Raw genomic sequence first — 57,671 nt, 5'->3', positions numbered from 1 at the left:
CTGGGAAACTACGGATTCTCTCACAACATTGTCGGTAATGTATTTGGCGAAATAGAGCCCATCGAAGGCTTACGCATCCGGTCTACACTGGGTGCCAAACTGGCTTGGTGGGGATCTGAAAGTTTCAGCGGTATTTATTACCTCAGTGCCGTACAAAACCGGTCCACCACCGAATTTTATCGCGCCCGTGAACAAGGTTTCAACTGGAACATTGAAAATACGATCTCTTACAGCCGTAATATTGAAGGCCACAATTTTACCGTGCTTTTGGGTCAAGGCGCCTACCTGAACAACCTGTCTAGCGGTACTTTTATTACCTTTAATAATATTGCGGCAACTAATTTTGAAGAGGCCACATTTAATCTCAAGGTCCCTAGGGAAGACATTATAGCCGATGCGAGGGATGGTATTACTCACAATCTGTCTTCGCTTTTCGGACGCATAACTTATGATTATAAGGAGAGGTACCTGTTTACCGGTATCATCAGGCGCGATGGGTCTTCTAAATTCGGAGCGAACAAGAAATACGGGATTTTTCCATCCGCATCGGTGGGATGGGTACTCACCAACGAAGATTTCTGGACCCCGAATAATATCTTGAACAACCTCAAAATCCGGGCTTCCTATGGGGTCGTAGGAAATGACAATACCGCAGACTTCCGCTTTGTTCCAACCATCGGTATGGGCAATGATCGGAACTATTTTTTCGGTATTGACAACATGTATATCGGTGCCAGTCCCAACGCGCCGGCCAACCCTAGCCTGGCATGGGAAGAAACCAGCCAGTTAGACATCGGTTTTGATGCTTCTTTGTTCCGGGATTGGACCCTTTCATTCGACTGGTACCAAAAAGAAACGTCCGGCATTTTGCGCACGGTGACCATACCGGGATACACCGGATTAGCCGATCCCTGGTATAACCTAGCTGACCTTGAAGCGAAAGGTTTCGAAGTGGAGCTGGGATACCGGAAAGCTATCGGAGATTTCAATCTCGCGGTCAATGGCAACATTTCCCGTACTACGAATACGGTTAATTATTTAGGGTCAGATGTGGCATTCACCGAAGATGGAGCCGGAAGTATCCAAAACCTCGCCAACAATGCACAGCGCACTACCATCGGCCAACCCTATAATTCGTTCTATGGATACAAAATCTTAGGCGTGTTCCAGAACCAAGCGGAAATTGACAACTATACCGGTCCAGAAGGCAATCCCATCCAACCCAATGCGGTGCCGGGAGATTTTAAATGGGCCGATCTGGATGGCAACGGCAGCATCTCCACAGATGACCGTACATTTTTGGGCACTGCCATTCCTACCTTGACATATGGGATGACCATCAATGCATCCTATAAAGACTTCGACCTGATGATCTTCGGTCAAGGGTCTGCCGGAAACAAGATTTTTCAAGGGTTGAGGCGACTCGACATTACGAATGCCAATTGGCACAGTAAAATTCTCAATCGCTGGGTAGGTGAGGGAAGTACCAACGAACGCCCCCGGGCAACCCTTTCAGATCCCAACCAAAATTATTCAAAAGCTTCCGAATATTTCCTGGAAGATGGCGCCTACCTGCGCATCAAAACCCTGCAACTCGGATATACACTGCCCGTCACATGGGTCAGCAAAATCGGAATCAACAAAATCAGGGTATACGTAAGCAGCAACAACCTGCTCACGTTTACAAAATATACCGGGTATGATCCTGAAGTGGGTGGCGGCTCAGATACGTGGGGAATCGATGCCGGTGTGTATCCCCAAGCCCGCTCGTTTTTATTTGGCCTCAATTTGACATTATAATCATAAAACAGCATAATCATGAAACGAAATACCACTTATCTTACCCTCTCCATGATAGCCGCTGTGCTGATTGGGTTGGGTTCGTGTTCCGATGCATTTCTCGATCCGGATCCAAAAGGCACATTGATGGAAGAAACCTATTACAGTAATCCAGACGAAGCTTTGGCAGGCCTGGTTTCGGTGTATGATCCCATCGGTTGGCAAACAGCCGTATCGTACCTCAACTTTGGCGCGGTTAACAGTGCATCAGACGATCACGTAGCCGGTGGCGGTGGCCCCAATGACATGGAGACCTGGCAACGCTGGAGCAACTATACACTCAATGAGAGTCAGGGTCCGCAACAGGATTATTGGAACCGCAACTTCACGGGTGTATCCCGGGCCAATATTTTCATCCAGAAATTAGAAGCCGGCATTCCGGGGCTTAGCGAGGCAGTCACAGCGCGTTACCTTGCTGAGGCCAAATTTTTACGGGGCTATTTTTACTTCGACCTGGTGCGGCTATTCCGGAACATTCCTTTTTATTTGGAACCCTTAACCACGGACAACATGCGTGAGCAAGTCCAGGTGGATCCGACTGTCGTATATGCTCAGATCGAGCAAGATTTGAAAGATGCCTTAGCTGTATTACCCCCAACAGTGCCTGCTGCAACTGAAGGAGGACGGGCTACAAAGGGCATGGCACAGGCACTCTTAGGCAAAGTATACCTGTATCAAAAGAAATGGACAGATGCCGCCCGTGAACTCGCAGTTGTAAACGGAACGCCGGGTGGTACTAGTGAATATGGGTACCGCTTGTTGGAGAATTTTGAAGATGTCTTCCGCCCCGACAACAAATTTCACGCTGAATCCATTTTGGAAATTGTATGTTCGCAGGGTGGTGCCCGCACGTGGGATCATTGGGGGCAGTTCTACGGCAACGTAGCCACTACCATGTTTGGCCCAAGGGGATATAGCGGTCCCTATTATTATTCCGGCTGGAGCTTCTGCCCCATTACCCAGGAGTTGTATGATCTACTGCATTACGATCCGCGCTTCAAGGCAACCGTAGCAGATTTAGATAGCTTGGAAAAAAATGGGATTGCGCAATACGAAAAAGGATACATGAACACCGGATGGTTTATCCAAAAATACGCACCCTTGGTTGAATTTGCCGCCACATCTGGTGTGCGTGAACTGAATTACCCCCAGGATTACATCGAAATCCGTCTAGCCGATACTTACCTGATGGAAGCTGAGGCCCTCATTGAAGATGGGCAAGGCGGCGGACCCGGTACCCGCGCTTATCAATTACTTAATGCCGTAAGGGGCCGCGTGGGACTCAACCCGATAGAAGCCACATTGGACAATATTTTCCTCGAACGCCGGAAAGAGTTAGCCACCGAAGGCCATCGTTGGTACGACCTCGTTAGGTCAGGGAGAGCAGCAACCGCCCTGGCTTCCCGCGGGTTTGTCGCAGGCAAACACGAGGTACTGCCTATCCCGTATGCCGAATTGCTGAATACGCAATTGGTGCAACACGATGCGTATAAATAAGGGACACTATGAATAACAGACAATTAGTTATCATCAATTAGTTTGATATAAAAATGAACAGATATGCATTTACCTCCCCATTGAAAATGATCGTGGGCGGGCTTCTGATAACAATACTCCCTTTGCACGGTTGCAAGGAGGAAAAATACAGCTTGGGCAGCATCCCCGCTGCCGATTTTGAAATACAATCCGGGGATGACTCCAATACCATGGTGTTCGTCAATAGTACCCCTGGCACTTCAATTGCATATTGGGAAACCAGTACGGGTCAGAAATTTAAGGGAGACAATGTTTCGGCCAGATTTACGTTCGAAGGAGAATACGATGTGACATTGACAGCGGTCACTCCAGGCGGCATTGCCACCGTAACGAAGCAAGTAACGATCTCGCAAAGCGATCCTACTGCCTGCAATCCCGACCGCGCTCTTGGTTTTATCGCCGGATGTACCGAAAAAGTATGGCGATATAACCCGGAAGCCGGTGCATTTAAAGTAGGCGATCAAGGTCCTGATTCAGGCAATTGGTGGGCAAGCGGTACCGGCGAAGTCACGGGACGAGCCTGTGAATTCAACGATGAATTCACCTTTAAGTTTGATCCCGAAGGCACTTTTATCTACGACAACAAAGGCGATTTCTTTGCCGATGGATACCTTGGAAGTGCATCAACATCTTGTGAACCGGCTAGTAACCTGACCGGTAACCAAGCCGCATGGAATTCGGGTACGTTTAAATTTTCGGTCACCGAAGGTACCGGCATTAACGGGTTGGGTCAACTACGGCTGGATGGCCGCGGTGCCCATATCGGTGTAAAAAAAGCCCACAACGGTGGTGAAACGCCGGAAGGTCCCGCCGGGGAATCCGTCACCTATGATATCATCGCAATGGAACAAAATGTCAATGGAGAAGGATATGACATCCTGAAAATCGGCGTAAACATCGGCGGGGCCGGTTGGTGGACCTTTACCTTGCGATCCGACAACTGATAAATACATACCAATGAATTTTTATCACATGACAAGCTTTGTTTTATTCCCTTTTTTGCTCATCGCATGCAGCAAAGAACCGCGGGTACCGAATATTCCTGACCCCGAGCCGCCCAAGCCAAAGGAATATACCTTTACAGCTGCCCCGTCCTGGGCGGATGAATTCGACTATGACGGACTACCCGATGAAACAAAATGGGGATACGATATAGGGGCAGGTGGCTGGGGCAACAACGAGTTGCAGTATTATACAGAAAAACGATTGGAAAATGCGAAGGTGGGCGATGGTGTACTCACCCTTACCGCAATCCGCGAGGACTACGAGGAATCTGACTATACCTCGGCGCGGCTGGTGAGCCGTGGAAAAGCGGACTTCCGCTACGGCCGGTTCGAAGTCAGGGCCAAAGTACCCCCCGGCGTGGGGACGTGGCCAGCAGTATGGATGCTCCCTACCGATTGGGAATACGGAGGATGGCCGGCATCGGGCGAGATCGATATTCTCGAACACGTAGGATATGATCAGGACGTTGTGCACATCAGTGTGCATACCGAGGCATATAATCACGTCATAGGCACCCAAAAAACCGCAACCAAGCGAATCGAAAATGCGACGACTGACTTTCACCTGTACCGCGTGGATTGGACTCCTGCGTATATCCGCGGATATGTCGATGATGTGCAGATTTTCAGTTTTACCAATGAAGGTGGCGGATTCCGCGTTTGGCCATTCGACAAAGGCTTCCATTGGCTCATCAATATTGCTGTAGGTGGCAATTGGGGCGGACAGCAGGGAGTTGATGAGGCCGCTTTTCCAGCCAGTATGGAAGTAGACTATGTACGGGTTTATGACCTCGTTGAAAATTGACCGGCTCTCACGAATGATTGCAATCAAACATATCACTTGGATAGGGGCGCTGTGGGCAATACTCGGCTGCTTGCGCGCTGATCCACAGCCCCCCAATATTCCTCCGCCGGAGCCACCACCCCCGAAAGAACGTATTTCTCTTTCGTTTACTCAACTCAGCCGCCTCCGGGCCGAAGGAAACAAGGTGGTCAATACACAAAACGAAGAGGTGGTACTGCGTGCCGTCGGCTTGGGGTATTGGCTGCTCCAAGAAGGCTACATGCTCAATCCACACGATCAAAGCAAGGCTGCGACCCAATGGCAAATGAAGCGGAATTATTACAACCAAGGACTAACGGAGGAGCAGGTAGAGACTTTTTATCGGCAGTGGCGGGATAACTTCATTACAAAGAAAGACATTGACTACATTGCTTCACTAGGTTTCAACTCCGTACGATTGCCAATGCACTACGACTTATTTCTCACCCCGGAACAGCGTGCCCTAAGGCATTCGGTCATCCGCAACCCAGCGACCTTGGATACGTATACCCATGCATTGGCAGCATGGAATGATACGGGCGACCTGTTTACAAAAGACGATCTGGATGGTTTTATCCTCATTGATCGCTTGTTGGACTGGTGCGCAGCTAATAACCTTTATGTTGTGCTCGATCTACATGCTGCGCCCGGTGGTCAAGGCACCGATATCAATATCGCAGACATTTTTGAACCGAATTATTTATGGTTAGGCCGGGATACCCAAGGGCGTCCCGTTTACCAGGACGTTACGGTGGCACTATGGAAAGCCATATCCGCCCGTTATCGCGATGACGACCGCATTGCGTGGTACGACCTTATCAATGAGCCCAATAATGTACCTCAAAACGCATGGATACAGAGCATCCACGAACGCATCATCAATGTAATACGCGCCAGCGGGGATACCCACCTGATCATGGTAGAAGGAAATGGGTGGGGGAACAATTACAACGGCTTATTACCGGGCGATTTCACCGACGCCAGCAACCTCATCTACAGTGCCCATCGCTATTGGATACCCGAGGCAGATGACCTGCAGCAAGATCCCGACCCCAATCAAATCAACCGCATCCGCAATCTGGTGAATTTCAGAGATCGGCTGAATGTTCCGGTCTGGGTAGGCGAAACCGGAGAGAACACCAATGAATGGCTGCGCCAGAACATCCGGAAACTGGAAGATAATAACATAGGCTGGTGTCATTGGCCCCTCAAGAGACACGATACCAATCCAAATGCAGCACTAATGCGTATTCCGGGTAATTTCCCAACGGATGGAGCCGATGCGATGGATGTAGTGCTTGAGAGCATCCGATTTGAAAACTGCATTATTAATCCGGGTGCGGTCGCAGCAGTTGCCCCCATTCATTACTAAGTAAAACGACGACTTTTGAAAGATATACGATGAGAACATTCTTAGCCATACTATTTTTCGCGTTACTAGCCTCTGCCTGCCATCCTCCCCAAAGAAATTTTCTCAAAGCCCAAGGCCATCACATTGTCAACGGCCGGGGAGACACCGTCATCCTGCGTGGAATGGGCCTCGGCGGGTGGATGTTGCAGGAAGGTTATATGTTTAGACTGGGCTTCTTGGGTAGACAATACCGCATCCGCGCATGTATCGAAGATTTGGTCGGCGAAGAAAGGACGTCACAGTTTTATGAACAATGGCTGGCCAATCATACCCAAAAAGCAGATATCGACTCCATGGCAGCCTGGGGTTTCAACTCCATACGGCTTCCCATGCATTATAACTTATATACGCTTCCCGTGGAGGAGGAACCCGTGGCCGGCGAACATACATGGCTGGAAAAGGGATTTGCAATGACAGACAGCTTGCTTGAATGGTGCAAAGCGAACCGTATGTACCTCATCCTCGACCTCCATGCCGCCCCCGGAGGACAAGGTAATGATCTCAATATCTCCGACCGTAATCCCAACAACCCATCCTTTTGGGAAAGTGAGGCAAACCGAGTTAAAACCATCGCTCTATGGCGCAAATTAGCCGAGCGGTATGCGGAAGAAGAATGGATCGGTGGCTATGATGTACTCAATGAAACCAATTGGGGCTTCGAGGATTCGACCGATTTCAGAGGGATAGCCGAGCGAACCAATGCTCCCCTAAGGCAGTTTCTTGTGGAGGTGACCCGTACCATCCGCGAAGTAGACACCAACCACATCATCTTCCTGGAAGGAAACGGATTCGCAAACAACTACCATGGCATTTTTCCGAAGTGGGACGATAACCTTGTACTTAGTTTTCACAAATACGGCAATCCAAATGTACAGGAAGCCATCCAACAGTTTCTTGACCTTCGCGAAGAACATAACATACCATTGTGGCTGGGTGAATCGGGTGAAAACTCCAACACATGGTTTACCGAAGCCATTGAATTGTGTGAAACCAATGGCATCGGGTGGGCATGGTGGCAAAATAAGAAAATGGGTATCAACCAACCCTTAGAAATCAAGGAGCCGGAAGGATATGCACATCTGCTTAACTATTGGTCGGGCAAAAGCGAAAAACCTGCTCCAGAAGATGCACTTCGCATCCTGAACGAATGGTTGGAAAACCTCAAACTGAAAAACAACATCTTCCATCCTGACGTGGTTGATGCCATGTTCCGGCAGGTGCACGCCCGCAACGCCCTTCCTTTTGTAAAACATTCAATCCGCGCGGGGTCCGTAGTGAATGCCGTAGACTTCGATTTAGGTCGGCAACGGGTTGCCTATTACGACACCGATACAGCGAGCTATCATTATACACCCGGTATGAATACGCAGGGGAACCGTGGTCACAGTTACCGCAATGACGGGGTAGATATCCGGCCCGATTCGTCGGGCTATCATATTTTTGATATCAAGGACGGTGAATGGCTTCAATACACCCTGGAAATCGATGAAGACGGACTTCAGCGTCTACAGTTGGAGGTGTCTAACGAAACGGATCATGGCCGAATCCAATTGAATATCAATGGAACATTATTGGAACAACCCATTTCAGTTCCCGCAACGGAGGGCGGACAACATTGGACACTCATTCCCATAGAGATTCCTGAACTCGCCAAAGGAGATTGTGTAATACGCATATTAGCTGAGGTAGGAGGGTTCAACTTTAAATCCTTCCGGTTTGGACGCTAACTTTCCGACATACATTGTTAAAAAATGTAAAAGTTGTTAAAAACGTTAAATACCTACATATCTGCTGATTAGGCCCTTATTTTTGTTTCAGCTTAATCAGTAAACCATGAAAAATAATACGTTACTTGTGTGGCTGTTACTACTCCCTTCATTGGGTACAGCCCAACTTAACCAGCCGATTAATTATCTTACCACGACCCGTGAATATCATTCAGCTACTGTGGGCGATACATTTACCGTAGCGATGCAACTGCCGAAAGATTATTATTCAGACACCACTCAACGCTACCCAATAGTTTTGCTGGTTGATGGTGACTTCTATTTCCCTTCGATGGCTCCCTTGATAAGGCAGTATGAAATGACAGGATTACTGCCTCCTTTGATTTTGGTAGGCATTGGATATGGTGATTTTCAAAAAATGGATTCGCTTCGCGTACGGGACTTCCTTTACCCGAAACCATTGGAATCAGACGAAATAACGGCTCCCGGCGGTGGACTCAATTTTTACAGGTTCATAACCACAGAGTTATTGCCGCAGGTGGAAATGGAAATACGGGTAGATACCACGCAGCGTACGCTCTTGGGGCATTCGTTTGGTGGATACTTTGCACTAGCGGCCTTGCTGCAACAGGTAAAAGAGGATCAAAACATCTTTTCCAACATCGTTGCGGCGAGCCCCTCGCTGTGGTATCATGATTTTTACCTGGATCGGCTACCCGACGAACTGGCTCTTCACAAGCCCGATAGTCGCCTAAACATGGTTTTAACAGCAGGCAGTTTGGAAAATAGCGAATGGACCCTCAATCCCATTTATAAATTGACCGTTGCTTTTAAAAATCAAGACATCCAACATGTATATTTGAATGCTTTCATTTATAACTTTTTGGATCACATGGACACGGGCCAATTAAGCTTTATCAAGGGACTCCAAAGTTTTTTCAATCAGCCCCCTACTCAATAACCACGGCGGTGCCGCTGGCGGTGACCATAAGCATGCTGCCCCCGCTCCCCACGGTTTCGTAGTCAAGATCCACTCCCACTACCGCATTAGCCCCCATAGAAGCTGCATATTGCTGCATTTCATAAACAGCCGTCTCCTTGGCTTCCCGCAAGACTTTTTCATAGGATCCAGAACGACCACCGACGATATCTCGTATTCCAGCAAAGATATCCCGGAAGAAATTCGCTCCGATGATGGTTTCCCCACTCACTAAACCTATATATTTAGTGATTCTTTTCCCTTCTACCTGAGGTGTTGTTGTGATAAGCATGGCAATTGACTTTTACCATTTGGATGGTATTCAACCGGAAATGTTACATAAAAAGTAACTACAGGCTACGGCTAGGCGAATCGTATATTATCAAGGTCTCCACGCAAAACCGAAAAAGACACGCTTACGGCTTTGCGTGGAATCCCTGCTAGTGTTAATCGATCCGTTGGAAATTGCCATTCTTATCAAACTGCAATTCCATCCCATTGGATAACTTAACTTCCTGCCCACGGTCATCCAATTCCCAGTCTAATATGAAATAGTCGGAATAATTGGCGTTTACGTAAGTAAGTATGCTGGAGGGAATAACGCTATCCGGCAGCTTTTTTGAGCCTTCTACCCCCACGATATTTCCGTTTTTGTCAAAATCCAGATTATAACCTTCGCTCAGGTACACATCGTAGGATGTCTTCAGATCGTCACGCTCCTTTACCACTTGCAGAATCTCATGTTCCGGAAAATGTTGTGTAATATAGGTCTGGGCTTTGGAAGGAAGTCCGTCTGCGGAAACCACCTTTTCCTTATCACAAGCTGCAACCAATACCAATACTGCACTTAATAGAACCATCAGATAGTTTGTTTTTTTCATGATTATGTATTTTGTTATTCTTGAATTTTACACAAGACAACGTAAGAGCAATATACCCTTACTCATTCATAAAAAAAATCACCTAACCGTTAACTACTTTGTTAAGTATCGCTATATACAGATGGATTCCCTCGTCTATTTCATTCAGGTAAATAAATTCATCAGCCATGTGTGAACGGGCAGAGTCCCCCGGACCCAACTTGAGCGAAGGAATATCCAGTAGTGCCTGATCACTGGTGGTTGGCGATCCATAGGTAGTCCGCCCCAGCGCAAGGCCAGCCTGTACAATGGGATGATCTTTGGGTATCGAGGAGGGTTTAAGCCTCAACGAACGGGGCTTAACGTCACAGGTTACATGCCGCCGGATAATGTCAAGTACTTCTTCATTGCGATAGGCATCTGTTACCCGGATATCTACTACAAATTCACACGTAGCGGGTATAACATTGTGCTGTGACCCGGCATGGATAACAGTGACACTCATCTTGATCGGTCCGAACTCTTCCGATTCTCTAGGAAAACGATAGGTGATGAACCACTCAATATCTCTGAGCGCCTTATAAATGGCATTGTCGCCTTCTTCACGGGCTGCATGACCTGCTTGGCCATGGGCCACACAATCCAGCACCATCAGTCCACGTTCTGCAACGGCCAACTGCATCAGCGTCGGTTCGCCTACAATGGCAAAATCCAAGGAGCCTATATCGGGGACGATCAGTTCCAATCCATTGATACCGGATATTTCCTCCTCTGCCGTCGCCGCAATGCAAAGATTATACTTGAGTCCTTGCTGTGAATAAAAATATAAAAAAGCGGCAATCAATGACACCAAACATCCACCGGCATCGTTACTGCCCAATCCATACAAAATACCATCTTCTATGTCGGGTGAAAACGGATTACGTGTGTAGCCGGTGTTGGGTTTTACCGTGTCATGGTGCGAATTAAGCAAGATAGTCGGTTTAGCCGGATCAAAAAACTTGTTATAAGCCCAAACATTGTTCATCTTCCGATACGTGCGCACGCCCCGTTGCTGCAGAAACCGCTCAATCGTATCGCCTGTTTGGTTCTCTTCCCTGCTGAACGAAGGGATACGAATAAGATCCCTCAGGAGCGACGTACTATCCTGGACCAGTTTTTCAATCATTGTAGAGTCCTCCGGCTTTCAACGCCGACAATTTGATCCCCTTTATAAAAGCTGAACTGAACCCATTGTGTTCCATTTCATTCAATCCGGCTATCGTACAGCCCTTGGGTGAAGTAACCTTGTCGATTTCTCCTTCCGGATGGCTCTGCGTTTGCAATAATAAGTCTGCCGCACCCTTAGCGGTCTGAACCGCCATTTTTAATGCATCATGCGCATGAAATCCGATTTCTACGCCCCCTTGGGATGCGGCCCGGATCGCACGGAGGAAGAAGGCGATGCCACAGGCACATAGCGCCGTAGCGGACGTCATCAGATCTTCGTTAATGGTCACTACCGAACCGACCGTTTCAAATAGCTGGGTCACCCGTTCCAACTCTTCCTCCGAAGCATTATCAGACGCGATACAGGTCATCGACTGACCAATGGCAATGGCTGTATTGGGCATAGCACGGACAACCTGCACATTATTGCCTAACTTGTCGCGTACATCGGCGCAGGTAACCCCCGAAATTACCGACACTACAATGTGCTTTTCGGGCGATACAACAGGAGCAATTTCTTCCAACACTTTTTTCAATTGCTGTGGCAAAACAGCCAATACGATAACATTGGCGTCGTGGATGGCCACTTTGTTGTTATCACTCACCTTGAAGCCGTCCGCGGCCTCCTCGCTCAATGACTTGAGATTTCTCCGCGTCAAGGTGATATCTTGTGCTTGGCAATATGCTTTGTTAACCAACCCCCTGGCCAAGGAAAGGCCGATATTCCCACCTCCAATAATCGTTATCTTATTCATTTTCAGGTTATATTATCGTAAATTACAAGTTCCCCCTTATCCCCTACTCCTCAATCTGATATCCGGCGCCGACAACTGCCCTCACCGCACCAGTCTTGTCCCGAAGTGCTGTTCGCGCAACAAATGCAGATCTTCGGCATGGCCAATGCATACTTCATCCACTCCCTTACCAATGGCTTCAAATGCATTGTACAGTTTGGGCACCATCCCATCAGCAATGATTCCCGACGTCTTCAACTGCTCAAATTCTCCTGCACGTATTTCAGGGATTATAGCATTTTCATCAGTAATATCGCGGAGTACACCACGCTTTTCAAAACAATAAACCAAAGACGTGGCATACTGGGCCGACAGGGCTACAGCTAATGCAGCAGCAATGGTGTCGGCATTGGTATTTAGCAACTGCCCGTGTCCATCATGCGTAATGGCAGAAAATACCGGTGTAAAACCAGCATTCACAAAAGTCGCGACTGTGTCGGTGTCGACAGAACCTGGCAGGATATCGCCTACAAACCCATAATCGACCGTCTTCACCGGGCGCTTTACGGTCCGGATCGCGTTTCCATCGGCACCACTCAATCCAATGGCATTACAGCCTTTCTCTTGTAACTCGGCGACAATCTGTTTGTTGGTCAACCCCGCATACACCATGGTTACGATGCGTAACATCGCTTCATCGGTGATGCGCCGGCCTTCCACCAACTTGGCCTCAATACCTAAATCTGCGGCCATCCGGGTTGCAATCTTTCCACCACCGTGGACTAATATTTTATATCCGCGCAGGTTGGCAAAACGCTCCAAAAATCGTCCTAACCCTTCCGCATCATCAATGATGTTGCCTCCGATCTTAATAACCCACAATTTTGCTCGCATCTTTGCCTTATTTTTCCTGTAATTGTTCGAGCATACGCTTTAATACCGCTTGTGCCGCCCATACACGGTTTCCAGCCTCCTGGATCACCAGTGCATCGGGACCATCCAGCACCTCACTGGCTAATTCCAAATCGCGGCGCACAGGTAGGCAGTGCATGACCTTGGCGCCATTTGTCAACGCTAATCTGCTTGAATCGATCATCCACTTCCCCTCAACCGGATGGATCTTACCGTAATCTTCATAAGAGGACCAGTTCTTCACATAAACAAAGTCTGCTCCCTTAATTGCTTCATCCAGGGAATGAATGAGGTCAGCACCGTCCGTAAATTCTTCAGCAAGCGCATATCCCTTTGGATGTGCAATGGTAAAATTAACCATTCCTTCGGCTTGAGCCCGGCACATCCATTCTGCAAAAGAGTTGGGCACAGCTTGCGGAAGCGCCTTAATATGTGGAGCCCAAGCCAGAACGACTTTGGGAGGTCTAATCGTTTCCTGCCAATATTCCCGTATGGTAATCAGGTCCGTAAGGCTCTGTAAGGGATGACGTGTCGCACTTTCGAGGCTAATCACCGGTACCTTGCAGTAGTCGATAAACTTTCTGAACAGGCCCTCACTGTAATCTTCCTCACGGTCCTGCAATTTGGGAAAAGACCGTAAGCCTAGGATATCGCAATATTGCCCCATTACGGCCGCAGCCTCCCGGATATGCTCCACGGTATTTCCATCCATGACTACCCCATCTTTCGTCTCCAATGCCCACCCCTCCTTATCCATATTCATGACCATCACATCCATACCCAAATGAATGGCAGCCTTTTGGGTGCTCAATCGGGTTCGTAAACTTGGATTGAGAAAAACCAAACCCAGGGTCTTCCGCTTGCCCAGGTTTTCAGCGGCAAACGGATTGCTTTTTAATTGCAGGGCCTCATCTACCAATTGAGATAGATTATCTACATCCGCTACAGAAAAAAATTGTGTCATTCGCGTAAACTTATCTGCTATATTATCCAATATCTAAAATTCCCTCAGCCTTTCATCCAGTGCTTCGAGAAACCGATCTGCATGGTTTTTGGTTATCGTCAGCGCTGGCAACAACCGGATCACATTCGGTTTAGCTTCGCCTGTGAAGATACGGTTTTTAGCCAACAAATCACGCTTGATCGTGTTCAGCTCTTCCGGAAGATCGATACCGATCATCAGCCCTCTGCCACGTACTTCCCGGATGGCAGCAAACTTCGCCAGTTCCGCAATCAGGTAGTCGCCCACCTCGGTTGCATGCTGCATCAGCTCTTCATGCTGGATGACTTCCAACACCGCCAATGCGGCTGCACAAGCAAGGTGATTGCCGCCAAAGGTGGTACCTAACATTCCGAACCAGGGTTTAATGGCAGGCGATATGGCAATGGCACCGATGGGGAATCCGTTGCCCATGCCTTTGGCCATGCTGTATATGTCCGCATCTACTCCTGCATGATCATGTGAATAAAAGCGGCCGGTACGTCCGTATCCACATTGCACAGAATCGGCGATAAATACAGCGCCGTATTGGATAGTCAATGCCCGGATCTTCTGTAAAAATTCATTAGAGGCCACCCGTATTCCTCCTACTCCCTGTATGCCTTCTATGATCACGGAAGACACTTCTTCACCAAATGTGGAAAAAGCATGTTCCAGCGCTTCCACATCATTGAAGGGAAGGAAAACAACATTGTCCGTCTCGTTCACAGGAGCAACAATCTTCGGATGATCAGTAGCTGCTACCGCCAAGGAAGTGCGTCCATGGAATGCACCCCTAAAAGCAATAACTTTTTTTCGGCCATTATGGAAGGAAGCTAACTTCAATGCATTTTCGTTAGCTTCCGCCCCCGAGTTACATAGGAATAACTGATAATCAATTTTTCCAGAAACCTTCCCCAATAATTCAGCGAGCTGTTGTTGCAAAGGCATTTCAACAGAGTTTGAATAAAATCCGATCTGTGCCAACTGTTCGGTAACACGTTTCAGGTAATGGGGATGGGTGTGCCCGATAGAAATCACCGCGTGCCCGCCATATAAATCAAGGTATTCATTTCCCTGGGCATCCCAAACCGTGCTGCCCTTGGCTTTCGTTATAGCCACGGGATTAATAGGATATACATCAAATAGGTTCATACACTATACTATTGTAATAAAAAACCCGTTTTTCGAAATCAAAAAACGGGTTCAACTCATTCAATGAACTAATTCGCTTAGTCTTCTTTCTCTTTCTCTTCTTCCTTTGGAGTTTCTTCCGTTTCGGTAGCAGCCTCTTCTACATCGGCTGCCTCCTGCTCGCTGGCTACCTCAGCCACCGGCTCATCCTGGGTTTCCGCTTTTGGTTCCTCGGCTACTTCCTCAACAGCAGTAGTCGCGGCAGCTTCCGCTCCGGATTTCTTCTTGCCTCCGCGTCGTCGTGTAGATTTACGCTCGGCGGCAACTCCATCTTTTCTGTATACCTCGTTGTAATCAACCAACTCGATAAATGCCATTTCCGCATTGTCACCCAACCGATTTTCCAACTTAATGATGCGTGTATATCCACCGGGCCGATTGGCAACTTTCTCCGAAATCTCACGGAAAAGGATTGTCACCGCTTCCTTGTCCTGCAGGTAGCTAAATACAATCCGCCGTGAATGCGTCGTGTCGTTCTTCGATTTCGTAATTAAAGGTTCTACATATTGACGCAGCGCCTTGGCTTTAGCCAATGTAGTGGTAATACGCTTGTGTTTGACCAGCGAAGTAGCCATGTTAGCCAACATCGCTTTACGATGACTTGCTGTGCGGCCCAAGTGGTTGATTTTCTTTCCGTGTCTCATTTTGTTTTTAAAATTTGTGCATACCGTCTCCGATCGCTATCGGAGGGAATTATGCAACAGGTCGCTAACTATTTTGCTGTATTATTCTTCATCAAGTTTATATTTGGCTAAATTCATACCAAATGACAAACCTTTTGATTTTACCAATTCCTGAATTTCACTTAGGGATTTTTTACCAAAGTTTCTGAATTTAAGCATATCTGCTACATCATACGTCACCAACTCGGCAAGCGTACGGATATCAGCAGCTTTCAAACAGTTGAGAGCGCGTACCGACAAATCCAAATCGACCAACTCGGTCTTCAGGATTTTACGCATATGCAGAATTTCCTCGTCAACTACCTTGGTCTCTTCCTTCGCCTGAGATTCGAGCAACATATTCTCGTCAGAGAAAAGCATGAAATGCTGAATCAGAATTTTTGCAGCTTCCTTCAACGCATCCTCAGGGTGGATTGAACCATCGGTCGAAATATCCAACAATAATTTCTCGTAGTCAGTCTTTTGCTCTACCCGATAGTTCTCAATCGTATATTTCACGTTCTTAATCGGCGTGAAAATCGAGTCAACGGCAATTAGCCCTACCGGACCGTCGGCCACCTTATTTTCTTCCGCATTCACATATCCGCGACCCTTTGCAACATTGAGTTCCAACTCAAGTGTTACTGAACTCTCCATATTGCAGATCACCAGATCCGGATTCAATACCGTAAAATTGTTAGAAAAATTAGTGATATCCCCGGCCTGCAATTGATCCTGCCCATTGATAACCATAAAGATCTTTTCGGACTCGCCCATTTCTCCGGTTTTCTTGAAACGTACTTGTTTCAAGTTAAGGATAATCTCCGTTACGTCCTCCACAACACCTTTTATCGTGGAAAACTCGTGCGATACCCCCGAGAAACGAACCGACGTAATTGCATATCCTTCGAGTGAGGACAGTAGAATACGGCGTAAAGCATTACCAATGGTCACACCGAAACCCGGTTCCAATGGACGAAATTCAAACGTGCCATCGAAATCCGTTGATTTCTGCATGATAACTTTATCAGGTCTTTGAAATGCTAAGATTGCCATGTATTTATTCTTATGTTTGTTTACAAAAATTGCTATACAACAGGAGCGCATAAGCCAACCGGTTATGCTTTCCTGCAGCGTTATTTATTTGGAGTACAACTCGACAATTAAGTTCTCCTTGATGTTTTCGGGGATTTCAGACCGCTCGGGGTAATTAAGGAATTTTCCCGTCAAGCTGCCAGCATCCCATTCCAACCAGCTGAATTTATTTATTTTGTGCCCAGCTACCGAATTGGTGATTGCCTCAAGTGATTTCGAGCGTTCACGCACGGCAACCACGTCACCCGGGCGGAGGTTATAGGAGGGTATATTTACCACTTCACCATTTACCGTAATATGCTTGTGACCGACCAACTGACGTGCAGCTGAACGCGTCGGGGCAATTCCCAACCGATAAACAGTATTATCCAAACGAGCCTCTAAGAGCTTAAGGAAAACTTCACCGGTAATTCCTTGCTTGGCAGATGCTCTGGCAAAAAGATTCGCAAATTGACGTTCCAATACTCCGTAGGTATACTTTGCCTTCTGTTTCTCCAGTAGCTGGATTGCATATTCTGACTGCTTACCCCTACGTTTTGAAACCCCGTGTTGTCCGGGAGGATAGTTTTTACGTTCTAATGCTTTGTCAGGCCCGAAAATTGGTTCTCTGAACTTACGGGCAATTTTGGACTTTGGTCCGGTATATCTCGCCATATAATTGTTGGTTTTAAAGTATCTTTCAGCCTATAGCTGAAGAATCTTAGCTTTAAAAAATTTGTGTTATACTCTTCTGCGTTTGGGAGGGCGGCAGCCGTTGTGGGGCAGCGGCGTAATGTCCCGAATAGCCGTCACCTCGATACCCGAGTTCTGCAACGTGCGGATCGCTGACTCACGTCCGGCACCGGGGCCCTTTACATAAACTTCTACTTTCCGCAAACCTAAGTCATGTGCTACTTTGCCGCAATCAGCAGCTGCTTGAGAAGCCGCATAAGGCGTGTTTTTCTTCGATCCTCTAAAGCCCATTTTACCGGCACTTGACCATGAAATTGTTTGCCCTTGATTGTTGGTAAGCGTAACGATTATATTGTTAAACGTGGCATTGATATGCGCCTGACCTACCGGCTCAATGACAACAATACGCTTTTTGCTTACTTTTTTACTCTTAGCCATTGTCTCTTCTCAATTATTATTTAGTAGCTTTTTTCTTGTTTGCAACCGTCTTACGTTTCCCTTTCCGCGTACGTGAGTTATTTTTTGTCCGTTGGCCACGAACAGGCAAATGTTTACGGTGGCGTAGACCCCGGTAACAACCGATATCCATTAAGCGCTTGATATTCAGCTGAACTTCCGAACGGAGAGCGCCCTCAACCTTGATTTCATCATTGATGACGGTACGGATAGCAGACAACTGATCGTCGTCCCAATCCTGAACCTTCACGTCATAGTCGATACCAGCCTTATCTAAAATCCGCTGCGCTGTCGACCGACCGATTCCGTAAATGTATGTGAGGCCTATCTCTCCTCTTTTGTTTTTCGGTAAATCTATACCTGCGATCCTTGCCATATATTATTAAGTGATTTTTTATCCCTGACGTTGCTTAAATTTAGGGTTCTTTTTATTGATTACAAATACCTTCCCTTTGCGACGGATAATCTTGCAATCCGCGCTACGTTTCTTGATGGATGCTCTGACTTTCATGATCTTACTATTATTCCTTTTACGGGATGCCTGTTTTTGGCACAACGCGAAACACGCTTAGGTATTCGCTTTCTATTTTTTTACTTTTTATTCTTTACTTATAACGATATGTTATTCTTCCCTTTGTCAAATCGTACGGCGACATCTCCAGTTTTACGCGATCTCCCGGCAAAATCTTAATGTAGTGCATCCGCATCTTTCCTGAAATATGAGCGATAATTTCGTGCCCATTTTCCAATTCCACACGAAACATAGCGTTGGAAAGTGCTTCCTTAATGACTCCGTCTTGCTCAATTGAGGCTTGTTTAGCCATATAGTCTTGATTATTATCTAATTATACCCCCACACAAACAGGGATGCAAAGATAAGCAAAAAAAATTGAATGTCAATTCTTTTTATCCAAAACTTCTTCAATATAAGAAAAAGTAGTCAATACATCCGGTACTCCTTTACGGATAGCAACCATATGCTCATAATGGGCCGATGGTTTCCCATCCGCTGTACTTACGGTCCATCCGTCATCCCAAAACTTCACACCCGCCTTTCCCATGTTGATCATGGGCTCGATACAGATAACCAGTCCGGTTTCTAATTTTGTTCCTGACCCTCGCTTGCCGTAATTGGGTACTTCGGGTTTTTCGTGCAGTTTGAATCCCACTCCATGCCCAACTAACTCACGGACAATACCGTACCCGTACTGGGTTACATGCTCCTGTACTGCATAAGCAATATCCCCTACACGTTTACCTGATACCGCCTGCTCAATGCCCAATTCAAGGGACTCCTTTGTTACCCGAAGAAGCTGCTTGACGTCGTCACCAATTTCACCGACCGCAAACGTATATGCAGAATCGCTGATATATGTATTTAACTCAACCCCTCCGTCTACCGATACGATATCACCTTCACGCAACTCGTAGTTACCCGGGATTCCATGTACCACCTGATCGTTTACCGATATGCACAACGAATTAGGAAATCCGTTGTAATTCAAAAATGCAGGCCGGCCACCGTGATCATGAATATAATCATAAGCCAGCTTGTCCAAAGCCAACGTGGTCACACCCGGCCTAATTTCCCTGGCTATTTCACCAAGCAACTGCGAAAGTACCGTTGCCGACTTTCGCAGTTGTTCAATATCATCTGCTGATTTGTAATATACTTTAGACATGCTAAAGATTATATAACCGATTGGGTAGGCCCAGAAGCAACCGGAGCACGCCCTTTGATGCGACCGGTCTTCATCAGTCCATCGTAATGACGCATTAACAGGTGGCTCTCAATTTGCTGAAGGGTATCCAATACAACCCCAACGAGAATCAGCAACGAAGTACCGCCATAGAAATGAGCAAATTGGTTGTTCACCCCAAACAGGCTTGCAATGGCCGGCAAAATGGCTATTATAGCCAGGAAAATTGCCCCCGGAAGTGTAATCTTGGAGATGACGCTGTCAATATAGAAATTGGTGGCATGCCCAGGTTTTACACCAGGTATAAACCCACCGTTTTTCTTCATATCCTCTGACATCTGCTGCGGGTTTACCATAATCGCCGTATAGAAAAATGTAAATGCGATGATCAGGATCCCAAACGTAATGTTATAAGCTACCGAGGTGTAATTACTTAACGACGTCAAAAACGACGACTGCAAATTCGGAAAAAACTGACCAAGACTCATCGGCACGAACATAATGGCCTGAGCAAAGATAATAGGCATTACACCGGCGGCATTTACCTTCAACGGGATGTATTGCCTAACACCGCCATATTGCTTATTGCCTACTATTTTCTTAGCGTATTGTACCGGGATTTTACGTACCCCCTGCACAATCAGGATCGTGAAAATCACGACAAAGAATAATGCGATAAATTCCAGCAATAACGGAATTGGACCGCCGCCACCGGTACTCATCCGCGAAAACCATTCGGCGGTTATACCACTAGGCAATTGCGCAATGATTCCCACCATGATAATCAGTGAAATACCATTCCCAATTCCTTTATCGGTAATCTTCTCTCCAAGCCACATCACAAAAAGCGTCCCCGCTGTCAAAACAAAAGCCGATAAGATGGTAAACATCGGATCTGCGATCATTTTAGCTCCACCGTCAATCTGCGTCCGTACGTACGCAATAGATTGCACCAATGTAATAGCCAACGTAAGGTAACGGGTGATCTGATTCATTTTTTTACGACCGCTCTCTCCCTCTTTCTGCATCTTCTGAAAATAGGGTATCGCGATCCCCAGCAATTGGACAACGATGGATGCCGAAATGTAAGGCATCACGCCCAATGCGAAAATTGCTGACCGGGAAAAAGATCCCCCGGCAAACATATCAAGCAAGCCCAACAATCCTTCTTTGGCTTCATGTTGAAGCGCTGCGGGATTAACACCCGGCAATACAATATGGCATCCAACACGGTAGATCAAAAGAAACAGAAGCGTATTCAAGATACGCGTTCTTAGATCGTCGATCTTCCAAATATTGGTCAAGGTTGTGATTAGCTTCTTCATGTATTAAAGTTTTACAATCGAGCCGCCTGCTGCTTCAATCGCCTTCTGCGCCGTGGCTGAAAATGCGTGTGCTTTTACTTCGATCTTGGATGTCAATTCACCCCTGCCCAAAATCTTCACCAAGTCCTTTTTTGAAACCAGACCATGAGATTTCAGCACGTCAAAATCTATCGTGGAGAGATTGTATTTCTCTACCAGCCCTTGCAGCGCATCCAAGTTGATCCCGACATATTCGACACGATTCAGATTTTTGAAACCCGACTTTGGAACACGACGCTGCAACGGCATTTGTCCACCTTCAAAACCGATCTTAGTACTGTTTCCAGAGCGTGATTGAGCTCCTTTATGACCACGTGTAGAAGTACCTCCGCGACCGGATCCTGTTCCGCGGCCTATACGTTTCCTATTCTTTACGGATCCTTCTGCTGGTTTTAGATTACTTAAATTCATCTTCAAAATTACTATTGTGTTATACCTTCGCTTTCACTAAACAGGTATAACGATTAAACGTATATTATACTTGTTCTATTGCCACCAAGTGGCTCACTTTGCGTACCATACCGATAATGGACGGTGTTGCCTCTACCTCAATCGTATGATTAATTTTACGCAACCCCAATGCCTGAATCGTCCGCTTCTGGCGCTCGCTCCGATCGATGGTACTCTTAATCTGGGTGATTCTAATCTTTGCCATAATCGTTATCCGTTAAATACTTTATTCAAATCGACCCCACGTTGCTGGGCAACGGTATAGGCGTCACGCATTTTCAGGAGCGCGTCAATCGTTGCCTTTACCACGTTGTGTGGGTTGGACGATCCCAGGGACTTAGCCAATACGTCAGTAACACCCGCACTTTCCAAAACAGCACGCATCGCACCACCTGCCAATACACCTGTACCATGTACCGCCGGTTTAATCAACACATTACCTCCGGAGTATTTGCCATATTGCTCGTGGGGAACCGTTCCTTTGATAATGGGCACCTTAATTAGATTCTTTTTCGCGTCGTCAATTCCCTTCGTAATGGCTTCCGTTACCTCCTTGGCTTTGCCCAAACCATAGCCAACCACCCCATTCTCATCGCCTACTACGACAATAGCAGAGAAGCTGAACGTACGTCCTCCTTTGGTTACCTTGGCCACGCGTTGAATACTTACCAAGCGGTCCTTCAGCTCTATTTCGCTTGATTTTACTCTTTTTATGTTGCTTAATGACATGTTTTCGATATTAAAAATCCAAACCTGCTTCCCGGGCACCTTCGGCAAGCGATTTCACGCGACCATGGTACAAATACCCATTACGGTCAAACACTACTTTACTAATCCCTGCTGCCAATGCCTTTTCAGCAATCAGCTTCCCTACTGCCTTAGACTGTTCCACTTTGGTACCTGATGCGGAAAAATCCTTGGTTAACGACGATGCAGAGACCAACGTTACACCGGCTTTATCATCAATTACCTGTGCATAGATACCCTTGTTACTCCTGTATACAGACAAACGCGGACGCTCCGAAGAACCGGACAGGCGCTTCCTGATCCCTCTTTTTATGCGATCCCTACGCGATACTTTTGTTCCTGCCATGATGAATTATTTTTTAGCTGCTGATTTACCTGCTTTCCGGCGCAATTGCTCACCAGCAAATTTAATACCTTTTCCTTTATACGGTTCCGGTGCACGCAATGACCGGATTTTCGCGGCAACTTGACCTAACAGCTGCTTGTCAATGGATTCCAACGTAATGGTTGGGTTCTTCCCTTTTTCCGCAGTGGTGGAAACCTTCACCTCTTTGGGCAGAATCAATACCACCTGGTGCGAAAAACCAAGTGTCAAATCCAACGTACTTCCCTGTGCATTTGCACGGTATCCCACACCTACCAACTCTTGGGTGGTCTTGTACCCCTCGGTCACGCCAACAACCATGTTGTTCAGAAGCGAACGATATAATCCGTGCAACGCTTTGTGCCGCTTCTGGTCTGTAGGGCGTTTTACCAATAGCTGCCCGTCTTCCTGCGTCACCGTAATGTCACCATCTACCTGCTGGGTCAACTCACCTTTAGGTCCCTTAATGGTTACTAGATTTTTATCAGACACCGTGATCGTCACTCCTGCCGGTATGGCGATCGGTGCTTTTCCAATTCTTGACATGTCGTCTCTTCCTCCTGATTAATATACGTAACATAATACTTCGCCACCGACATTTTGAAGACGTGCTTCCTTGTCGGTCATGATTCCTTTCGAAGTAGAAAGGATGGCGATTCCCAAACCATTCAATACCCGTGGCATATTGTCCACTCCCGCATATTTCCTGAGGCCCGGCTTGCTTACCCGCTTTAAGGTACGGATAGCCGAAACTTTGCTGACCGGATTATATTTCAATGCGATCTTGATGGTTCCCTGTACGGTATCATCGTCAAACTTGTAATTGGAAATGTAACCTTTGTCGAAGAGCACTTTCGTGATCTCTTTCTTAAGGTTTGATGCAGGAATTTCCACAACCCTATGGTTGGCCTTAATGGCATTCCTTATTCGGGTAAGATAATCCGCTATTGGATCTGTATTCATCTATGATTTTCATTTGTGATAACGGTTTCCTACTGCCACCTTGGCTTCCGGACCTGCTATCGGTTAAAATTCTAATTTATGCTTCACGCGGCGCTACTCATCACTGACTACCGGTCACCGATCACTAATCACCGATCACTAATCACCGATCACCAAACTACCAAGAGGCCTTTTTTACACCCGGTATCTTGCCGGCTACCGCCATTTCGCGGAAAGTCACCCGTGAAATACCAAATTGGCGCATGTAACCCTTGGGGCGTCCTGTCAATTTGCAACGGTTGTGCAGACGAACCGGCGACGCATTCTTTGGCAACTTATCAAGTGCTGCATAATCTCCGGCTGCCTTTAAAGCCGCACGCTTTTCAGCATATTTTGCCACCAATTTAGCACGTTTGATTTCCCGTGCTTTAATTCCTTCTTTAGCCATTTGCTGTCGTATTTTGATTTTTGAACGGTAACCCAAACTGCTTCAACAACTCCAATGCTTCCACATCGGTCTTTGCACTGGTTACAAAGGTAATATCCATTCCCTGAATTTTATTGATTTTATCAATATCGATTTCCGGGAAAATAATCTGTTCAGTAATACCCAACGTATAATTACCCCTACCGTCAAAGCCTTTGTCGTTGATGCCACGGAAATCACGGATACGGGGCAGCGCTACCGCCACTAACCGATCCAAAAACTCATACATTTTGCTGTCACGAAGGGTTACACGTACACCAATCGGCATCCCCTTGCGGAGTTTAAAATTGGATACATCTTTCTTTGACCGTGTTGCCACAGCCTTCTGCCCGGTGATCAACGTCATTTCGTTGATGGCATTGTCGATTAATTTCTTATCCGCAGTGGCGGCACCGATTCCCTGGCTTACTGAAATTTTCTCCAGTTTCGGAACCTGCATGACGCTCTTATACTGAAATTTCTCTTTCAGCGCCGTACGGATTTCGTCCTTATACTTAACTTTTAGTCTTGGTATATATGTCATTAGTCAATCACCTCCCCTGATTTTTTCGCAACGCGAACAATTTTCTTCTTACCATTTACTTCAACCACTTTGCGTCCTACGCGTGTAGGCTTTCCACCTTTCGGATCGATCAAAGCAAGGTTAGAAATATGAATAGGAGCTTCTTTCTCCAGAATTCCACCGTTAGGATTCGCCGCACTGGGCTTGGCGTGCTTCTTCACAATGTTCACCCCCTCCACAATCGCTCTGTTTTCGGCTCTCAATACTTCAAGTACTTTGCCCTGAGCTCCTTTGGAATTGCCCGAAAGCACTTTTACCAAATCTCCCGTACGGATTTTAATCTTATGTGTCGATGTCTTTGTCTGTCCCATGATTATAATACCTCCGGTGCTAATGATACAATTTTCATGAACTGCTTTTCACGCAATTCCCGTGCTACTGGGCCGAAGATACGTGTACCGCGGGGTTCATCCTGATTATTTAATAATACAGCGGCATTGTCATCGAAACGGATATAGGAACCGTCTTTGCGGCGGATCTCCTTTTTCGTTCTGACAACCACTGCTTTGGAAACCGTACCTTTCTTTACGTTTCCAGCGGGCAAAGCACTTTTCACGGTAACAACGATCTTATCTCCGATCGATGCATAACGCTTGCCGGTACCGCCTAATACGCGAATCACTAATACTTCTTTAGCTCCGCTATTATCGGCTACATTGAGTCTTGATTCCTGCTGTACCATGTTACTTAGCCCTTTCTAAAATTTCTACTAAACGCCAATTTTTGGTTTTACTCAACGGACGTGTTTCCATGATCAACACCGTATCGCCGATACCGCAGGTGTTCTCTTCGTCGTGAGCTTTAAATTTGGTAGTCTTCTTTACGAACTTACCATAAATGGGGTGTTTCACTTTCCGTTCAACAGCCACCACAATGGACTTGTCCATTTTGTTGCTCACTACCAAGCCGATTCTTGTTTTTCTTAAATTTCTTTCCATTTCGACTTTGATTTTTATGCCTCAGCGGCTGTTTCATTTGCTGCGCTGGCCGCCTTTTCAGCGTTCTTGCGCTTGGTCAACTCAGTCAATAGACGCGCGATGGTCTTGCGCGTATATTTAATCCGATTCGGATTCTCTATCGCTGAAACAGCATGTGCAAATTTCAATTTCGTGAGGGCGGCCTTCTCTTCAGCGATCCGGGCCACTAAATCCTCCATTGATAATTCTACGATTTCTGAATTTTTCATTTTTATTACAATTATACTGGATACCTATCATCAGCGTACTTCCATGGTTCAATCCCTCATGGCGGCTTGCCGGTAACGGCGGCAAGACCAATGATAAGCAGCGCCAGCTACTTTTATGCTTGTTCGTAATCTCTACGAATTACAAACTTCGTTTGTACCGGCAGCTTCTGGGCGGCGAGACGCAGGGCTTCTTTAGCCACCTCTAAAGGCACTCCTTCTGCTTCAAACAGCATACGACCCGGACGCACTACGGCTACCCAATATTCGGGCGCACCTTTACCTTTACCCATCCGCACTTCGGCAGGCTTCTTCGTCACCGGCTTATCCGGAAACACACGGATCCACACTTGCCCCTCACGTTTCATATAGCGCGTCACTGCAATACGGGCCGCCTCAATCTGACGACTGGTAATCCAGGCCGGCTCCATAGATTTGATACCGAATGAACCGAATGCCAACTCTGCCCCACGGGTAGCGTTGCCCTTCATCCGGCCCTTCTGCATCTTCCTGAACTTTGTTCTTTTTGGCTGTAACATGTTCGTATCTTATAAAATTCCCAAACTGGAACTGATTGTTAAACTACCTACTTCCTCCACGGTTGCCACCACGGTTTTGACCATGACCACCACCACGGCGTTGATCACCACCACTACGACGGTCACCTCCTCTGCGGTCGTTCGATCCTCCACGGCGGCCTTCTCCACGGAAATCTCCCGGAGCACCCTCGTTCCGTGTTTTCAAACCGGACGTCTGCCCAACGTTGGGTGACAAATCCCGTTTGCCATACACTTCACCTTTGCAGATCCATACTTTCACACCGATCTTGCCGTACGTGGTCAACGCTTCAACCAAGGCATAGTCGATGTCCGCACGGAACGTGTGCAATGGAATCCGACCTTCTTTGTATTGCTCGGTGCGAGCCATTTCAGCACCGCCCAAACGACCTGAACACATGATCTTGATACCCTCTGCACCCATACGCATCGTAGAAGCAATCGCTGTTTTCATGGCACGGCGGAATGAAATCCGGGCCTCGAGTTGTTTGGCGACTCCCTCTGCAACTAAATGGGCTTCAAGTTCCGGACGCTTGATCTCAAATATGTTGATCTGAACATCCTTTTTGGTCAATTTCTTTAACTCTTCTTTGATCTTGTCCACTTCCTGACCACCCTTGCCGATGACGATACCCGGGCGAGCTGTATGAATGGTGACTGTGATGCGCTTCAACGTACGCTCAATAACCACCTTGGCTACACCGCCCTTAGCAATACGGACCGACAGGTATTTCCTGATCTTTTCGTCCTCCACTAATTTATCGGAATAGTTCTTGCCTCCGAACCAATTGGAATCCCAACCTTTGATGATTCCTAATCTGTTACCTATTGGATTTGCTTTTTGTCCCATTACTGATAAATTAGTTTTGTGCTACGTTGTTTTTGCTATCTACCACCAACGTCACGTGGTTTGAGCGTTTACGGATACGGTATCCGCGCCCCTGGGGAGCCGGACGCAATCGCTTCAATTGACGGCCGCCATCCACAAATACTTCTTTCACAAACAATCCGCTATCTTCTACAGATTTGTCTTCATTCTTTGCTTCCCAATTCTTGATGGCCGACAATAAAAGTTTTTCGACACGTATTGCGGCTTCTTTGTTGGTGTGTTTCAAGATAAAAAGGGCATTTTCAACCTTTTCACCACGTATCAGATCCACTACCAAACGCATTTTGCGCGGTGAAGTAGGGCAGTTTACTAATTTGGCAGTAGAAGCTCCTCCTACCTGAGCCTTTTCCTGCTCTTTGCGCTGTTTGATGATAACAGACTTTTTCAGTTTTCGTGTTGCTTCCATTGCCTAATTATTTTTTCTTTTCTGCGTGGCCCCTGAACGTACGCGTAGGCGCAAATTCACCAAGCTTATGACCAACCATGTTTTCCGTTACATATACCGGAATGAACTTGTTTCCGTTGTGCACTGCGAAGGTATGGCCAACAAAATCAGGGGAAATCATCGACCGGCGTGACCAGGTCTTGATGACTGATTTTTTGTTTGTTTCATTCATAGAAAGAACCTTTCTTTCTAAGTTGTGGTCGATATAAGGACCTTTTTTAATTGAACGAGCCATTATTTCTTCCTTCTCTCAATGATGTAACGATTCGATGTTTTCTTTTTACTGCGGGTTTTGTAACCTTTCGCCAACAACCCTTTACGTGAGCGTGGGTGACCTCCCGATGCACGGCCTTCACCGCCACCCATGGGGTGATCTACCGGGTTCATCGCTACACCACGTACGCGCGGGCGACGGCCTAACCAGCGTTTCCGCCCTGCCTTACCCAATACTTCATTTGCTTTCTCAGCGTTGGATACTGAACCAATGGTTGCCAAACACGTAGCCAGTATCATGCGGCTTTCACCGGAAGGCAATTTAATAATGGCATACTTACCATCACGAGCAGAAAGCTGGGCATACGTGCCTGCACTCCGAGCAATGGAACCGCCCTGTCCCGGATTCAATTCGATGTTGTGAATGATCGAACCCAAGGGGATGTTCTGTAAAGGCAAGGTATTGCCAATCTCGGGTGCCACCGCATCGCCTGACACGATGGTTTGCCCTACTTTCAATCCTTCCGGTGCCAAGATGTAACGTTTCTCACCGTCTACATAATGCAACAACGCAATCCGCGCTGTCCGGTTGGGATCGTACTCTATCGTGGCAACTTTTGCGGGGATATCTTTTTTATCGCGTTTAAAATCAATCAATCGGTATGCCTTCTTGTGGCCCCCACCGAGGTAACGCATAGTCATTTTACCGGAGTTATTCCTACCGCCTGACTTCTTGATCTTCACGACCAACGACTTTTCCGGAACGTTGGTGGTGATATCCGAATAATCACCTCCTACGCGGAAGCGAGTACCAGGGGTAACCGGTTTAAATCTTTTAACTGCCATCTCTTATTATATAGTACTGTAAAAGTCAATCGTTTCGCCGTCTTTAATTGTAATGACAGCTTTCTTGTATTTCGGCGTTCTGCCAGACACAAACCCTGCTTTGGTATAGCGGCTTTTTGCTTTACCGGATACCACCATGGTATTTACAGCCAATACGGTCACACCGAACATTTGCTCCACAGCCTGCTTGATCTGTATCTTATTGGCCCTGTGATCTACTTTGAAAGCATAGCGGTTCAGCTTTTCCGTAAGCAGCGACGCTTTCTCTGTCAAGACCGGTTTTTTAATAATTTCCATCTGTATATTTTTTATTTCTACGGCGATGGAGCTTGCATGAGCTGCTGCTCCTGCAGGTTCCATATTACTTGGCAAATGCCTCCTCCAATGTTTTAACGGAAGCCGTCGTCAACAAAAGCTTGCCTGCATTCAATACATCATACGTATTCAATTCACTGGCAGCGATCACTTTCGCTTTCTTCAGATTCCTGCTTGATAAATAAACGTTGTTATCTTGAGCGGGTAAAACCAACAAGGTTTTTTCATTGGCTACGTTCAGGCTGTTCACCAGATTCACGTAATTTTTGGTCTTGACGGAATCAAAGTTTACCTCATCCAATACGACGATGTTATTCTCTTTGGCTTTGTAGCTCAATGCCGATTTACGGGCCAACGCTTTTAGCTTTTTGTTCAACTTAAAGCTGTAATCACGTGGCTGTGGTCCGAAGATACGGCCACCACCGTTGAACAGCGGAGATTTAATACTACCTGCACGGGCACCGCCGGTTCCTTTTTGTTTGTGCAGTTTGCGGGTTGAACCTGCGATCTCGTTACGTTGCTTGGATTTGTGTGTACCCTGACGCTGATTGGCAAGGTATTGCTTTACGTCCAAGTAAATCGCATGATCATTGGGTTCTACCCCGAATATCGCTTCAGGAAGTTGCACCTTGGCACCTGTTTCTTTACCTGATATATTTAAAACGTTAACTTCCATCTCCTTATTTATCTACGATTACGTAAGAACCCTTGGCACCAGGGATTGAACCACTGACTACGATCAGGTTTTGCTCCTCGTAAACTTTCAGTACCTGCAGGTTCTGAACTTTCACGCGGTCACCTCCTGTACGGCCAGCCATCCGTGTCCCTTTAAATACACGTGAAGGCCACGATGAAGCACCCAAGGAACCTGGTGCACGCAAGCGGTTGTGCTGACCGTGGGTGGCTCCACCCACGCCACCGAAACCGTGACGTTTCATAACACCTTGGAAACCTTTTCCTTTCGAAGTACCGACAACGTCAATGTAGTCGCCCTCTTCAAAAATGGAAACCGTTACCACATCACCGAGCTGCTTTTCCTCAGGGAAGGTTTTAAATTCTACCATTTTACGCTTAGGCGTTGTCTTCGCTTTGGCGAAGTGCCCTTTTAAAGAAGCCGAAGTGTTCTTTTCTCTCGCTTCATCGAAAGCAAGCTGAACAGCGGAATAGCCATCTTTTTCCTCCGTGCGTATCTGCGTTACCACGCACGGGCCAGCTTCGATTACCGTACAGGGAATATTCTTCCCGTCAGCGTCGTAAATGCTGGTCATTCCTACTTTTTTACCAATAATTCCTGACATGTTTTTATTATTCTATTAACGTCCATCGAAGCAGTAGGGCTTCGCTCAAGACATACCATCCCCTCAAAAGGGACGGCAAAGATAGAAAACTTACTTTAAGTATCAAACACTTAGTGAATTATTTTTTTATTTTCCGTACCCGCACCTTTTTATGCACGCACCCCTTTCTGCTTCAATAGGATGGAGTACAGCGCTGCTCTTGCGCATAGACCGAAACCACAGATACGGAAATTAGGAGTATCCGCTATCCTTCCAACAGCCTTTTATACCGCATCAATGCTTCGATGTAATAATAATCTGCATAGGTAAGCGGCACGTCAATTTCGCCGCCATGCGGAATGGATCCCACGCTGTGCTTTAGGATAAAACCGCCGTTGGTGCCGCTTTCAGCTTTATACGGTGCCTTGGAGAGGCTTTCTACTATTTTTTCTGCTTTGGTCAGGTAGTGAGCACTGGTCTCACCTGCTGTATGCGTACTCAATTCGATCAATGCAGACGCCAATATCGAAGCGGCAGACGCGTCCCGATTCGCTTTGTAGTCTGCAGCATAGGGGCTTTCGTCAGGCAGGTCAGGTGCATCAAAGTCCCAGTAAGGAACCCCGTCATCCGGCATATTCGGATGGTTGAGGATGAATGCCGCCACGTTTTCCGCAAAATCGAGGTAAGTTTTATCTCCGGTCTCCCGGTACATCATTACATAGCCATACAGTCCCCAAGCCTGTCCGCGCGCCCAAACTGATTCATCAAAAGCTCCTTGGGCCGTCTTTTTTGCGACAATGCCGCCATCCGCTGGATTATAATCGATCACATGGTACGAGCTGTAATCGGGGCGGTAATGATTTTTGATGGTGGTATTGGCGTGGGTTATCGCAATGTCGCGGTATTTGGGATCTCCGCTGAGCTTGGAAGCTTGGGTAAGGAATTCCAGGTTCATCATGTTATCGATGATGACTGGATAGGTCCATCCTTCCCACGAGCGGATTGCCCTGACCGTGGGGTTGTACCGACTGATGAGCGATTCGGCTCCAGTGAGTAATATTTCTTTATAGGCTGCTGTGTCGCCCGTTAGCCGCAGGGCATTGCCAAAACTGCAATATAACATGAAGCCGAGGTCGTGGGTCCCTTTGTTGTACTTTTCTTTTTCAAGTATGGTCAGCTTGTCTTTGGCTAACTGCAACAATGCCTCATCTCCAGAATATTCATATAAATATAGCAGTGAACCGGGGTAGAAACCGGACGTCCACCATTCGGTATCCGAGCTGACGCTCGTGTCGGCCTGAAACGTACGCGGCATGCGGTCAGCAGGCACATGGTCTGCTAATACCTTTATCTGAGCAACGGCGTCGTCAAGCTGTTGGGTAATAAAAGCCGGGGTCAATCGCAGGGCTCTACGCCGATCTGTCGACTGTTGCTGACAGGCAAGCACAAAAAGGGCGATCACACAGCCCATCAGCAGGAAATTGTTAAGGTGTATCTTCATGGTCCGTTTATCGTTTGGTTTCGCCATACCGCCATCCTATACGTCAGCGGCACGCCAAAAGTAACCTTTTGGGACGAAATGCGCAAACGTTTGCTAAACGGCTGTCTCACCTACAGCCACCGGCCGGTTTTCCTTCACCGACTGCTGTGCAGCCACGGCAATCAACGCGGCTTTTAACCCGTCTTCGCCGCCTACCGGCAATTCACACTCGCCGCGTACTGCTTTAATAAAAGCTTGCATCTCGGTGAGGTACGAAGTGGTGTACCGATCCATGAAAAAATGCAGGGGTAGCGACGACTGCGCGCCACTGCCGTGATAATACACGTGGTTGTCGGGTTTGTTGTTATCAACCAACGCCATTCCCTTGGAGCCGAAGACCTCCAGGCGCTGGTCATATCCGTATACCGCCCGCCGGCTGTTGTCGATCACGGCCATGGAACCGTCTTCAAAGGTGAGCGTCACTACCGCAGTGTCGATATCGCCCGCTTCCGCCACGGCTCCACCTGTGAGCGTTGCGGCCGCGGCGTATACCTGCACCACCTCTTTACCCATGATATACCGTGCCATGTCGAAATCATGGATGGCCATGTCCATAAACAATCCTCCCGAGCTCCGAAGGTATGTCAGCGACGGCGGCTCCGGATCACGGCTTGTGATTTTTACGAGATGGGTGTCTCCGATTTTACCTTCGGTAACCAGCGAGCGCAACTTCATAAAGTTCGCATCAAACCGCCTGTTGAAACCGAGCATCAGCTTGATACCGTGCTGCTGTACAACCGAAAGTGTCTGCCGGATACGCACCAGCGAGAGATCAAGCGGTTTTTCGCAGAACACATGCTTGCCCGCACGGGCACACGTTTCGACGTAGTCCGCGTGGGTATCCGTTGGCGAGCAAATGATGACCGCTTCCACCTCGGGATGGCTGATCAATTGCTCAGCCGTTCCAACCTGCACATGTGGCGGCAATGCTTCGTGGCGTACATCCGCGGCCATCACCACCTCGGCTTCCGGTATTTGCTGGGTGATGTTGTTATAGTGTATCGCACCTATTCTTCCAAGGCCAATGATTCCGATTTTAAGTTGCATACGTTTTATATTCCCAATTGTTGCAGATAAACCCTGTTGTTGCGGGCACATTCCTTCGGTGCGCCCATACCCGGAAGCACATCCTGCTCCACAACGATCCAACCTTGGTAGCCGATATTTTCCAGCACATCCAGTATGTTGGCGAAATCCACGCTGCCTTTTCCCAGCTCGCAAAACACACCCTGGCGCACCGATTCGAAGTAATCCCAGTTTTTCACGCGCGACTGTTCACCCACATGCGGATCGTAGTCCTTGAAATGGACGTGCCAGATCCGGTCCCGGTATTTCGTGATACCCTCCAAAGGGTCTCCGCCACCGAATGCATAATGCCCGGTATCAAAGCACAACCCCAACAGTTCCGCGTCGGTGAGGGACAGTAAGTTTTCTAATTCGTCCGGTGTCTCCACATAACCCGCACAATGATGGTGAAACACCGTACGCATCCCATACCTGTCGTGCACCGCACGGGCAATGCGCATGGCGCCGTTTGCGAAGGTTTCCCAGCGCCGGTCATCGAGTCCCATATCCGGCGTGACACGCCCGGCGTGGTTCGTCCGCTCGGCCACGGTGCCGTTGTCATCGGCCAAAACGATAAACGCATCCCGGTAACCGGCAGCGGCCAGTAGTCCGGCTACACGCAGTGCATCAGCGACCCCCTGCTCATGAGCAGTACCGTCAGCCAGCGCTACCGGCACGAATGCGCCGATCATGTCCAGGCCGTACCGGCTGACAACTGCCCGCAAAGCCAGGGGATCCGTGGGCATGAAGCCCCAATCGCCCAGCTCGGTGCCTACGTAACCCGTTTCCCGGATCTCCTGCAACACCTGAAGGTGGTCAGGAGCCTTGGCATCGAGGTCAAATTCCAGTGCCCCCCAGGAGCACGGTGCATTGGCAATCTTGATGGTGTCCATTTTGCCTAAAATTTTCGCGACCATTCTTTCGGCCACCGTTCAACGACAACTTTCGTTTGTGTAAAAAATTCTAGGGCATGCCGCCCCTGCCCATGCAGGTCGCCGAAGAAACTGTCGTTCCACCCGCTGAAGGGGAACTGCGCCATCGGCGCTGCCACACCGATATTAATACCGATATTGCCTGCATTGGCTTCACTGCGGAATTTCCGCGCGCTGGCGCCGCTGCTGGTAAACAGGCAGGCCATATTGCCGTAAGCATTGCGGTTGATAAACGTTACCGCATCCTCGATCGTCGACAGGTTGATCAGGCTCATGACCGGGCCGAATATTTCGGTCCGGATCAGCTCCCCATCCAGCGGCACGTCAGTGAGAACGGTAGGTTTGATAAAGTTACCCGTTTCAAACCCCTCTATGGCAGCGCCTCGCCCGTCCAGCAGCACCTTGGCTCCCTCATGCGTTCCCTGTTCGATCAGCTGCTCAATCCGTGCCTTGCTCCCCGGGGATATCACCGGCCCCATCTCTACCCCATCGGCCCAGCCATAGCCGGTCTTCCGGCTCTTCGCCGCCTCATACAGCGCATCCTTGACCTGTCCTTGCCGGTCACCCACCAGCAAGATGTTTGACGCAGCCAGGCAACGCTGCCCCGCACACCCATACACACTGTCCACAACGATGCGTGAGGTCGTTTCCAAATCCGCATCGGGCAATACAACGACCGGATTCTTGGCTCCGCCCTGTGCCTGTACACGTTTACCATGCTGTGCTGCCTTGGCATAGATATACCGGGCCACCCGCGTCGAGCCGACAAAGCTGATCGCCTTGATCTGGGGGTGCTCCAAGAGCGCATCCACCGTTTCCTTACCCCCATGCACGAGGTTAACGACACCGGCAGGCAAACCGATGCGGTCAATCAGGCCCATCACTTTCTGCATGGTCAACGGCACTTTTTCCGAAGGTTTGATGAGGAATGTGTTGCCGCAGGCGATCGCATAAGGCAGAAACCAAAAGGGAATCATCCCCGGAAAATTGAACGGGGCAATGCAGGCACAAATACCGACGGGTTGCCGGATGACGAACTCGTCAATACCACGGGTGATGTTTTCCGAAAATTCGCTTTGCATCAGCACCGGCGTGGCACAGGCCGTCTCCACGTTTTCGATGGCACGTTGCAATTCGCCGATCGATTCGGCTCGTGTCTTGCCGCATTCGTTGGTAACGATCTCCGCCAACTCTTCCAGGTGTTCTTCCAACAATGCCTTGAGACGGTATAACGGCTGCACGCGCTGCATCACGGGCACCTCCGCCCATGCCGCGGACACTTTCGACGCCGCAGCGACGGCCTCGTCGACATCGCGGGCCGTGGCTCCGCCATAGGGTACACGTGCCATGCATTGCTGCGTTGCTGGGTTGATCACGTCAATGGCCTGCCACTCGTTACTGGCACGCCACTCGCCGTCGATATAATTCTGTAGTAATTCCATGAACTTAGCTTTTAAACATTTCCCAATAAGATATAAATGGCCACCGTAATCACCACCAGTAGGATGGCGAAGGGCCGTGTATAGCTCCACGCTTCCATCGAAACCGTTTCAGCTACCGGATTTTCCAAGGCGATAATGTCTCTTGGATACCACCACGAAACCGCAAACATGACCGCCATGTTCAGCAGAAACTCGATCCCCCAAACATGCACGAAATGGATATCAACCTCAATCACGAACGTGCAGAGCACGTAAAATATCAGTCCGGTGATCAAGGCGACTTTTGCTCCCTGGGCGGAGATGCGCCTAAAGAAAAATCCGCCCAACATAATGGAGGCAATGGGAATAAAGAAAATCCCGTTTAACTCCTGCAGCAACTGATAAAGCCCGTCGGGTGCATTGGCGACAAAAGGAGCGGCGATGATGGACGTGATCGCCAACACCGTAGCCACCAGCCGACCCATGCGCACCAGGGTGCGCTCGCTGGCATTTTTATTAATCAACCGCTTGTACACATCGATACTGAATATGGTCGATGCGCTGTTCAGCACGGCGTTAAACGTGCTTAGCACCGCACCGACAATGACCGCCGCAAACAAACCCAGCAGCGGCACGGGCAGGACGCGCTTCACCAACGCCGGATATACCAGGTCCTGCTGGTCGTAGTAACTATCCTGGAAATAGTAGAATCCGATAACCCCGGGCAACACGATGATAAAGGGCACCAATATTTTCAATAGCCCGGTATAGAGCAACCCCTTCTGTGCTTCCTTGAGGTTCTTGGCGCCCAGCACACGCTGGACGATGGTCTGGTTCATACACCAGAAATACAGTTGATTGATCACCAGTCCGGTAAACAACGTGCTGAACGGCAGCACGGAGTCTTCATCCCCGATAACGTTAAACTTTTCCGGGCTGTTTTCAAACACCCGCCCCAAGCCCGTCAGGGGGTTGCCGTCGCCGATGTAAATGAGTGCCAACACCGGAATGAGCATGCCCCCGATCAGCAGCCCATACCCGTAAATAACATCCGATACCGCAACTGCTTTTAACCCACCGATAATGGCGTAGGCAGCGCCCAGGCACCCGACCACCACGACGGTGATCCAAAGTCCTCTTTCCGTACTGACACCCAGCATGGTGGAAAGGTCAAAAATGCTTTCGAGGTTGATGGCCCCTGTGTAGAGGACAATGGGCAGCAAGGTCACCGCAAACGAGACCATCAAAAAAAGTGCAATCAGGGAGCGGGTTCCTTTGTCAAACCGCCGCTCCAGGTATTCCGGTATCGTTGTCAATCCCATCCGCAGGTATTTCGGCACGAAGTAGACAGCTGCGACGATCAGGGCCAGGGCCGAAGTCACCTCCCATGCGATGATGATAAACCCGTTTTTATACGCCGAGCCGTTCATGCCGACCAGGTGTTCGGTCGAAATATTCGTCATGATCAACGAGGCAGCAATGACCGGTCCCGTCAGGCTGCGCCCGCCCAGGAAATAACCGTCTTGCGTATGAAGGTTGACTTTCCGCATGCGCCACCATGCATAGCAACCCACAAACAGTGTAAAGACAACAAAACTCAGTATGGCCCACATAGGCAAAAGGAATTTATATTTATAAGGATGATATGTGATGACGTTGCTTGGTTTTTTGCCGCTGGGTTTGCTCATATGCCTCCCGCACCGCAGGCGTTTCCGATATCGCAGCGATGGGTACCTCCCACCACGCGTGACCGTATCCAGCCATTTTGCGTTCGGGCACCGACTCGACGTAGATCACCGTCGTCTTGCTGCGGGTCCTGGCCTGTTGCAGGGCAGCCGACAACGATGCCGCATTGTGTGTGCGGATGACGTCGGCACCCAGGCTTTCCGCATTCCGTGCGAGATCCACGGGCAGCACATCCCCGTCGAGCAGTCCTGAACCCTTATCCCGTGCCCGGTACTGCGTACCGAAGCCCTCGGTTCCCAACGACTTGGAAAGCCCGCCGATGCTGGCGAACCCATGGTTATTGATCAGGATGATCGTCAGCTTCACATCCTCCTGTATGGACGTCACGATCTCAGACGACATCATCAAATAACTTCCATCACCTACCATGACATATACCTCGCGACCCGGATCGGCCATCTTGACGCCCAGACCGCCAGCAATCTCATACCCCATGCACGAATAGCCGTACTCTAGGTGGAAACCTTTCGGATTGCGCGTACGCCATAGCTTGTGCAGGTCGCCGGGCATGCTGCCCGCAGCACAAACCACCACATCCTGCGGTGTGGAAAAGGTGTTGACCATCCCGATGACCTCTGCCTGGGAAAGCCGCCCTTCGTCTTCCGGCGTGTAGGCTGCCGTCACCCTGTCGTCCCAACTCCGGCCGTAGGCCGCTACCCGATCCCGGTAGTCTGACGCTACACGGTATCCGGCCAGGCGGTCGGCCAAGGCTTCCAACGTAGCCCGGGCATCGCCGGTGAGCGCCAATGCTGACTGCTTATGGGCATCAAATTCGGCGACATTGATATTGATAAATGCAACATCGGGGTGTTGGAACGCTGTCTTGGATGCGGTGGTAAAGTCGCTGTACCGCGTACCGATCCCGATCACCACATCGGCCTCCGCACTTAGGGCATTGGCACCTTCGGTACCGGTGGCACCCATCGCGCCCAGGTGGTGCGGATCGTCGTAAGCCAGCGATCCTTTTCCGGCAAATGTCTCGGCCACCGGTATGCCCGTGGCATGGACAAAGGCACGCAATGCATCCGATGCCTCGCTATAGATCACACCGCCACCGGCGACGATAAGCGGCCGTTTGGCAGCGCGGATCTGAGTGGCAGCACGGTCCAACAGCGCAGCATCAGGCAATGCCCTCGGGATGAACCATACCCGCCGGTGAAAGAGTTCCTCGGGATAGTCAAACGCCTCGGACTGCACGTCCTGTGGCAGGCAGAGCGTAACAGCACCCGTCTCCGCCGGGGACGTCAACACCCGCAGCGCCTGAGGTAGGGAAGCCATCAGCTGTTCCGGCCGATTGATCCGGTCCCAAAAACGGGAAACCGGCCTGAAGCAGTCGTTGACCGTTACATCGGGCGCCAGTTGGTATTCCAGCTGTTGGAGTACCGGATCGACATGACGACCGGCAAAGACATCCCCCGGCAACAGCAGTACCGGCACCCGGTTGATGGTGGCCGCAGCCGCCCCGGTCAGCATGTTCGTTGCCCCCGGCCCGATGGACGAGGTGCAGGCCAGCGTAGAAAGACGGTTTTTCATCCGGCTATAAGCCGCAGCAGTATGCACCATGGCCTGCTCATTGCGGGCCTGGTAGTACCGCAGGGCCGGGTATTCGAACAAGGCCTGACCGATTCCGCCTACGTTGCCGTGACCGAAAATCCCGAAACATCCCGCGATGAACTTATGGGTTACGCCGTCGCGCTCGACGTATTGCTGGTCGAGGAAACGGATGATCGCCTGAGCGGTGGTTAATTTGGTGGTTTTCATGGTTAGTCGTTTGGTTAACAATCGTCAGAATCCGCCGTGCTGTTCAATGAACGCCAGCGACTCATCCAATGTCGGCATAAAATTGGCACAACCGGGCTGCAACACCACCTGGGCGCCGCTGGCATTGCCCATGCGACAGGACTTATACAGGTCCCATCCATTCAGGTAGCCGTAGATGAATCCCGACGCAAATGCATCCCCCGCGCCAAGGATATTCAGCGGCACCACGGGAAAGCCAGGCACTTCTTCGTGGTTACCGGCATCGTCATATACGCTGACCCCTTTGGATCCGCGTTTGACGACCAGCACTTTTACTCCCAATGCCAGCACCCGCGCAATGGCCTGGTCGATGTCTCCGCGCACCGTCGGTGCCGAGATCTGCTGGTGCTCGATCGTCACCTGCGAAGCGTCTTCCAGCATTGCTGCCAGCAGTTCCTCTTCCGTGCCGATGGCCATATCGATGCGCGGCAGCAATGCACGGACCATAATGCCGAACGAGCGGATGTCCGACCATTGGTCGGCCCGGAAATCGATGTCCAATACCGTCGTCGTACCCTGCAGCTTAGCCCGCTCAACGGCGTGAAAAACGGCGCTGCGGCTGGGCTCCACGTTCAGCGCGGTACCCGACACTTCCAGCAGCCGGATTTGTCCAAGGTCAATGGCATTAACATGGTCCATGGTAATCTGCGAATCTGCCGCATTGTTGCGGTAAAACACCAAAGGGAAGGTGTCAGGCGGCTGGATGCCCAACAGCACCGCACTGCTCCGCGCACCGGGGATACGCGGGATGAAGGCCGTCTCTACCCGTTCATCCTGCAGGAACTTGAGAATGAAATCGCCCACCTTATCATCGCCCACGCCGGTCAGCAAGGCGGCACGCAACCCCAATCGGCTGCAACCGGTAGCGATGTTCAATGGTGAACCTCCCACAAATGCGTCGAAGGCCTTGATATCCACAAAATCAGCCCCGATATTCTGTGAATAGAGGTCGATTGACGATCGACCCACCGTTAGGACGTCGTATGTTCTGTTGTTACTCATTGTCCATTCATGTTAGCACTGACCATCGGGATGCGCGGATCCGTTCCTTTCCAGGTACCGAAAATCCATTCATGGTCCGGATCGGGCGTATTGGCCAGCGACTGGTCGGAGCCGGTCAGGAAATTCAGGTAATATACGTCATAGCCATGTCCGGCCACCACCGGGTGATACCCCTTGGGCACCAGCACCACGTCGTTGTTACGTGCGATCGCTACCTCATCCAGCGTACCGTCGCTGGTGTACACGCGTTGCATGGCGTAGCCCTGCGGCTTCGCAATCTTATAGAAGTACGTTTCTTCCAACCGGGCCTCCAGCAGGTTGCCCTGCGCATCGACCCGACGTTCATCGTGCTTGTGTGCCGGAAACGAACTCCAATTACCCGAAGGGGTGTAGACTTCGACGGCGACCAACCGGTGGCAGGGGAAACCCGGCCCAAGCAGATCGTTGATCTGCCGGGTGGCGTTGTCACCGCCACGGATTTCGATCTGTACCTCCTCGGGGCGTTTAAATACCGGGGCAAAATCGCGGTCGGTTTCACACCAACCGTAGGCCAGATCCAGGGTGCCGCTTTCGGCTACCAATTCAAAACGGGTATGCCGCGGCAGGTACAGCGAGTGAGCAATACCCGAAAAGACGTCCTTACGCCCGTTGACCGTCTGCCAGCTTCCCTTATCAGTCACTACCCGGTAATTGCCTCCCAATAGAATGATTCCGTATTCGTTTTCTCTGGTATTCCCTTTCCATATTTCACTCCGATGCATCTTGCGTGCGGCGAAATTGAGGAACTCCCACTCCCCGCCTTCCCGCGTGATGTATTGATAGCACTGGGCGGCCTCATCCGGCTTGACCAGCAACGCGCATTTTTCATCTCGATTCATACCACTGTTAATTATCTCTATATTTCAACGACCGGCAGCCTGTAGGAAAGTCCGTGCTCTCCCCGCCGATCCCAATTTCTCAAATTTGTCAACGCAAAGCCTTTCCACCGCCTCTATATATACCTTACCCGGTACAATGGGATCAAACTGCTCCGGCTGCTGCACAAAGAATTCCCGGTGCACACGGGTCCACAGAACGCGCAGGTCTGTTGCTACATTGACCTTACAGATTCCCAACCCGATGGCACGCTTGATCTCGTCGTCTGATACCCCCCGGGAACCCTGCGCCAACCTCCCGCCCGCCCGGTTGATACGTGCCAGTTCATCTGCATTGATAGACGACCCTCCGTGCAGGACCAGGGGAAACCCCGGAAGCCGCTGCTGGATGGCCGCGAGAATATCAAACCGTATGCCCTGATCACCGGAAAACTTGTATGCCCCGTGGCTCGTACCCACGGCTACGGCAAGGCTGTCGCACTGCGTTTGCTCCACGAAATAAGCGGCATCCTCGGGCCGGGTATACCGGGATGAGGCCACATCGACCATCAGGTCGTCTTCCACTCCGCTCAATATGCCCAGCTCGGCCTCGACAAAAACGTTCTTTTCATGTGCCGCTTCCGTAACCGCCCGTGTGCGGTGGATATTTTCCGTAATCGGATCGTGCGAAGCGTCGATCATGACCGACGTATACCCTCCGGCTTGCAGGGCAGCGGCTATATGGGTTTCGTTGCCATGGTCAAGGTGCAATGCATAGACCACATCGGGGTAGGCTTCCGCTGCCGCAGCAACCATCCCCAATAAAACCTCGGGGCCGGCATAATCACGGGCTACAGGTGTCGTCTGTATAATTACCGGCGATGCACTACGGTTGGCACCACGGAAAACACCCGATACCTGTTCCAATGTAAAGACATTGATTGCCGGGATGGCATATTTGCCGTAGCAGTCGTCGAACAGAATATCGGGTGTTACGATCACGTGATTTTGTTTTAATTGGTAATGCAATAAAACGATAATTTATATAAACCTCCAAAGCGGGAGTACGCAAAGGTTTGCGTCAATCCGCTGTTCATTGATATCCCTCGTTTTGCGTAAATGCATCCGAAGCATCCATGGTAGCCTGCGGGATGGGATAGATGCGCCGAAACGGCTCGGATACCGGCTTGGCGGTATATGCTTCTTCGAATTTGCCGAATCGGATCATCTGTTTACGCCTATTGAGCTCCCAATATAATTCGTAGCCGATTTCGTTGTAAAGCGTTTTCTCATCCAACGCGTCGAGTGCCCTACCAGGCGTGTTGTCAAAGAGTGCTTCCCGCGTTCTACTTGTCCGTAGCACATTGATATCGGCCAGCGCTTCAACGGTCATCCCTTTTCGAAAATATGCTTCTGCACGCATGCAATAGATTCCACCCAGTCGGTAAAGCGGAACATCCACTCCGGAGGTACCATTTCCGTTTTCCGGATCGAACTCCCACTTAAACACCCGTGCCCCCCGATTAATTTGCGCCTGAGTAAATACCGATTGGGCTGGATTATCAAAATTCAATTCCGGCGTAAAATCCATGAGCAGGGTCGTGTTCTTTTCGCAGTAAAGTTTGTTCACCTTAATGCGCCCATCTGCGGTCATTTCAAACGTACCGCTTGGTAACAAAGTTGGCCCGTATTGCTGTCCAGCCATAATCCCGCGGTTGAAATGAAACCAAGGTAAACCGCCGCTGTTTGGTACGATGCTCGTTGCCGGTACGCTGACATCCGTTCCATCGTTCATAAACCAGGTCCCATCGTCGTATTGATAATGCCGATGAAAACGCGGATCGTCGAAGTTCCCTTCCCACGAATAGTAAAATTCCGGGGTAATGCAGGATGCATTCGTCCCGCGGTTGGCAGGGGAAGGTTTTTGGTTTCGTTCCATTGGCATATAGGCCAAATCACTGTCACTTCCCCGCAATGTATTGTTGTCCTGTGAAGCCACGAAAATCATTTCCGGGCGCCCAGCATTGTCGATGTCAAAATTCCTAAAATAATTACTTTCAAGCTGGAATTGGCCGGAGCCGATCAACTCCGACGTATAGTGGATTACTTTATCCATATCCGTCCCATTACCATCCACTGCCTGTTCGCTGAAATTGAAACTATTGGCATAGCGGTCTTTGAATACGGCGCGGTTAAGATACATGTCTGCCAATAAGCCATATGCTGCCTGCTTAGTAAAACGGCCGGGGTGGGTCGACTGTTCGCCCACATTGGCTAGGTCAGGAATAAGCGCTTCTACCTGTTGGATCAACGCGTCGATCGCTTCAGCCGCCTGCAACACCTCAAACGGTGCGTCCTCAACCAACGGATCGCGATAAGGGGCCTGGCCGAAAAGATCTAAGGTATGAAAGGTATAAAATGCCAACAATCCCTTCGACTCAGCCAAAAATAGTGCCTTCTCAGGAAAGTCCTGGCTATTCATGGTACTGATCGCCGTCAGCGATTGGGTGATACCATGTGTCAGGTTATTCCATGTGGTTGCAATCACCCCCTCATCCGGGCCCCATGTAAACTCGTGAAAAACACGCCATCGGCCGCCGTCCCCCCAATCACTTCCCCGCGTGGGCAACAATGCCTCATCGGTAGCATATTCTTGCAGGGCAAAAACATTGCCGTGATCAACAAATGTTGCGTTACTGAGTCTGTTATAGGCTGCAGCCAACGCATTCTCAGGCTTAGCGCTGTCGGAGCCCAATACCTCATCAATCACTTTTTCTTCCAGGTTTGTGCAACCAGCTATGGCAACGGTCAGCAATGTGCAAACCAACTTCTTCGATTTAACTAATGTCCTTGTCATGTCTTTATGGATTAGAATTTAATCGTTGCACCCAACATAAAAGTCTTCGCAGGCGGATAGGTTGTATAATCTACACCCAGCGACTGGTTTCCACCTACGGTCTTCGCTGTGTTTACCATCGGGTCGTATCCGGAATACCCCGTAATCGTGAGCAGATTTTGCGCACTGACATAGAGATTCACAGACTGCAACCAACCGAGGCTTCTCGGTGCCAGTGTATACCCCAAACGGACGTTGTTTAACCGTATAAAATCAGATTTTTCCAGATACAGCGAAGACAACTGTACGGCATTGGTTGTACTAGCACCGGCATCGTAGTACCGGGCTAATACATTCCGATCAGATGCCAAACTGTTAATGTTTAAGTTTAATGCGGTGTTGTTTACTAAATATCCCCCTGTCTGCCCGATGATGGAGAACGAGAAATCCAGCTGCTTATAACGCATCTGGCTGTTCAGGCCAAAGTTGAAATTAGGGATTGCCCCTTCGAAAATTTGCCGATCATCCGCATTGATAGCTCCATCACCACTCACATCTTCAAAAATATCTTTGCCCTCGCTATCGTATCCAAGGTGCTTCAGCATAAAGAAAGAACCCGCCTCGTAACCACTTTTATAGATATTGGCATAAACGGAGGACAGCCCCGGACCGGAAATGCTCCCGGAATAGAGTTCGGAAACCGGTAAATCTTCGATTGTATTGGTTAGCGTCGAACCGTTCACATCGATCGACCAGTTAAACGCCTGTGTACTGAAAAGTTGTGATCCAAGCATCAGTTCTACGCCCTTGTTCACCAGGCGCGCATCCACATTTTTCCATACAGTGGTCGTCGGGCTCAACGGTTCGGATGGAATGTTCAATATCGGATCCTTGGTGATTTTATGATAGTACTCCAGTGCACCATACAGCTTGCTGTTCCAAAAATCGAAATCCAGCCCCACGTTTAATTGCTCCACTACTTCCCATTTCAGTCTGGGGTTAGCTGTCCGGTTTACATTGGTACCATTGACCAACGCGAGGTCTCCATACAGGTAATAACCGGACGAAGGAGACAACGAATAACTCGCCTGCGTAATCTTATTGGGTACTTCCTGGTTACCGGTCTGACCCCAGCTAGCCCGGAGTTTCAATTCCCGGATACCGCTGACATCACTCAAAAACCGCTCACGCGATAGCACCCACCCGAGGGCAAAGGAGGGGAAATACCCGTATTTGTTGTCCTCCCCAAAACGTGTGGATCCATCGGCACGGAGGGATGCCGTAACCAGGTATCGGTTGTCAAAGTTGTAATTTGCACGGCCGAAAAACGATTGCAGCTCATTTTCCTGGGCGAATCCACCGGGATTGGTGGGAATCCCCGAATAACCCGGGTTGTATTCGGGGGCCACTCCCTCACCCTGATTGGCAATATTCTCCATACCGAATGATGTGCCCGAAAATTTGAACTGCTGATAGGAAAACCCGCCGAGGAGCTCCACTTGATGCTGATCGGCAGTCAGGTTGTAAGTCAGGTAATGATCCAGCAACGTGGTCAGCGACGATCGGTTATTCTGTACATAAGCACCCAGAGGGGTCCGGTCGGTCACATTCGGGTAGATCGTCGAATTCCGCTCGGAGGTCGATTTATCGATACCGAAGTTAAACCGATAGTCCAAGCCCGGCAAGATGCGCAAGGTAGCTTCGACGTTGCCCAATACGCGGAAGGTATTGGTTTTATCGTCAAACACCTGCAGGAGATAGGCCGGGTTATAGTGTGCATTCATATTGAAATTGGTATATTCACCGTTTTCATCGCGAACATTCCGTGTCGGGTTAGCCATCAGCGCATGGATAATAAGCTGGCCGTCCGAACCGGCTGTATTGCCATTCGGTACGCCTGTTTCCCCGATGTCACTTGCGGTCAGGTTCATTTTCACTTTCAAGCGCTGGTTGTCAAAAAACGATTCCTCGGCATTCAAACGGGCGGTTGTCCGCTTGAAACTACTGGATTCCACGATTCCGTCCTGATTCATATAGGAGAGGGAGGCCATATAATTGCCAGAAGCAGTTGATTTCGCAAAAGAAATGTTGTGATTTTGGGTCAACGCATTCCGATAGATCACATCCTGCCAATCCGTGTTTCCTCCATGATCGTAAGCCGGGTCGGGCAATGCTGTACGGTAGTCCGCGGCTGACAGCACGTCTAACTTCCGGATTACCGAAGACGAACCGATATACATATCATAGGTGAGCGTCGGCTCGCCACTCCGCCCTCCCTTGGTTGTAATCAAAATCACACCGTTTGACCCACGGGCACCATAAATAGCAGCCGCGGAAGCGTCCTTTAACACCGTTACGGTTTCAATATCACTGGTGTTCAAGAAATTCAATGGATTTTTCGCTTCCGAGCTACCCAATCCGAAGTTTGCCCCATCGGCACTCACATTCTCATTGCTCAGGGGTACGCCGTCTACCACAAAGAGTGGTGTACTGCCACTGCGAATTGACCCGACACCGCGAATGAATACGTCGATTCCTGCACCGGGCTCGCCGCTCGATTGCGCAATGCGCACACCCGACACCTTACCTTGCAGTAGGTTATCCACCGATACACTCACTCCCTGCCTCAGGCTTTCCCCTTTCAGCTGGGTCAACGCACCGGTTACGTCAGATTTGGTTTGGCTGCCATAGCCCACCACGACGATTTCATCCAATGCATTGCTACTTTCTGTCAACGTAATGCGGAGATACGGGTCGGTAACTTCAACCTCCTGCTGGATATAACCGACATACGAAACTGTTAATTTATCGCCTTGATTGGCCTCCAGCATAAACTCCCCACGCTCATCGGTTGTTGTTGCACGACCGGTTGACAACGACCGTACGGTGGCACCTATTACAGGCGTTCCATCCGGTCGGACTACAGCGCCCTTAATCGGTTGCTGTTCGAGATGCATCCGATCGGCAGGTGGGTGAAAAGGCACATCACCCAACGAAATGCCATGCGGAAAAAGCCATAGTACCACAATGGCTAAGCGTATTTGTAATTTCATAACAGGTATTATCTAGTAATCAATTGGTTAACAAATTGTATATGGGTCACAACCGGAAGATGATCGGATGGATAGCGCTGATCTTTTGCATCGGTCAGTACAGCGTACTTGCATACCTTAAAATGCTTACTTACGAATACGTAGTCGATACGGTGTTTCATCGGAGCGGTAAACCGGAACGAGTTTGTGGTGCCTACCGGACCATAGGGTGGCAATTCCGATACGGTATAAGCATCGCTCAGAATGGCTGACATTCCTTTAATCTGTTCAGTTTCCGGAGTCGAATTAAAATCGCCTGTACATATCGCCGGCTCTTCTCCAGCTATTTCCTTGATTTTTGCGACCATCAGCTTTCCGGACTCCTTACGTGCAATCACCCCCTGATGATCAAAGTGAACGTTGAAAACATAAAATTCACGCCGGTTGATGTTATCCAAAAATTTAACCCATGAACATATCCGGTTGCAACAGGTAGCATCCCATCCCAATCCCGGTGTTTCGGGCGTTTCGCTCAGCCAGAAGTTGCCGGAATCAACAACGACGAACCGATCTTTCTTATAAATGATTGCCGAATGTTCTCCGGCCTGCTTGCCATCGTCTCGGCCGGCACCGAAATAAGTATATTCGGGTATTTCCAATATATCTTTCAATTGATGGATAAACCCCTCCTGCGTTCCTATGATATCGAAATCATGGTACTGAATCAAGGCTTTGACATTCTCTTTGCGGTATGGCCATGCATTCAAGCTATCACGGGGGGTATCCATCCGGAGGTTATAACTTGCTACCCTGATCTCAGCGCTCGCTGTTTGCTGGGAAAATGCAGCCGTACTGAAAAAAAAGAAAAAAACTAAAAGGAAGTACGTTTTCATGATGTCTTCTGTCTTAAAATGATGATGGCAGTTGCCAAACATACCACCATCATCATCAATTTCTGTTACCAGTCCGGGTTCTGACCCAAGTTTTTATTCACATCCAGAGCCGCTTGGGGGATTGGATAAAGGTACTTTTTGTCCAACCATTCGCGTACGCCGGGATTCCAACGTACTTCCCCGGAGGTTCCATTAGACAGTTGTATCCTTCCTACAGCGGTAGAGGGCGACACATCCACAAACGCCACCGTAGAATTGGATGGAGCCGGTCGCGTACCCTGATAGAAGCAGACATCCATCACACCATCGCCATTCAGGTCCTGTTCACCTAGATTTGCAACATAAATACCGTTCAACGGAGCTTCCTGAAATAGCTCACCCATATGCCACCGCTTCAAATCATCGGGGCGAAGCCCTTCGAATACCAATTCGACAGCCCGCTCGCGCATGACTTCCAGCAACACGGGATTGGTGAATTTACCTAGGTAATAATCCACCAAATACGGATCGGCGGCGGTAGGTATCGTTGTCAATGTAGATCCCGTGATACCTGCGCGTTGACGCAAGGCTCCGACGGTAGCCGTCCACTCCGCGTTGGTCATCGTTCCCAATTCCGCTAGTGCCTCCGCCTTGTTCAACAACACCTCGCCCCACCGCATGATGATGTGCGCGTTGTCGTTCCGGCTCTCATCGTCATAGGGAAATCGTTCGTCGTAACACCACTTGATCGGCTGGTAACCGGTAAATGTCTGATTGAAATTCGGAGGTGCAATAACCGGAACCGCATTTTCCGTCCGATGGTAGTCACCCAAACGGATGGTCTGTTGCAAACGCAGATCGCGGTCTTTCACTTCATCGACAAAAGGCATCGTCCGATAGCCTGGATCACTGGTAAAGGGTGTACCGTCTAATTTCAGGTAAGTGTTCACGAAATTGCGGGTCAGACTGGGCCGATTTCCATAGGTCGGGCTGATAAAACGACGGTTGGCCGAACTGAACACTTGCAAGCTGGCATCCAGTGCCACCGCCAGAATGGTCTCATCGGCATAAGGGGCTTTTGTGATAAACAGATCACGGTAAGAGCGCTCAGGGATGGTTGCCTGATGCAGGGTGAAACCGGTAATTGCATTTGCTGCATCCACCACGTGCTGGAACCAGGCATTCGCCGTTGATTGCATATCATAGCGGGTATGATATTTCCGGAACGATGCTTCATATAAACATATCCGCGTTTTATAAGCCCGTGCCACGTTCTGGGTAATCCGTGTACAGCTAGGATCGCTTGTCAGGGCAATGTTCGCGATGGCGTAGTCCAGATCGGCCAACACCTTATCCATAACCTCAAAACGGCTTGTCCTCGTTCCGTATAAGGCTTCTTCATCGTCCACTTCGATAGTTTTATCAATCCAGGGTACATCGCCAAAGCGTTTTACCATATTGAAATAAAAAAGCGCGCGGAAGAACCTTGCCATGCCGATATAATGATTTTTTTCAGCCACTGTACTTTTCTCGGCATTTTCAATAAAATAATTGATGTTCCGGAGATCGTCCCAGTCGCTTACTGCCCATCCCGAACTTGTAATCGGGCTTAATGCTCCGGGAGACAGCAAGTCGTCTACACCGTTTCGCGCGACCAGATCCGAATTATCATCGCCTTGAAAAACGCCTACATCCGTATTAGGCAGGATGTCGTAAAACGAATTGGCATAAAGCTCCATCCCGCTAGCCGACCCAAATATGGCTTGGTTTGTTCCGGTGTCTACGGGCATCTCGTCCAAATCACAGGCAGCGAAGGGTAAGATGCTAAATACCGCCAATAGAAAATGAAATGTTTTCATGATTGTCTCTTTTCTGAATTAAAAATTAACGGTTAAACCCATCGATATGGTTTTCAGCATCGGATAGTTGTATCCATCGCCGCTCGTCCCACCACTCAAATCCCTATCTGAACCGTAAATGTTCGTCACGTCGGTATCTTTTGTCCATTTATACATGGGCGACCAAGTCCACAGGTTTTCCGCAGAGACATACAATCGCAGGTCATTGGCATGAAATTTCGAAATCAGCCGTTTAGGGAGCGAATATCCGATTTGCAAATTTCGCAGGCGGATATAGGCCGCATTTTGTAGGTAGCGATCATTGGGCACCTGTAGCGCACGTCCCGTACCCTGTGCGATATACCCCACCAAACGCGGCAGGTAGGCATCAAAGTTGCCCAACTCGGGGCGGAACATGTTGTTCTCATGCCAGCGCGGATACTGGTTGTAAGGCCGGTTGTACTGTCCCCAAAATCGTGCTTCGGCCGATGGGTAATAATCCTGTTTCAGCACCCCCTGGAAAAAGGCCGACAGGAAAAAACCGTTCCAATCGCCATTTAAATTAAATCCATACGTATACCGTGGTTCAGAATTCCCGATGATGGTCTTGTCGCCCGAATCATCCGCTTGGTTAGCCCCCTGATAAATTATGTCATCTCCATCTAAATTTCTAAACTTCAAATCTCCAACATACGTTTTCCGCGTATTGGTACTCGGAACATTTGCCTGTGACGGCGAGTTGGCGATTTCCTCTTCCGACCGGAACAGTCCTTCTACCTGATAACCCCATATTTCACCGACCCGCTTGCCTACGTAGTGGTCGGTCAGTAATTTATCGGGATTGTTATACTTGGTGATGATCGCCCGGTAGTCAGACATCGTTACCCGTACATCATACGTAAACGGTTTTTCAGCCATCGCAAATTGATCCCGCCAGGTGAGGGATACTTCCCAGCCTGTCGTTTCCAGATCTGCGTAGTTACCTTTGGGTACAGTCGTACCATAAATTGCCGGCAAGGTAGGGCCAACCGTAAACATATCGCTTGTCCAGCGACGGTATAGATCGCCCACAAACTGAAGGCGGTTATTCAGACTCGAAAACTCCAGCCCCAGATTGCCGGTAGTGGACGTTTCCCAGGTCAGCCCAGCGGGTATGACTCCCGGTTGTCCGGTACGCTGCGGCCGCACACCATTGATAATACGGCCCGACTGTGAAATGGCGAAGTTTTCTGTAAATGAATAGGGATCAATATTTCCGTTACCTAAAGACCCGTAAGATGCGCGGAATTTCACATTGGAGAATGCCGTGGGATTTACGTTCCAAAAGGGTTCTTCTGAAATCCGCCAGCCGATGGATGCCGAAGGGAAAAAGGCCCACTGTTGATCTCCCGGAAACTTCGAAGAGCCGTCATAGCGGCCATTGACCTCCAGGAGGTACCGCTCCTTGAAATTATAGTTTACGCGGAAAAACCCGCCCGCAATCGCCCATTTTTTGTAACCTCCACTGGTCACGATACTCTGCCCCAATGCCAAATTGATGTCATCGGCGTCTTCGTACACGATCCCGTTGCGGCGTGCGGTCAGGCTTTTTTCCAGCGATTGCTCGTAGTTGAAGCCGGCTAGCAGGTTGATGTTGTGCGCATCATTGAATGACTTCACATAATCGGCATACACATTGGTAGCCAGGTAGTCGGTCGTACGCCTGAATTCCTGCAGATCATTGGTATTTGTACCCGTATAACCGATCACACCCTCGTAACGGCTGTAAGGAACCTGCACCCGGTTTTGCTGTGATCCGATATCCATGCTTTGGAAGGTAAAATCACTGCGAAGGGTAAGGCTTTTATCGAAAAATTCTGCCTTTGCCGCCGTCCGGTTTTTCAGGAAGCGCCGCACTTCGTCTGTACCGTTTCTTCCGATATAGTAATCGCCCACGGTGTAAGCCGCCGGGAATGACAACGTCCCATCGGGATTCAATAGCGGAGCCAATGGGTGCCCCTCATCCGCCATGTTACGCCAGATGCCACTGCCTTCGCCTACGTTCAACGGCTGGTGGTATTCCATCCGTGAATATTCGGTATTGTTTTCCAGTTGCAACCAGCGTGTCAGTTGGATGTTGCCCTTGGCCCGCAGGTTATACATCTTATAGGTATCTGTATTGTAGCGGAAAAGTCCATCCTGACCGTTATATCGACCGCTTACATAAAATGCCGTTTTATCATTTCCGCCAGACAGGGCCAGGTTATGATCCTGCGCGAAGAACCGCTCTTTATACAATTCTTTATACCAATCGGTACTGTAATAATATTGGTATTCACCCGTGGATGGGTTTACCTCTACCCGTGGCAACGACGGGTCTTCCCAGCGTCTTTTTATCTCGGCTAAATAAGCAGGTGAAAAAGGCAATGTCTTGTTTATTGCTGTGGGTGTATTGCCGTTATCGTTCCATCGCGACCATGCATCGCTGAATCCTTGGGCCCAAGGGTATGAATCGGTAATATTGTCTGGAACAGTTGTCGGTGATTTGGACGACAAATTGGTGGAATAGGTAATGGAAGTTTTTCCTTCGGCGGCAGATTTGGTGGTAATCAGCACCACACCGAAAGCAGCACGTGCCCCATAGATAGATGCCGACGAGGCATCTTTTAGTATGGAGATGCTCTCGATATCATTCGGATTCAGCATCCGCGGATCACCCTCCACGCCATCGATCAGGATCAACGCATTGCCTCCTTGACCGATTGAGGTTGTTCCCCGGACATTGAAGGCGGGGGATTGGGTAGGCTTGCCATCGAGCATCCGAATATTCAGGTTGGGTACGGCACCTACCAATCCCTGGGAAATATTGGGGATGGGCCGGTTCTCGAAGACTTCGGAGGTTACCTGATCCACAGCACCGGTCAGGTTAACTTTCCGCTGGGTACCGTAACCTACCACGACGACCTCCGCCAATGCACCGCTTTCTTCGGTTAAAACAAAATTGGCGTCAGCAGTCGCGCCTTCACGGACGGTCACCGTCACCTGCTGTGCAGCATATGAAATATAAGAAGCTTCAACAACGTACTCACCCGGTGCCACCGAAAGAGAAAATCGGCCATCGTCATCCGTAGCCACACTTTGTTGCTGGCCCGCTATGCGTATACTTGCACCCGACAGCGGTATCCCCTGAACATCAGTTACGCGTCCTACGATACGTCCCCTCTGCTGTGCCGCTTGGCTGGTTACTGCCGACAGCGAGGGCATGCCCGCAACGATGATAAGATAAAGTAAAGTTATTCTTACATACCATTTACTTAGTAATAAATGATTCATTATACACTAATTTTTTACCTCCAAAGGGTCAAATTCATCCTTTTCCCTATCTTTGAAGGTACAGTGATACCCTATTGTATTACTCACGCAGGGATGCAGTCCAGATCTCCAGTCTATATGCTGCTTCCCGAACTCCTGAACAGGCGCGTCACTATGTCGCGTCTGTTCGTTGTTTATCAAGAGCCTATGATCTTGTATCCTCCTTTTTTGACGTGAAATTAATCGGCATATACTTCTTTCCGCCGCGAGAAATTATATCCAGTCCAGAAACACATGCAATGATACCATGTGTTAAAAAACTTGTGGTTAAACCCAAGTTACGTTTGTTTTAAAGATAGCCGCTGTTAGGCAATTAAGCATCTATCATGCTTTATTCAACTCGATAATTACCCTTTTATAATTTATAATTGTAATCACAAAACTAATCTCTTTTGGGTCAATAAATCAAGTGGTTAGCCACTATTTCAACGCAAAGGTTTGCGCCGAAAGAATTCGACACAATGTTCAACCTGATCGGTATTGATGATATCAATCCCCATTTCATATAGCGTATTCCACGCAGTAACCCCGTCTGGCGTTCCCCAAAACCGTATTTTTTTACTTAATCCATGTACTTTTTTGACGGCTGCGGCAACTTTATCCCGATCCCTTTCCGTCAGCATGCCTTTTCCATCCCAACTTGCATAGCTAGAAAACGGTGCGCTGACGAAAGCAACGCGCTCCAATTGCTCCGCGGTATAGTCGACCCCTAGCCGACCATCAAATGAAATGAAACGGGGAAAATTGTCAAAATCCACCGGATTAGGCATGTCTCCTGAAATAACTACCGAGACAGCATATGGATTTACATTTTCATCAAATACCTCCGGATGCATAGCAATCAGGTCAACCACAGGTTGCAGCGTGATCGCTGCAGGCGTCTTTAGATCAATGAGCAGCACAAATCTGTCGTCAGAAGCTGCCCAGGCCCTCCCCCCATTCGATGCAAACGCATGTACGATAGGAGTGATGTACATCGACTCCAGGGTCCGATTATCCTGCAGCTCATGCAAATCATGGCCTACCAGCACGGCACCTTTGTCTGTAACAAATACATCCGCCTCAATCGAATAAACATGTTGTGCATAGGCTTGGTAGAACGGTTTGCGCTGGTGGTAATCGTTGTGCGCATGAATCAGGATACGCTCTTGCTGAGCGAGCGTCAATAGAGGCACCCAACAATAGAGCAATAAAAAGAAAAAGCGGTGATAGCTCTGCATAATTATTGATTAATGTCTTTTACTGCAATATCAAACACTGTTGCATTCACACCTATGCGTCGCAATATATCGATGCCATTAAACCTTAGTGTTACTTGCATATTATATCTATTTTAAAACACAGATTTTCTATGGTTTCGTAATTCCCGAACCGATGTGTATATAAATTTATAATTGTCTGAAGCAAACTAATCACTTTTCACCCGATAAATCAAGCAATGAAAGCAACGGCTTAACGCAAAGGTTTGCGTAGGGGAACAGCAAATATTTGGTTATCTGCGATTTGTTGACGAACTTAGGAAACCCATGCAGAAACCACGACAGACGACCATTATAGACATCGCACGGGCACTCCGTGTGTCCCCTTCCACCGTATCACGCGCACTTCACAATCATCCCTCAATCAGTGCGGCAACCAAACGCGCCGTACTTGAAATGGCGGAAAAATTCGATTACCAGCCCAATCTGCTGGCATTAAGCCTCCTTAATAAGAAAACGGGTATCATCGGAATTGTCGTTCCAGAAATTACAGGGTATTTTTTTGCAACGGTGATCAGCGGGGTACAGGACATGGTCTCGTCTGCAGGGTATAAATTATTGATCTGTCAATCCAACGAGTCATTTGAAGAAGAAAAAAAGTTATTGCAGGATATGGCTTTGCTCCGTGTGGACGGCGTACTGATCTCCCCGACTTTCCGTACCAAAACATTTGATCATTTTGACCGACTCAAAAACGCTGGAATCCCACTCGTTATCTTCGATCGGGACTGTCCGAATTATAAGGCTGATAAGGTACTGGTAGATAGCTACGACGGCGCATACCAAGCCGTCGAATACCTGATCAAAACCGGCCGTCAGCACATCGCTCATATTGCCGGGCCGATTGCTTTTCCCACATTTAAACAACGGCTTGACGGATACCTCCATGCGCATTATGACAATAATATCCCCATCCGGTCTGAGTTGATCGTTTACAGCGATGGCTTTTCTTCTGATTATGGGGTAGATGCCCTCGAAAAGCTCATGATCTGCAACAAAAAGCTGGATGGTATTTTTGCTGTTAACGATGCGGTGGCCATCGGTGCCATGCGCGTTATCCGTGAAAAAGGATACCGGATACCGGAAGATATCTCTATTGTTGGCTTCGATGACGAATCCTATGCGCAATACTATTTTCCATCCTTGTCTACCGTTTGGCAGCCGGTATATGAATTGGGCATGCTTTCTGCTAAAATTCTGCTCGATCATTTTGCCAATAAAGAGCCACGTGAAAGTTATCGCTATGAAGTGTTGAAGCCCGAATTGGTTGTCCGCGATTCATCCCCACCTTTGTACTGAATCAGGTAGTCATCCGTCTCACCAAGTCTACCGGGCATACCACAGGAGTGCCGATTTCAATCGGCACTCCTGTGGTATGCTGCAAAGCACCCAGTAATGTTTCGGCTACTTTATCAGCCATCTCATTGGGATACTGCTCGATGGAGGTAATTGATGGTGTGATGATGGATGTCCGTGGATCGTTGGAGTAGCCGATGATCCGTAGGTCCTCAGGAATCCGGATGCCTCGTTCACGCGCAAATTCTACAGCTGCAATCGCAGTGGTGTCATTGGCAGCAAATAGGCCATCGGGTACCTCCTCACCGTCAAACAGCCTACGCAAGCTGTTCCATGCATTTTCTGTGGTCAATTCATGCTGATGGACCCATTCTTCGCGTAGGGCTGTACCTTGTTTGGCCAATGCATCCTGAAAGCCACGGGTACGCTCCCGATAGATACTGCTCGACGGAGGTCCGCTGATGTAGGCAATACGCCGACAGCCTGCCGCAATCAAATGGTTACCCGCAAGCAGCCCTCCCCGGTAGTCATCCCCTTTGATGATGTACGCCGGCGTACCTTCCGGAGGTACCCGATCGTAGAACACCAACGGTATTCCCTGTTTCAGGAACCCCTCGAAATGTGTAAAATCTTCCGTATAAAGGGTGAGTGATACCACCAACGCGTCGACACGCGCCGAGTATAGGGAATTGGCTAACTCCTTTTCCAGTTTTACGGAATCATTGGATTGGCAGATCATCAGGTTATATCCGGCGGCTTGCAATTGCCGTTGCAAGGAAGTGATAAAAAATGCATGGAAATACATCGATATCCGCGGAACGATCAACCCGATCGTATTGGAACGCCGGTTACGAAGCGAAGAGGCCATGCTGTTATGCCGGTATCCCATTTCTTTGGCCATTTCCTTTACCCGCTTGCGCGTAGCCTCGCTGATCCGCAGGTTATTATTAAGCGCGCGTGAAACGGTAGCCGGCGATATACCCAATGCCTTGGCAATATCTACGATGCTGTTTTCAGACTTCGGTTTCCTGGGTGTCATGATGTAAAAGCCGCAGATCCAAAACAACGTTATTTTTACCGGAAATGCAAACGTCGGTTATTAGTACTGCCCTGTGCTTAACAGCACGAGTGTACACGCTTCCAATGTTTCGATCCCATGCTGCTGGGCCAACGCCTTCAGTTCCGGATTTTCCGTGCCGGGATTGAAGATGATGCGTTTGGGATTGGTATTTATGATATAATCGTAATATTCGAGCTGCCGTTGCGGGCCGATATAAAGGGTAATGGTATGGATATCATCCTGTATCTCTGCCGGGAGTTGTATAGGCACTCCTGCCACTTCACCGCGTTTAATGCCGATATTCACAATGGGATGCCCGGAAGCTACCAAGCGGTTTGCCGCCATATATGCATACCGGCTGGGGTTGGTGGTGGCCCCAATGATGAGGGTTTTCTTATGTGCCATATTTTTGCAAAGATACGGATATTATTGCGCCCTGAAGAAAGCTGTTGTCTCCGCTACCACCTCATCCCATTTGCCCGGCTCACCGAAACCGTGACCGGCTCCCGCTATTTCCACATGTACGCTCGCAGACCCTTTACTGTTCAGCAACGTAGTCAGACTATTGTATTGTGATTCACTGAGATCAGGTATTGGACCAATGGTATTATCTTCCGGCCTCACACTGATGGTAGGCACGCCGCCGCTATTGTTGGCTACCCAATAGGGGCTGGCCGCCATGTAGGCCAGCTTATTTTCGTTGGTGGCTTCTGCACCCACAATGCGATAGAACAACTCCTTAAGCCGCGGATCAAGCAGATCGACCTCGGATTCGTCGTTGAAGGCAAATGTGGTAACTCCCGCCAAATTCGCAGTAGCCTTGATGCGACCGTCCGCGTTGTCTTCCCCATAGGCATGCAGCATCGCCAACGTAGCCCCGGCACTGTGCCCTACGATGTACCAAGTATCACCGACAGCCCACTCCGTCCGCTTACTCCACGCTAACTCCACCGCGGCAGCTATGTCGTCCAATTGATGGTGGATGTTGATTGGACTGGCTTGGTGCACAGGCGGATCGTCCAATACGCCGGCGAGATCCACCAACCGATAGTTGATATTCACCACGGCAAAGCCTTTCGCCATCAATTTCAGGGCAACAGGCTCCAACTCCGTCTTATCGCCTGCTACGAATCCACCACCGTGGATGAGTACGATTACGCCCGTTTCATCGGTGGAGCGGTTTTCAGGCAGGTACACATCCATTTTATGCCGTTCGTGATTGCCGTAGGTCACATTGGCAATCCGTTCTTCTGTGATACTCCCCAAATACTGGACAACTGCATAAATGTTTAAATTAGCAGTTGAGAATGAAGAAATCAAGAAGAAAGTTTAGT

Annotated in this window: 62 protein-coding genes (1 of these 62 running past the window's edge); 8 read left to right on the top strand and 54 right to left on the bottom strand. The window is 49.0% G+C overall.

Features of this window, described 5'->3' with window-relative positions:
- The 7 genes from IEX60_RS12735 to IEX60_RS12705 form a co-directional block, all read left to right on the top strand.
- On the top strand, positions 1–1,800 hold the 3' portion of the coding sequence (locus IEX60_RS12735) for a SusC/RagA family TonB-linked outer membrane protein (protein WP_188751221.1). The gene continues 1,326 nt to the left of window position 1, outside the view; the window shows 1,800 of its 3,126 coding nt (coding positions 1,327–3,126); its start codon lies off the left edge, out of view; its stop codon occupies positions 1,798–1,800.
- A gap of 18 nt (positions 1,801–1,818) precedes the next feature.
- A complete protein-coding gene (locus tag IEX60_RS12730; RefSeq protein ID WP_188751219.1) occupies positions 1,819–3,336 on the top strand; it encodes a RagB/SusD family nutrient uptake outer membrane protein in 1,518 nt (505 codons plus the stop codon).
- 53 nt (positions 3,337–3,389) lie between these two features.
- Positions 3,390–4,319 carry a PKD domain-containing protein gene (locus tag IEX60_RS12725; protein WP_188751217.1) on the top strand — a complete coding sequence of 310 codons (930 nt, stop codon included), beginning with the start codon at positions 3,390–3,392 and terminating at the stop codon, positions 4,317–4,319.
- 13 nt (positions 4,320–4,332) lie between these two features.
- Complete coding sequence (locus IEX60_RS12720) at positions 4,333–5,184, top strand: glycoside hydrolase family 16 protein (RefSeq protein ID WP_188751215.1); 852 nt, start codon at positions 4,333–4,335, stop codon at positions 5,182–5,184.
- Between the two features lie 13 nt (positions 5,185–5,197).
- The gene (locus IEX60_RS12715; RefSeq protein WP_188751213.1) at positions 5,198–6,574 is read left to right on the top strand and encodes a glycoside hydrolase family 5 protein; all 1,377 of its coding nucleotides are present in this window, start codon (positions 5,198–5,200) and stop codon (positions 6,572–6,574) included.
- A gap of 29 nt (positions 6,575–6,603) precedes the next feature.
- Positions 6,604–8,340: a cellulase family glycosylhydrolase gene (locus tag IEX60_RS12710; RefSeq protein ID WP_188751211.1), complete on the top strand. Its 1,737-nt coding sequence runs from the start codon at positions 6,604–6,606 to the stop codon at positions 8,338–8,340.
- Between the two features lie 106 nt (positions 8,341–8,446).
- Positions 8,447–9,301, top strand: a complete 855-nt coding sequence (locus IEX60_RS12705) for an alpha/beta hydrolase (protein WP_188751209.1) — start codon at positions 8,447–8,449, stop codon at positions 9,299–9,301.
- Here IEX60_RS12705 and IEX60_RS12700 read toward each other — a convergent pair.
- The 51 genes from IEX60_RS12700 to IEX60_RS12450 all read right to left on the bottom strand — a co-directional run bounded on the left by IEX60_RS12700 (position 9,291) and on the right by IEX60_RS12450 (position 53,942).
- Positions 9,291–9,611 (bottom strand): heavy metal-binding domain-containing protein, encoded by a 321-nt coding sequence (locus IEX60_RS12700; protein ID WP_188751207.1) that lies wholly within the window; start codon positions 9,609–9,611, stop codon positions 9,291–9,293. The two genes, IEX60_RS12705 and IEX60_RS12700, sit on opposite strands and share 11 nt — an antisense overlap.
- 154 nt (positions 9,612–9,765) lie before the next feature.
- Positions 9,766–10,200, bottom strand: coding sequence for a PepSY-like domain-containing protein (locus IEX60_RS12695; RefSeq protein ID WP_188751205.1), 435 nt, complete (start codon positions 10,198–10,200; stop codon positions 9,766–9,768).
- Positions 10,201–10,282: 82 nt separating this feature from the next.
- Positions 10,283–11,347, bottom strand: a complete 1,065-nt coding sequence (locus IEX60_RS12690) for a M20 family metallo-hydrolase (protein WP_188751203.1) — start codon at positions 11,345–11,347, stop codon at positions 10,283–10,285.
- Complete coding sequence (proC, locus tag IEX60_RS12685) at positions 11,340–12,143, bottom strand: pyrroline-5-carboxylate reductase (protein ID WP_188751201.1); 804 nt, start codon at positions 12,141–12,143, stop codon at positions 11,340–11,342. Before proC ends, IEX60_RS12690 begins: the two co-directional genes overlap by 8 nt.
- A gap of 81 nt (positions 12,144–12,224) precedes the next feature.
- Entirely contained in the window at positions 12,225–13,016 is a 792-nt protein-coding gene (gene argB, locus IEX60_RS12680) for an acetylglutamate kinase (protein ID WP_188751199.1), read from the bottom strand.
- A 7-nt stretch (positions 13,017–13,023) separates the two neighbouring features.
- On the bottom strand, positions 13,024–13,998 hold the full coding sequence (locus tag IEX60_RS12675; protein WP_188751197.1) for a Rossmann-fold NAD(P)-binding domain-containing protein: 975 nt from the start codon (positions 13,996–13,998) through the stop codon (positions 13,024–13,026).
- Between the two features lie 33 nt (positions 13,999–14,031).
- Complete coding sequence (locus tag IEX60_RS12670) at positions 14,032–15,168, bottom strand: aspartate aminotransferase family protein (RefSeq protein WP_188751195.1); 1,137 nt, start codon at positions 15,166–15,168, stop codon at positions 14,032–14,034.
- A gap of 77 nt (positions 15,169–15,245) precedes the next feature.
- Positions 15,246–15,851, bottom strand: a complete 606-nt coding sequence (gene rplQ, locus IEX60_RS12665; RefSeq protein ID WP_188751194.1) for a 50S ribosomal protein L17 — start codon at positions 15,849–15,851, stop codon at positions 15,246–15,248.
- 81 nt (positions 15,852–15,932) lie between these two features.
- Positions 15,933–16,925, bottom strand: a complete 993-nt coding sequence (locus tag IEX60_RS12660; protein WP_188751192.1) for a DNA-directed RNA polymerase subunit alpha — start codon at positions 16,923–16,925, stop codon at positions 15,933–15,935.
- Positions 16,926–17,009: 84 nt separating this feature from the next.
- Positions 17,010–17,618 carry a 30S ribosomal protein S4 gene (rpsD, locus tag IEX60_RS12655; protein WP_188751190.1) on the bottom strand — a complete coding sequence of 203 codons (609 nt, stop codon included), beginning with the start codon at positions 17,616–17,618 and terminating at the stop codon, positions 17,010–17,012.
- A 66-nt stretch (positions 17,619–17,684) separates the two neighbouring features.
- Positions 17,685–18,074, bottom strand: a complete 390-nt coding sequence (gene rpsK / locus IEX60_RS12650) for a 30S ribosomal protein S11 (protein ID WP_188751180.1) — start codon at positions 18,072–18,074, stop codon at positions 17,685–17,687.
- A 16-nt stretch (positions 18,075–18,090) separates the two neighbouring features.
- Positions 18,091–18,468, bottom strand: coding sequence for a 30S ribosomal protein S13 (gene rpsM, locus IEX60_RS12645; protein WP_188751179.1), 378 nt, complete (start codon positions 18,466–18,468; stop codon positions 18,091–18,093).
- 18 nt (positions 18,469–18,486) lie between these two features.
- Positions 18,487–18,603 carry a type B 50S ribosomal protein L36 gene (gene ykgO, locus IEX60_RS12640; RefSeq protein ID WP_013665024.1) on the bottom strand — a complete coding sequence of 39 codons (117 nt, stop codon included), beginning with the start codon at positions 18,601–18,603 and terminating at the stop codon, positions 18,487–18,489.
- A gap of 94 nt (positions 18,604–18,697) precedes the next feature.
- Positions 18,698–18,916: a translation initiation factor IF-1 gene (gene infA / locus IEX60_RS12635; protein ID WP_013665023.1), complete on the bottom strand. Its 219-nt coding sequence runs from the start codon at positions 18,914–18,916 to the stop codon at positions 18,698–18,700.
- A 72-nt stretch (positions 18,917–18,988) separates the two neighbouring features.
- Entirely contained in the window at positions 18,989–19,774 is a 786-nt protein-coding gene (gene map / locus IEX60_RS12630) for a type I methionyl aminopeptidase (RefSeq protein WP_188751177.1), read from the bottom strand.
- Between the two features lie 8 nt (positions 19,775–19,782).
- Entirely contained in the window at positions 19,783–21,117 is a 1,335-nt protein-coding gene (gene secY, locus IEX60_RS12625) for a preprotein translocase subunit SecY (protein ID WP_188751175.1), read from the bottom strand.
- 3 nt (positions 21,118–21,120) lie between these two features.
- Positions 21,121–21,567 (bottom strand): 50S ribosomal protein L15, encoded by a 447-nt coding sequence (rplO, locus tag IEX60_RS12620; RefSeq protein WP_188751173.1) that lies wholly within the window; start codon positions 21,565–21,567, stop codon positions 21,121–21,123.
- Positions 21,568–21,631: 64 nt separating this feature from the next.
- Complete coding sequence (gene rpmD / locus IEX60_RS12615) at positions 21,632–21,811, bottom strand: 50S ribosomal protein L30 (RefSeq protein ID WP_188751171.1); 180 nt, start codon at positions 21,809–21,811, stop codon at positions 21,632–21,634.
- A 5-nt stretch (positions 21,812–21,816) separates the two neighbouring features.
- Positions 21,817–22,335, bottom strand: a complete 519-nt coding sequence (gene rpsE / locus IEX60_RS12610; protein WP_188751169.1) for a 30S ribosomal protein S5 — start codon at positions 22,333–22,335, stop codon at positions 21,817–21,819.
- A 10-nt stretch (positions 22,336–22,345) separates the two neighbouring features.
- Positions 22,346–22,699 carry a 50S ribosomal protein L18 gene (gene rplR, locus IEX60_RS12605; RefSeq protein WP_188751167.1) on the bottom strand — a complete coding sequence of 118 codons (354 nt, stop codon included), beginning with the start codon at positions 22,697–22,699 and terminating at the stop codon, positions 22,346–22,348.
- 6 nt (positions 22,700–22,705) lie between these two features.
- Positions 22,706–23,263 carry a 50S ribosomal protein L6 gene (gene rplF, locus IEX60_RS12600; protein WP_188751165.1) on the bottom strand — a complete coding sequence of 186 codons (558 nt, stop codon included), beginning with the start codon at positions 23,261–23,263 and terminating at the stop codon, positions 22,706–22,708.
- 18 nt (positions 23,264–23,281) lie between these two features.
- A complete protein-coding gene (gene rpsH / locus IEX60_RS12595) occupies positions 23,282–23,680 on the bottom strand; it encodes a 30S ribosomal protein S8 (RefSeq protein WP_188751163.1) in 399 nt (132 codons plus the stop codon).
- A 157-nt stretch (positions 23,681–23,837) separates the two neighbouring features.
- The gene (gene rpsN, locus IEX60_RS12590) at positions 23,838–24,107 is read right to left on the bottom strand and encodes a 30S ribosomal protein S14 (protein ID WP_188751160.1); all 270 of its coding nucleotides are present in this window, start codon (positions 24,105–24,107) and stop codon (positions 23,838–23,840) included.
- On the bottom strand, positions 24,100–24,669 hold the full coding sequence (gene rplE, locus IEX60_RS12585; RefSeq protein WP_308420749.1) for a 50S ribosomal protein L5: 570 nt from the start codon (positions 24,667–24,669) through the stop codon (positions 24,100–24,102). The genes rpsN and rplE overlap by 8 nt, the downstream gene beginning before the upstream one ends.
- Positions 24,669–25,019, bottom strand: a complete 351-nt coding sequence (gene rplX, locus IEX60_RS12580; RefSeq protein ID WP_373285049.1) for a 50S ribosomal protein L24 — start codon at positions 25,017–25,019, stop codon at positions 24,669–24,671. Before rplX ends, rplE begins: the two co-directional genes overlap by 1 nt.
- A 2-nt stretch (positions 25,020–25,021) precedes the next feature.
- Positions 25,022–25,390 carry a 50S ribosomal protein L14 gene (gene rplN, locus IEX60_RS12575; RefSeq protein WP_188751159.1) on the bottom strand — a complete coding sequence of 123 codons (369 nt, stop codon included), beginning with the start codon at positions 25,388–25,390 and terminating at the stop codon, positions 25,022–25,024.
- A gap of 1 nt (position 25,391) precedes the next feature.
- Positions 25,392–25,646: a 30S ribosomal protein S17 gene (rpsQ, locus tag IEX60_RS12570; RefSeq protein WP_130143043.1), complete on the bottom strand. Its 255-nt coding sequence runs from the start codon at positions 25,644–25,646 to the stop codon at positions 25,392–25,394.
- A gap of 14 nt (positions 25,647–25,660) precedes the next feature.
- A complete protein-coding gene (gene rpmC, locus IEX60_RS12565) occupies positions 25,661–25,894 on the bottom strand; it encodes a 50S ribosomal protein L29 (RefSeq protein ID WP_188751157.1) in 234 nt (77 codons plus the stop codon).
- Between the two features lie 113 nt (positions 25,895–26,007).
- Positions 26,008–26,430, bottom strand: a complete 423-nt coding sequence (rplP, locus tag IEX60_RS12560; protein ID WP_090628731.1) for a 50S ribosomal protein L16 — start codon at positions 26,428–26,430, stop codon at positions 26,008–26,010.
- Between the two features lie 43 nt (positions 26,431–26,473).
- Positions 26,474–27,298: a 30S ribosomal protein S3 gene (gene rpsC / locus IEX60_RS12555; protein WP_188751155.1), complete on the bottom strand. Its 825-nt coding sequence runs from the start codon at positions 27,296–27,298 to the stop codon at positions 26,474–26,476.
- 10 nt (positions 27,299–27,308) lie between these two features.
- Positions 27,309–27,743 carry a 50S ribosomal protein L22 gene (rplV, locus tag IEX60_RS12550; protein ID WP_229717548.1) on the bottom strand — a complete coding sequence of 145 codons (435 nt, stop codon included), beginning with the start codon at positions 27,741–27,743 and terminating at the stop codon, positions 27,309–27,311.
- Positions 27,744–27,750: 7 nt separating this feature from the next.
- On the bottom strand, positions 27,751–28,017 hold the full coding sequence (gene rpsS, locus IEX60_RS12545) for a 30S ribosomal protein S19 (RefSeq protein ID WP_002997495.1): 267 nt from the start codon (positions 28,015–28,017) through the stop codon (positions 27,751–27,753).
- Positions 28,017–28,841, bottom strand: a complete 825-nt coding sequence (rplB, locus tag IEX60_RS12540) for a 50S ribosomal protein L2 (protein WP_188751153.1) — start codon at positions 28,839–28,841, stop codon at positions 28,017–28,019. Before rplB ends, rpsS begins: the two co-directional genes overlap by 1 nt.
- Positions 28,842–28,847: 6 nt before the next feature.
- Positions 28,848–29,138 carry a 50S ribosomal protein L23 gene (rplW, locus tag IEX60_RS12535; RefSeq protein WP_188751150.1) on the bottom strand — a complete coding sequence of 97 codons (291 nt, stop codon included), beginning with the start codon at positions 29,136–29,138 and terminating at the stop codon, positions 28,848–28,850.
- Between the two features lie 64 nt (positions 29,139–29,202).
- The gene (rplD, locus tag IEX60_RS12530; protein ID WP_188751149.1) at positions 29,203–29,832 is read right to left on the bottom strand and encodes a 50S ribosomal protein L4; all 630 of its coding nucleotides are present in this window, start codon (positions 29,830–29,832) and stop codon (positions 29,203–29,205) included.
- 4 nt (positions 29,833–29,836) lie between these two features.
- Complete coding sequence (rplC, locus tag IEX60_RS12525; protein WP_188751146.1) at positions 29,837–30,454, bottom strand: 50S ribosomal protein L3; 618 nt, start codon at positions 30,452–30,454, stop codon at positions 29,837–29,839.
- Positions 30,455–30,698: 244 nt separating this feature from the next.
- Positions 30,699–31,934, bottom strand: coding sequence for a glycoside hydrolase family 88 protein (locus IEX60_RS12520; protein ID WP_188751144.1), 1,236 nt, complete (start codon positions 31,932–31,934; stop codon positions 30,699–30,701).
- Positions 31,935–32,027: 93 nt separating this feature from the next.
- Positions 32,028–33,020, bottom strand: a complete 993-nt coding sequence (gene iolG, locus IEX60_RS12515; protein ID WP_188751142.1) for an inositol 2-dehydrogenase — start codon at positions 33,018–33,020, stop codon at positions 32,028–32,030.
- A gap of 5 nt (positions 33,021–33,025) precedes the next feature.
- Positions 33,026–33,931, bottom strand: a complete 906-nt coding sequence (locus IEX60_RS12510; protein ID WP_188751140.1) for a TIM barrel protein — start codon at positions 33,929–33,931, stop codon at positions 33,026–33,028.
- A gap of 5 nt (positions 33,932–33,936) precedes the next feature.
- A complete protein-coding gene (locus IEX60_RS12505; RefSeq protein WP_188751138.1) occupies positions 33,937–35,412 on the bottom strand; it encodes a CoA-acylating methylmalonate-semialdehyde dehydrogenase in 1,476 nt (491 codons plus the stop codon).
- Positions 35,413–35,423: 11 nt separating this feature from the next.
- Positions 35,424–37,004: a solute:sodium symporter family transporter gene (locus tag IEX60_RS12500; RefSeq protein ID WP_188751137.1), complete on the bottom strand. Its 1,581-nt coding sequence runs from the start codon at positions 37,002–37,004 to the stop codon at positions 35,424–35,426.
- Between the two features lie 19 nt (positions 37,005–37,023).
- Positions 37,024–38,898 carry a 3D-(3,5/4)-trihydroxycyclohexane-1,2-dione acylhydrolase (decyclizing) gene (gene iolD / locus IEX60_RS12495; protein WP_188751134.1) on the bottom strand — a complete coding sequence of 625 codons (1,875 nt, stop codon included), beginning with the start codon at positions 38,896–38,898 and terminating at the stop codon, positions 37,024–37,026.
- Between the two features lie 24 nt (positions 38,899–38,922).
- A complete protein-coding gene (gene iolC, locus IEX60_RS12490; RefSeq protein WP_188751132.1) occupies positions 38,923–39,939 on the bottom strand; it encodes a 5-dehydro-2-deoxygluconokinase in 1,017 nt (338 codons plus the stop codon).
- Positions 39,936–40,817 carry a 5-deoxy-glucuronate isomerase gene (gene iolB, locus IEX60_RS12485; RefSeq protein ID WP_188751129.1) on the bottom strand — a complete coding sequence of 294 codons (882 nt, stop codon included), beginning with the start codon at positions 40,815–40,817 and terminating at the stop codon, positions 39,936–39,938. Before iolB ends, iolC begins: the two co-directional genes overlap by 4 nt.
- Before the next feature lie 24 nt (positions 40,818–40,841).
- Positions 40,842–41,795 (bottom strand): class II fructose-bisphosphate aldolase, encoded by a 954-nt coding sequence (locus IEX60_RS12480; RefSeq protein ID WP_188751127.1) that lies wholly within the window; start codon positions 41,793–41,795, stop codon positions 40,842–40,844.
- A gap of 91 nt (positions 41,796–41,886) precedes the next feature.
- On the bottom strand, positions 41,887–43,650 hold the full coding sequence (locus tag IEX60_RS12475) for a RagB/SusD family nutrient uptake outer membrane protein (protein WP_188751124.1): 1,764 nt from the start codon (positions 43,648–43,650) through the stop codon (positions 41,887–41,889).
- A gap of 11 nt (positions 43,651–43,661) precedes the next feature.
- Entirely contained in the window at positions 43,662–46,682 is a 3,021-nt protein-coding gene (locus IEX60_RS12470; protein ID WP_188751122.1) for a SusC/RagA family TonB-linked outer membrane protein, read from the bottom strand.
- An 8-nt stretch (positions 46,683–46,690) separates the two neighbouring features.
- Entirely contained in the window at positions 46,691–47,554 is an 864-nt protein-coding gene (locus tag IEX60_RS12465) for an endonuclease/exonuclease/phosphatase family protein (protein WP_188751120.1), read from the bottom strand.
- Positions 47,555–47,619: 65 nt separating this feature from the next.
- Positions 47,620–49,392, bottom strand: coding sequence for a RagB/SusD family nutrient uptake outer membrane protein (locus IEX60_RS12460; protein WP_188751118.1), 1,773 nt, complete (start codon positions 49,390–49,392; stop codon positions 47,620–47,622).
- 18 nt (positions 49,393–49,410) lie between these two features.
- Positions 49,411–52,683 carry a SusC/RagA family TonB-linked outer membrane protein gene (locus tag IEX60_RS12455; RefSeq protein ID WP_188751116.1) on the bottom strand — a complete coding sequence of 1,091 codons (3,273 nt, stop codon included), beginning with the start codon at positions 52,681–52,683 and terminating at the stop codon, positions 49,411–49,413.
- A 464-nt stretch (positions 52,684–53,147) separates the two neighbouring features.
- On the bottom strand, positions 53,148–53,942 hold the full coding sequence (locus IEX60_RS12450; RefSeq protein WP_188751114.1) for a PI-PLC domain-containing protein: 795 nt from the start codon (positions 53,940–53,942) through the stop codon (positions 53,148–53,150).
- Between the two features lie 306 nt (positions 53,943–54,248).
- On the opposite strand from IEX60_RS12450, the gene IEX60_RS12445 reads away from it, so the two are divergent.
- Positions 54,249–55,280, top strand: a complete 1,032-nt coding sequence (locus IEX60_RS12445) for a LacI family DNA-binding transcriptional regulator (RefSeq protein ID WP_188751112.1) — start codon at positions 54,249–54,251, stop codon at positions 55,278–55,280.
- Position 55,281: 1 nt separating this feature from the next.
- Here the strand turns inward: IEX60_RS12445 and IEX60_RS12440 are convergent, their stop codons facing one another.
- The 3 genes from IEX60_RS12440 to IEX60_RS12430 are packed head-to-tail and all read right to left on the bottom strand — an operon-like array spanning position 55,282 to position 57,603.
- A complete protein-coding gene (locus IEX60_RS12440; protein ID WP_188751110.1) occupies positions 55,282–56,316 on the bottom strand; it encodes a LacI family DNA-binding transcriptional regulator in 1,035 nt (344 codons plus the stop codon).
- Between the two features lie 60 nt (positions 56,317–56,376).
- On the bottom strand, positions 56,377–56,742 hold the full coding sequence (locus IEX60_RS12435; protein ID WP_188751108.1) for a CoA-binding protein: 366 nt from the start codon (positions 56,740–56,742) through the stop codon (positions 56,377–56,379).
- A 21-nt stretch (positions 56,743–56,763) separates the two neighbouring features.
- A complete protein-coding gene (locus IEX60_RS12430) occupies positions 56,764–57,603 on the bottom strand; it encodes an alpha/beta hydrolase (RefSeq protein WP_188751105.1) in 840 nt (279 codons plus the stop codon).
- Between the last annotated feature and the right edge of the window lie 68 nt (positions 57,604–57,671).

This window comes from Parapedobacter defluvii (assembly GCF_014642075.1).
Taxonomy (GTDB): domain Bacteria; phylum Bacteroidota; class Bacteroidia; order Sphingobacteriales; family Sphingobacteriaceae; genus Parapedobacter; species Parapedobacter defluvii.
The sequence above is the reverse complement of the archived record's forward strand: the minus strand, read 5'-3'. Positions and strand labels throughout refer to the sequence as shown.

Excerpts from the sequence above, each read along its gene's own strand:
- IEX60_RS12730 (WP_188751219.1), top strand. The coding sequence starts at position 1,819 with ATGAAACGAAATACCACTTATCTTACCCTCTCCATGATAGCCGCTGTG.
- IEX60_RS12725 (WP_188751217.1), top strand. The coding sequence starts at position 3,390 with ATGAACAGATATGCATTTACCTCCCCATTGAAAATGATCGTGGGCGGG.
- IEX60_RS12720 (WP_188751215.1), top strand. The coding sequence starts at position 4,333 with ATGAATTTTTATCACATGACAAGCTTTGTTTTATTCCCTTTTTTGCTC.
- IEX60_RS12715 (WP_188751213.1), top strand. The coding sequence starts at position 5,198 with ATGATTGCAATCAAACATATCACTTGGATAGGGGCGCTGTGGGCAATA.
- IEX60_RS12710 (WP_188751211.1), top strand. The coding sequence starts at position 6,604 with ATGAGAACATTCTTAGCCATACTATTTTTCGCGTTACTAGCCTCTGCC.
- IEX60_RS12705 (WP_188751209.1), top strand. The coding sequence starts at position 8,447 with ATGAAAAATAATACGTTACTTGTGTGGCTGTTACTACTCCCTTCATTG.
- IEX60_RS12700 (WP_188751207.1), bottom strand. The coding sequence starts at position 9,611 with ATGCTTATCACAACAACACCTCAGGTAGAAGGGAAAAGAATCACTAAA.
- IEX60_RS12695 (WP_188751205.1), bottom strand. The coding sequence starts at position 10,200 with ATGAAAAAAACAAACTATCTGATGGTTCTATTAAGTGCAGTATTGGTA.
- IEX60_RS12690 (WP_188751203.1), bottom strand. The coding sequence starts at position 11,347 with ATGATTGAAAAACTGGTCCAGGATAGTACGTCGCTCCTGAGGGATCTT.
- proC (WP_188751201.1), bottom strand. The coding sequence starts at position 12,143 with ATGAATAAGATAACGATTATTGGAGGTGGGAATATCGGCCTTTCCTTG.
- argB (WP_188751199.1), bottom strand. The coding sequence starts at position 13,016 with ATGCGAGCAAAATTGTGGGTTATTAAGATCGGAGGCAACATCATTGAT.
- IEX60_RS12675 (WP_188751197.1), bottom strand. The coding sequence starts at position 13,998 with ATGACACAATTTTTTTCTGTAGCGGATGTAGATAATCTATCTCAATTG.
- IEX60_RS12670 (WP_188751195.1), bottom strand. The coding sequence starts at position 15,168 with ATGAACCTATTTGATGTATATCCTATTAATCCCGTGGCTATAACGAAA.
- rplQ (WP_188751194.1), bottom strand. The coding sequence starts at position 15,851 with ATGAGACACGGAAAGAAAATCAACCACTTGGGCCGCACAGCAAGTCAT.
- IEX60_RS12660 (WP_188751192.1), bottom strand. The coding sequence starts at position 16,925 with ATGGCAATCTTAGCATTTCAAAGACCTGATAAAGTTATCATGCAGAAA.
- rpsD (WP_188751190.1), bottom strand. The coding sequence starts at position 17,618 with ATGGCGAGATATACCGGACCAAAGTCCAAAATTGCCCGTAAGTTCAGA.
- rpsK (WP_188751180.1), bottom strand. The coding sequence starts at position 18,074 with ATGGCTAAGAGTAAAAAAGTAAGCAAAAAGCGTATTGTTGTCATTGAG.
- rpsM (WP_188751179.1), bottom strand. The coding sequence starts at position 18,468 with ATGGCAAGGATCGCAGGTATAGATTTACCGAAAAACAAAAGAGGAGAG.
- ykgO (WP_013665024.1), bottom strand. The coding sequence starts at position 18,603 with ATGAAAGTCAGAGCATCCATCAAGAAACGTAGCGCGGATTGCAAGATT.
- infA (WP_013665023.1), bottom strand. The coding sequence starts at position 18,916 with ATGGCTAAACAAGCCTCAATTGAGCAAGACGGAGTCATTAAGGAAGCA.
- map (WP_188751177.1), bottom strand. The coding sequence starts at position 19,774 with ATGTCTAAAGTATATTACAAATCAGCAGATGATATTGAACAACTGCGA.
- secY (WP_188751175.1), bottom strand. The coding sequence starts at position 21,117 with ATGAAGAAGCTAATCACAACCTTGACCAATATTTGGAAGATCGACGAT.
- rplO (WP_188751173.1), bottom strand. The coding sequence starts at position 21,567 with ATGAATTTAAGTAATCTAAAACCAGCAGAAGGATCCGTAAAGAATAGG.
- rpmD (WP_188751171.1), bottom strand. The coding sequence starts at position 21,811 with ATGGCAAAGATTAGAATCACCCAGATTAAGAGTACCATCGATCGGAGC.
- rpsE (WP_188751169.1), bottom strand. The coding sequence starts at position 22,335 with ATGTCATTAAGCAACATAAAAAGAGTAAAATCAAGCGAAATAGAGCTG.
- rplR (WP_188751167.1), bottom strand. The coding sequence starts at position 22,699 with ATGGCAGGAACAAAAGTATCGCGTAGGGATCGCATAAAAAGAGGGATC.
- rplF (WP_188751165.1), bottom strand. The coding sequence starts at position 23,263 with ATGTCAAGAATTGGAAAAGCACCGATCGCCATACCGGCAGGAGTGACG.
- rpsH (WP_188751163.1), bottom strand. The coding sequence starts at position 23,680 with ATGAATACAGATCCAATAGCGGATTATCTTACCCGAATAAGGAATGCC.
- rpsN (WP_188751160.1), bottom strand. The coding sequence starts at position 24,107 with ATGGCTAAAGAAGGAATTAAAGCACGGGAAATCAAACGTGCTAAATTG.
- rplE (WP_308420749.1), bottom strand. The coding sequence starts at position 24,669 with ATGACATATATACCAAGACTAAAAGTTAAGTATAAGGACGAAATCCGT.
- rplX (WP_373285049.1), bottom strand. The coding sequence starts at position 25,019 with ATGGGACAGACAAAGACATCGACACATAAGATTAAAATCCGTACGGGA.
- rplN (WP_188751159.1), bottom strand. The coding sequence starts at position 25,390 with ATGGTACAGCAGGAATCAAGACTCAATGTAGCCGATAATAGCGGAGCT.
- rpsQ (WP_130143043.1), bottom strand. The coding sequence starts at position 25,646 with ATGGAAAGAAATTTAAGAAAAACAAGAATCGGCTTGGTAGTGAGCAAC.
- rpmC (WP_188751157.1), bottom strand. The coding sequence starts at position 25,894 with ATGAAAAATTCAGAAATCGTAGAATTATCAATGGAGGATTTAGTGGCC.
- rplP (WP_090628731.1), bottom strand. The coding sequence starts at position 26,430 with ATGTTACAGCCAAAAAGAACAAAGTTCAGGAAGATGCAGAAGGGCCGG.
- rpsC (WP_188751155.1), bottom strand. The coding sequence starts at position 27,298 with ATGGGACAAAAAGCAAATCCAATAGGTAACAGATTAGGAATCATCAAA.
- rplV (WP_229717548.1), bottom strand. The coding sequence starts at position 27,743 with ATGGAAGCAACACGAAAACTGAAAAAGTCTGTTATCATCAAACAGCGC.
- rpsS (WP_002997495.1), bottom strand. The coding sequence starts at position 28,017 with ATGGCTCGTTCAATTAAAAAAGGTCCTTATATCGACCACAACTTAGAA.
- rplB (WP_188751153.1), bottom strand. The coding sequence starts at position 28,841 with ATGGCAGTTAAAAGATTTAAACCGGTTACCCCTGGTACTCGCTTCCGC.
- rplW (WP_188751150.1), bottom strand. The coding sequence starts at position 29,138 with ATGGAAATTATTAAAAAACCGGTCTTGACAGAGAAAGCGTCGCTGCTT.
- rplD (WP_188751149.1), bottom strand. The coding sequence starts at position 29,832 with ATGGAAGTTAACGTTTTAAATATATCAGGTAAAGAAACAGGTGCCAAG.
- rplC (WP_188751146.1), bottom strand. The coding sequence starts at position 30,454 with ATGTCAGGAATTATTGGTAAAAAAGTAGGAATGACCAGCATTTACGAC.
- IEX60_RS12520 (WP_188751144.1), bottom strand. The coding sequence starts at position 31,934 with ATGAAGATACACCTTAACAATTTCCTGCTGATGGGCTGTGTGATCGCC.
- iolG (WP_188751142.1), bottom strand. The coding sequence starts at position 33,020 with ATGCAACTTAAAATCGGAATCATTGGCCTTGGAAGAATAGGTGCGATA.
- IEX60_RS12510 (WP_188751140.1), bottom strand. The coding sequence starts at position 33,931 with ATGGACACCATCAAGATTGCCAATGCACCGTGCTCCTGGGGGGCACTG.
- IEX60_RS12505 (WP_188751138.1), bottom strand. The coding sequence starts at position 35,412 with ATGGAATTACTACAGAATTATATCGACGGCGAGTGGCGTGCCAGTAAC.
- IEX60_RS12500 (WP_188751137.1), bottom strand. The coding sequence starts at position 37,004 with ATGTGGGCCATACTGAGTTTTGTTGTCTTTACACTGTTTGTGGGTTGC.
- iolD (WP_188751134.1), bottom strand. The coding sequence starts at position 38,898 with ATGAAAACCACCAAATTAACCACCGCTCAGGCGATCATCCGTTTCCTC.
- iolC (WP_188751132.1), bottom strand. The coding sequence starts at position 39,939 with ATGAGTAACAACAGAACATACGACGTCCTAACGGTGGGTCGATCGTCA.
- iolB (WP_188751129.1), bottom strand. The coding sequence starts at position 40,817 with ATGAATCGAGATGAAAAATGCGCGTTGCTGGTCAAGCCGGATGAGGCC.
- IEX60_RS12475 (WP_188751124.1), bottom strand. The coding sequence starts at position 43,650 with ATGACAAGGACATTAGTTAAATCGAAGAAGTTGGTTTGCACATTGCTG.
- IEX60_RS12470 (WP_188751122.1), bottom strand. The coding sequence starts at position 46,682 with ATGAAATTACAAATACGCTTAGCCATTGTGGTACTATGGCTTTTTCCG.
- IEX60_RS12465 (WP_188751120.1), bottom strand. The coding sequence starts at position 47,554 with ATGAAAACGTACTTCCTTTTAGTTTTTTTCTTTTTTTTCAGTACGGCT.
- IEX60_RS12460 (WP_188751118.1), bottom strand. The coding sequence starts at position 49,392 with ATGAAAACATTTCATTTTCTATTGGCGGTATTTAGCATCTTACCCTTC.
- IEX60_RS12455 (WP_188751116.1), bottom strand. The coding sequence starts at position 52,683 with ATGAATCATTTATTACTAAGTAAATGGTATGTAAGAATAACTTTACTT.
- IEX60_RS12450 (WP_188751114.1), bottom strand. The coding sequence starts at position 53,942 with ATGCAGAGCTATCACCGCTTTTTCTTTTTATTGCTCTATTGTTGGGTG.
- IEX60_RS12445 (WP_188751112.1), top strand. The coding sequence starts at position 54,249 with ATGCAGAAACCACGACAGACGACCATTATAGACATCGCACGGGCACTC.
- IEX60_RS12440 (WP_188751110.1), bottom strand. The coding sequence starts at position 56,316 with ATGACACCCAGGAAACCGAAGTCTGAAAACAGCATCGTAGATATTGCC.
- IEX60_RS12435 (WP_188751108.1), bottom strand. The coding sequence starts at position 56,742 with ATGGCACATAAGAAAACCCTCATCATTGGGGCCACCACCAACCCCAGC.